The organism is Limnohabitans planktonicus II-D5 (assembly GCF_001270065.2).
Classification (GTDB): domain Bacteria; phylum Pseudomonadota; class Gammaproteobacteria; order Burkholderiales; family Burkholderiaceae_C; genus Limnohabitans_A; species Limnohabitans_A planktonicus.
In genome coordinates this window covers 1-55,168 of sequence record NZ_LFYT02000029.1, presented here as the reverse complement: position 1 = coordinate 55,168, position 55,168 = coordinate 1, and the positions used below count along the sequence as shown (strand labels likewise).

Annotated in this window: 40 protein-coding genes; 24 read left to right on the top strand and 16 right to left on the bottom strand. The window is 57.7% G+C overall.

From position 1 onward, the window contains the following. Positions 1 to 33: 33 nt before the first annotated feature. The 8 genes from H663_RS37470 (at position 34) to H663_RS37435 (ending at position 25,184) form a co-directional block, all read left to right on the top strand. A complete protein-coding gene (locus H663_RS37470) occupies positions 34 to 19,515 on the top strand; it encodes an Ig-like domain-containing protein (RefSeq protein WP_205872745.1) in 19,482 nt (6,493 codons plus the stop codon). Between the two features lie 752 nt (positions 19,516 to 20,267). After that, positions 20,268 to 21,356 (top strand): alkene reductase, encoded by a 1,089-nt coding sequence (locus tag H663_RS37465; protein WP_053169118.1) that lies wholly within the window; start codon positions 20,268 to 20,270, stop codon positions 21,354 to 21,356. Between the two features lie 213 nt (positions 21,357 to 21,569). Next, positions 21,570 to 21,809: a FitA-like ribbon-helix-helix domain-containing protein gene (locus tag H663_RS37460; protein ID WP_053169120.1), complete on the top strand. Its 240-nt coding sequence runs from the start codon at positions 21,570 to 21,572 to the stop codon at positions 21,807 to 21,809. Beyond that, positions 21,806 to 22,231, top strand: coding sequence for a type II toxin-antitoxin system VapC family toxin (locus H663_RS37455; RefSeq protein WP_053169122.1), 426 nt, complete (start codon positions 21,806 to 21,808; stop codon positions 22,229 to 22,231). The genes H663_RS37460 and H663_RS37455 overlap by 4 nt, the downstream gene beginning before the upstream one ends. Positions 22,232 to 22,248: 17 nt before the next feature. Beyond that, entirely contained in the window at positions 22,249 to 22,917 is a 669-nt protein-coding gene (locus H663_RS37450) for a metallophosphoesterase family protein (RefSeq protein ID WP_053169124.1), read from the top strand. A 251-nt stretch (positions 22,918 to 23,168) separates the two neighbouring features. After that, complete coding sequence (locus tag H663_RS37445; RefSeq protein ID WP_053169127.1) at positions 23,169 to 24,422, top strand: DUF6088 family protein; 1,254 nt, start codon at positions 23,169 to 23,171, stop codon at positions 24,420 to 24,422. Between the two features lie 103 nt (positions 24,423 to 24,525). Next, positions 24,526 to 24,765, top strand: coding sequence for a ribbon-helix-helix domain-containing protein (locus H663_RS37440; RefSeq protein ID WP_053169129.1), 240 nt, complete (start codon positions 24,526 to 24,528; stop codon positions 24,763 to 24,765). Further along, positions 24,765 to 25,184, top strand: a complete 420-nt coding sequence (locus H663_RS37435; RefSeq protein WP_053169131.1) for a putative toxin-antitoxin system toxin component, PIN family — start codon at positions 24,765 to 24,767, stop codon at positions 25,182 to 25,184. The genes H663_RS37440 and H663_RS37435 overlap by 1 nt, the downstream gene beginning before the upstream one ends. 182 nt (positions 25,185 to 25,366) lie before the next feature. Here H663_RS37435 and H663_RS37425 read toward each other — a convergent pair whose 3' ends face one another. Both H663_RS37425 and H663_RS41720 read right to left on the bottom strand, forming a co-directional pair. Continuing rightward, positions 25,367 to 25,960, bottom strand: coding sequence for a DUF6088 family protein (locus tag H663_RS37425; RefSeq protein WP_053169133.1), 594 nt, complete (start codon positions 25,958 to 25,960; stop codon positions 25,367 to 25,369). Between the two features lie 49 nt (positions 25,961 to 26,009). Further along, complete coding sequence (locus H663_RS41720; RefSeq protein WP_165803945.1) at positions 26,010 to 26,150, bottom strand: hypothetical protein; 141 nt, start codon at positions 26,148 to 26,150, stop codon at positions 26,010 to 26,012. Positions 26,151 to 26,153: 3 nt separating this feature from the next. Here H663_RS41720 and H663_RS37420 point away from each other — a divergent pair, with 3 nt between their 5' ends. Beyond that, a complete protein-coding gene (locus tag H663_RS37420) occupies positions 26,154 to 26,549 on the top strand; it encodes a type II toxin-antitoxin system RelE/ParE family toxin (RefSeq protein ID WP_240620562.1) in 396 nt (131 codons plus the stop codon). A gap of 4 nt (positions 26,550 to 26,553) precedes the next feature. After that, positions 26,554 to 26,874 (top strand): helix-turn-helix domain-containing transcriptional regulator, encoded by a 321-nt coding sequence (locus tag H663_RS37415; RefSeq protein ID WP_053169137.1) that lies wholly within the window; start codon positions 26,554 to 26,556, stop codon positions 26,872 to 26,874. Between the two features lie 29 nt (positions 26,875 to 26,903). Here H663_RS37415 and H663_RS37410 read toward each other — a convergent pair whose 3' ends face one another. The 3 genes from H663_RS37410 to H663_RS37400 are packed head-to-tail and all read right to left on the bottom strand — an operon-like array spanning position 26,904 to position 29,282. Continuing rightward, complete coding sequence (locus tag H663_RS37410) at positions 26,904 to 27,983, bottom strand: tetratricopeptide repeat protein (RefSeq protein WP_053169139.1); 1,080 nt, start codon at positions 27,981 to 27,983, stop codon at positions 26,904 to 26,906. Beyond that, positions 27,980 to 28,744, bottom strand: a complete 765-nt coding sequence (locus H663_RS37405; protein WP_053169142.1) for a hypothetical protein — start codon at positions 28,742 to 28,744, stop codon at positions 27,980 to 27,982. Before H663_RS37405 ends, H663_RS37410 begins: the two co-directional genes overlap by 4 nt. Positions 28,745 to 28,787: 43 nt before the next feature. Beyond that, positions 28,788 to 29,282 (bottom strand): chlororespiratory reduction 6 domain-containing protein, encoded by a 495-nt coding sequence (locus tag H663_RS37400; RefSeq protein ID WP_053169143.1) that lies wholly within the window; start codon positions 29,280 to 29,282, stop codon positions 28,788 to 28,790. A 161-nt stretch (positions 29,283 to 29,443) separates the two neighbouring features. Here H663_RS37400 and H663_RS37395 point away from each other — a divergent pair, with 161 nt between their 5' ends. The 7 genes from H663_RS37395 (at position 29,444) to H663_RS37355 (ending at position 38,214) form a co-directional block, all read left to right on the top strand. Then, positions 29,444 to 29,695, top strand: a complete 252-nt coding sequence (locus tag H663_RS37395; RefSeq protein ID WP_053169146.1) for an antitoxin — start codon at positions 29,444 to 29,446, stop codon at positions 29,693 to 29,695. 560 nt (positions 29,696 to 30,255) lie between these two features. After that, the gene (locus H663_RS37385) at positions 30,256 to 31,032 is read left to right on the top strand and encodes an HNH endonuclease (RefSeq protein WP_053169150.1); all 777 of its coding nucleotides are present in this window, start codon (positions 30,256 to 30,258) and stop codon (positions 31,030 to 31,032) included. 526 nt (positions 31,033 to 31,558) lie between these two features. Further along, complete coding sequence (locus H663_RS37375) at positions 31,559 to 33,661, top strand: DEAD/DEAH box helicase family protein (protein WP_053169154.1); 2,103 nt, start codon at positions 31,559 to 31,561, stop codon at positions 33,659 to 33,661. Then, positions 33,636 to 33,863 carry a hypothetical protein gene (locus H663_RS37370; protein ID WP_053169155.1) on the top strand — a complete coding sequence of 76 codons (228 nt, stop codon included), beginning with the start codon at positions 33,636 to 33,638 and terminating at the stop codon, positions 33,861 to 33,863. Before H663_RS37375 ends, H663_RS37370 begins: the two co-directional genes overlap by 26 nt. Then, positions 33,863 to 35,890 carry an AAA family ATPase gene (locus H663_RS37365; protein ID WP_053169157.1) on the top strand — a complete coding sequence of 676 codons (2,028 nt, stop codon included), beginning with the start codon at positions 33,863 to 33,865 and terminating at the stop codon, positions 35,888 to 35,890. The genes H663_RS37370 and H663_RS37365 overlap by 1 nt, the downstream gene beginning before the upstream one ends. Beyond that, the gene (locus H663_RS37360; RefSeq protein ID WP_053169159.1) at positions 35,887 to 36,369 is read left to right on the top strand and encodes a hypothetical protein; all 483 of its coding nucleotides are present in this window, start codon (positions 35,887 to 35,889) and stop codon (positions 36,367 to 36,369) included. The genes H663_RS37365 and H663_RS37360 overlap by 4 nt, the downstream gene beginning before the upstream one ends. A gap of 54 nt (positions 36,370 to 36,423) precedes the next feature. After that, complete coding sequence (locus H663_RS37355; protein WP_083451004.1) at positions 36,424 to 38,214, top strand: AIPR family protein; 1,791 nt, start codon at positions 36,424 to 36,426, stop codon at positions 38,212 to 38,214. Positions 38,215 to 38,243: 29 nt separating this feature from the next. On the opposite strand, the gene dndE is transcribed toward H663_RS37355, so the two are convergent. From dndE to H663_RS37330, 6 genes are all read right to left on the bottom strand, one after another. Then, positions 38,244 to 38,615 carry a DNA sulfur modification protein DndE gene (dndE, locus tag H663_RS37350; protein WP_053169163.1) on the bottom strand — a complete coding sequence of 124 codons (372 nt, stop codon included), beginning with the start codon at positions 38,613 to 38,615 and terminating at the stop codon, positions 38,244 to 38,246. Continuing rightward, positions 38,612 to 40,591: a DNA sulfur modification protein DndD gene (gene dndD, locus H663_RS37345; RefSeq protein WP_053169165.1), complete on the bottom strand. Its 1,980-nt coding sequence runs from the start codon at positions 40,589 to 40,591 to the stop codon at positions 38,612 to 38,614. Before dndD ends, dndE begins: the two co-directional genes overlap by 4 nt. Then, complete coding sequence (dndC, locus tag H663_RS37340; RefSeq protein ID WP_053169168.1) at positions 40,578 to 42,110, bottom strand: DNA phosphorothioation system sulfurtransferase DndC; 1,533 nt, start codon at positions 42,108 to 42,110, stop codon at positions 40,578 to 40,580. The genes dndD and dndC overlap by 14 nt, the downstream gene beginning before the upstream one ends. Next, positions 42,110 to 43,201 (bottom strand): DNA sulfur modification protein DndB, encoded by a 1,092-nt coding sequence (gene dndB / locus H663_RS37335; protein ID WP_083451005.1) that lies wholly within the window; start codon positions 43,199 to 43,201, stop codon positions 42,110 to 42,112. The genes dndC and dndB overlap by 1 nt, the downstream gene beginning before the upstream one ends. A gap of 203 nt (positions 43,202 to 43,404) precedes the next feature. Continuing rightward, the gene (locus tag H663_RS42425; RefSeq protein WP_276309851.1) at positions 43,405 to 43,530 is read right to left on the bottom strand and encodes a hypothetical protein; all 126 of its coding nucleotides are present in this window, start codon (positions 43,528 to 43,530) and stop codon (positions 43,405 to 43,407) included. Between the two features lie 87 nt (positions 43,531 to 43,617). Next, the gene (locus tag H663_RS37330; RefSeq protein ID WP_053169170.1) at positions 43,618 to 43,959 is read right to left on the bottom strand and encodes a helix-turn-helix domain-containing protein; all 342 of its coding nucleotides are present in this window, start codon (positions 43,957 to 43,959) and stop codon (positions 43,618 to 43,620) included. A 53-nt stretch (positions 43,960 to 44,012) separates the two neighbouring features. Here H663_RS37330 and H663_RS37325 point away from each other — a divergent pair, with 53 nt between their 5' ends. Continuing rightward, positions 44,013 to 44,306, top strand: a complete 294-nt coding sequence (locus H663_RS37325; protein ID WP_053169171.1) for a DUF3427 domain-containing protein — start codon at positions 44,013 to 44,015, stop codon at positions 44,304 to 44,306. Positions 44,307 to 44,342: 36 nt separating this feature from the next. Here the strand turns inward: H663_RS37325 and H663_RS37320 are convergent, their stop codons facing one another. Together H663_RS37320 and H663_RS37315 are read right to left on the bottom strand one after the other, a co-directional pair. Continuing rightward, positions 44,343 to 44,933 carry a mobile mystery protein B gene (locus tag H663_RS37320; protein ID WP_083451006.1) on the bottom strand — a complete coding sequence of 197 codons (591 nt, stop codon included), beginning with the start codon at positions 44,931 to 44,933 and terminating at the stop codon, positions 44,343 to 44,345. Next, positions 44,924 to 45,385: a mobile mystery protein A gene (locus H663_RS37315; RefSeq protein WP_053169173.1), complete on the bottom strand. Its 462-nt coding sequence runs from the start codon at positions 45,383 to 45,385 to the stop codon at positions 44,924 to 44,926. Before H663_RS37315 ends, H663_RS37320 begins: the two co-directional genes overlap by 10 nt. Before the next feature lie 499 nt (positions 45,386 to 45,884). On the opposite strand from H663_RS37315, the gene H663_RS37310 reads away from it, so the two are divergent. Beyond that, positions 45,885 to 46,817 (top strand): Fic family protein, encoded by a 933-nt coding sequence (locus H663_RS37310; RefSeq protein ID WP_240620561.1) that lies wholly within the window; start codon positions 45,885 to 45,887, stop codon positions 46,815 to 46,817. 216 nt (positions 46,818 to 47,033) lie between these two features. Here H663_RS37310 and H663_RS37305 read toward each other — a convergent pair whose 3' ends face one another. Beyond that, positions 47,034 to 47,447: a helix-turn-helix domain-containing protein gene (locus tag H663_RS37305; RefSeq protein ID WP_053169178.1), complete on the bottom strand. Its 414-nt coding sequence runs from the start codon at positions 47,445 to 47,447 to the stop codon at positions 47,034 to 47,036. A 253-nt stretch (positions 47,448 to 47,700) separates the two neighbouring features. Between H663_RS37305 and H663_RS37300 the strand changes: the two genes are divergently transcribed. From H663_RS37300 to H663_RS37280, 5 genes are all read left to right on the top strand, one after another. Beyond that, entirely contained in the window at positions 47,701 to 48,075 is a 375-nt protein-coding gene (locus H663_RS37300) for an antitoxin Xre/MbcA/ParS toxin-binding domain-containing protein (protein ID WP_240620560.1), read from the top strand. A gap of 56 nt (positions 48,076 to 48,131) precedes the next feature. Further along, positions 48,132 to 48,776 (top strand): RES family NAD+ phosphorylase, encoded by a 645-nt coding sequence (locus tag H663_RS37295; protein WP_116695923.1) that lies wholly within the window; start codon positions 48,132 to 48,134, stop codon positions 48,774 to 48,776. A gap of 196 nt (positions 48,777 to 48,972) precedes the next feature. Continuing rightward, positions 48,973 to 51,897 (top strand): ankyrin repeat domain-containing protein, encoded by a 2,925-nt coding sequence (locus H663_RS37290; RefSeq protein WP_053169182.1) that lies wholly within the window; start codon positions 48,973 to 48,975, stop codon positions 51,895 to 51,897. Between the two features lie 80 nt (positions 51,898 to 51,977). Continuing rightward, positions 51,978 to 52,370 carry a helix-turn-helix domain-containing protein gene (locus H663_RS37285; protein ID WP_240620559.1) on the top strand — a complete coding sequence of 131 codons (393 nt, stop codon included), beginning with the start codon at positions 51,978 to 51,980 and terminating at the stop codon, positions 52,368 to 52,370. Between the two features lie 19 nt (positions 52,371 to 52,389). Further along, positions 52,390 to 52,620: a hypothetical protein gene (locus H663_RS37280; protein ID WP_053169184.1), complete on the top strand. Its 231-nt coding sequence runs from the start codon at positions 52,390 to 52,392 to the stop codon at positions 52,618 to 52,620. Positions 52,621 to 52,958: 338 nt separating this feature from the next. On the opposite strand, the gene fghA is transcribed toward H663_RS37280, so the two are convergent. Together fghA and H663_RS37270 are read right to left on the bottom strand one after the other, a co-directional pair. After that, the gene (fghA, locus tag H663_RS37275; RefSeq protein ID WP_053169186.1) at positions 52,959 to 53,786 is read right to left on the bottom strand and encodes an S-formylglutathione hydrolase; all 828 of its coding nucleotides are present in this window, start codon (positions 53,784 to 53,786) and stop codon (positions 52,959 to 52,961) included. Beyond that, on the bottom strand, positions 53,783 to 54,904 hold the full coding sequence (locus H663_RS37270; protein ID WP_053169187.1) for an S-(hydroxymethyl)glutathione dehydrogenase/class III alcohol dehydrogenase: 1,122 nt from the start codon (positions 54,902 to 54,904) through the stop codon (positions 53,783 to 53,785). Before H663_RS37270 ends, fghA begins: the two co-directional genes overlap by 4 nt. Positions 54,905 to 55,168: the final 264 nt, after the last annotated feature.

The following is a 55,168-nucleotide window of genomic DNA, read 5'->3' as shown; positions in this document are numbered from 1 at the left end:
ACGACCTTTGCAGCCATCGAAGGCACCAACACCGTGCAAGTGCGGGCCACCGACGCTGCAGGCAATGTCGCCACCTCTGCGCCCCTGAGCTTCACCCTCGACACCCAAACGCCCGCCTTCACTGTGGCCTTGGTGTGTGACAGCGGCGCTTCTGGCGCTGACAGCATCAGCAAATCATCGGCGCTGGTGGTCACCGGTGCCGAAACTGGTGCCACTGTTGAATACAGCAGCAACGGGACCGTCTGGGCCAGCACCTACGCCGCCACCGAAGGCGCAAACAGTGTGCAAGTGCGGGTCACGGACACCGCAGGCAACCAGCGGGCGCAAAGTTTCAGCTTCACGCTCGACAGCACGGCCCCCACCGCGCCCGTGCTCACCCTGGTCTGCGACAGCGGCAGCAACGCGACCGACAAACTCAGCGGCAACGGTGCCATCAGCGTGGCCGCTGAAGCCGGTGCCACGCTCGAGTTCAGCACCAACGGCAGCACCTGGGCCAGCACCTTTGCAGCGGCTGAAGGCGCCAACACCGTCATGGCGCGCGTCACCGACGCGGCAGGCAACATCAGCCAGCCAAGCAGCCTGAGCTTCACCCTCGACAGCACAGCACCCGTGGCCCCCACGGTGGGCCTGTTCTGCGACAGCGGCACAGCCACAGGTGCAGCCACCGACAAAGTCAGCAACAACGGCACCCTCAGCCTGTCCAGCCCCGAAGCTGGGGGCCTCATCGAATACAGCACCAACGGCGTGCTCTGGGCGACCACCTTTGTGGCCGCTGAAGGCAACAACGCCGTCAAAGTGCGGGTAACTGACGCCGCTGGCAACCTGGGCGCAACAGCCGACTACAGCTTCACCCTCGACACCACCGCCCCCGGTTCACCGGTGCTCACCCTGACCTGCGACAGCGGTGCCAGCGCCACGGACCTGATCAGCAGCGATGGCGCGCTCAGTGTCACGGCAGAGGCTGGTGCTACCTTGCAATACAGCACGGACGGCACATCTTGGGCCAGCACCTTTGCAGCGGCCGAGGGCAACAACACCGTCAAAGTGCGCGCAGTCGATGCTGCAGGCAATACAGGCCCGGCCAGTAATCTGGGCTTCACACTCGACAAAACCATCGCCACGCCCACGCTGACCTTGGTCTGCGACAGCGGCACCAGCGCCTCGGATGCCATCACCCGCAATGGGGCCATCAGCGTGAGTGCGGAAGCTGGTGCCAAACTGGAATACAGCACCAACGGCACGTCTTGGGCGACCACGTTTGCTGCCGTTGAAGGTGCCAACACCGTTACCGTGCGCGCCACCGACGCCGCAGGTAATGTGGCCAGCTCCGCGCCCTTGAGCTTCAGCTTGAACACACAAGTGGCGGCTTTCACCGCCAAGCTCGACGACGCCAGCAACAGCGCCAGCACCGCCGACTTGCTCACCAGCGACAGCACGCCCACCATCAGCGGCACTGGCACAGCGGGCAACACCATCCAGGTCACCCTGCCCGGCACCGGTGAAGTGCTCAGCGCCACCGTGGCCGCCAACGGCAGCTGGAGCGTCACGCCCACGCTGGCCATCGTCAGCGGCAACGTGTCCATCACCGCCAGCGACGCCGCAGGCAATGTCAGCAGCGCCCAGACCCTGGCGCTGGCGGTGGACAGCAGCATCGCCACGCCCACGCTCAGCCTGGTGTGCGACAGCGGGGCCAGCAGCACCGACAAGATCAGCCGCGACGGCACGATCAGCGTGAGCGCTGACAGCGGCAGTGTGCTGGAGTACAGCACCAACGGCACGTCTTGGACCACGACATTTGTAGCTGCAGAAGGTGCCAACACTGTGCAAGTGCGGGCCACCGACGCCGCAGGCAATGTGGCCACCTCTGCGCCCCTGAGCTTCACCCTCGACACCCAAACGACCGCCTTCACTGTGGCCTTGGTGTGTGACAGCGGCGCTTCTGGCGCTGACAGCATCAGCAAATCATCGGCGCTGGTGGTCACCGGTGCCGAAACTGGTGCCACTGTTGAATACAGCAGCAACGGGACCGTCAGGGCCAGCACCTACGCCGCCACCGAAGGCGCAAACAGTGTGCAAGTGCGGGTCACGGACACCGCGGGCAACCAGCGGGCGCAAAGTTTCAGCTTCACGCTCGACAGCACAGCGCCCACAGCGCCTGTGCTCACCCTGGTCTGCGACAGCGGCAGCAACGCCACAGACAAACTCAGCGGCAACGGTGCCATCAACGTGGCCGCTGAAGCCGGTGCCACGCTCGAGTTCAGCACCAACGGCAGCACTTGGGCCAGCACTTTTGCAGCGGCTGAAGGTGCCAACACCGTCATGGCGCGCGTCACCGACGCGGCAGGCAACGTCAGCCAGCCAAGCAGCCTGAGCTTCACCCTAGACAGCACAGCACCCGTGGCCCCCACCGTGGGCCTGTTCTGCGACAGCGGCACAGCCACAGGTACAGCCACAGACAAAATCAGCAACAACGGCACCCTGAGCCTCTCCAGCCCCGAAGCTGGGGGCCTCATCGAATACAGCACCAACGGCGTGCTCTGGGCGACGACCTTTGTGGCCGCTGAAGGCAACAACGCCGTCAAAGTTCGCGTGAGTGACGCTGCGGGCAATGTGGGCGCGACAGCCGACTACAGCTTTACCCTCGACACCACCGCCCCCGGCGCACCGGTGCTCACCCTGACCTGCGACAGCGGTTCCAGCGCCATCGACCTGATCAGCAGCAACGGCGCGCTCAGTGTCACTGCCGAGGCTGGCGCTACCTTGCAATACAGCACGGACGGCACATCTTGGGCCAGCACGTTTGCAGCGGCAGAGGGCAACAACACCGTCAAAGTGCGCGCAGTCGACGCGGCAGGCAATACAGGCCCGGCCAGCAACCTGGGCTTCACGCTCGACAAAACCATCACCCCGCCCACGCTGACCTTGGTCTGCGACAGCGGCACCAGCGCCTCGGACGCCATCACCCGCAACGGTGCCATCAGCGTGAATGCGGAAGCTGGTGCCAAACTGGAATACAGCACCAACGGCACGTCTTGGACGGCCACGTTTGCTGCCGTTGAAGGTGCCAACACGGTTACCGTGCGCGCCACCGACGCCGCAGGCAATGTGGCCAGCTCCGCGCCCTTGAGCTTCAGCTTGAACACACAAGTGGCAGCTTTCACGGCCAAGCTCGACGACGCCAGCAACAGCGGCAGTACCGCCGACTTGCTGACCAGTGACAGCACGCCCACCATCAGCGGCACTGGCACTGCGGGTAACACCATTCAGGTCACGATGCCCGGCACCGGCGAAGTGCTGAGCGCCACCGTGGCCGCCAACGGCAGCTGGAGCGTCACGCCCACACTGGCCATCGTCAGCGGCAACGTGTCCATCACCGCCAGCGACGCCGCAGGCAATGTCAGCAGCGCCCAGACCCTGGCGCTGGTGGTGGACAGCACCATCGCCACGCCCACACTCAGCCTGGTGTGCGACAGCGGGGCCAGCAGCACCGACAAGATCAGCCGCGACGGCACGATCAGCGTGAGCGCCGAAGCAGGCGCCACCCTTGAATACAGCACCAACGGAACGTCTTGGACGAGCACCTTTGCAGCCGCTGAAGGTGCCAACACCGTCAGCGTGCGCGCCACCGACGCGGCAGGCAATGTCGCGACCTCCGCGCCCTTGAGCTTCTCGTTCGACACCACAGCGGCCACCCCCACGGTGAGCCTGAGCCCCATCACCGGCGACGATGCCCTGGGACCGGTTGATGCAGCCAGCGTCCGCACCCTGCTTTCTGGCAAGAGCACGCTCACGCAGGCGGGCGACGTCGTCACGCTGGGCTTGAACGGCCAGACCTACAGCGGCACCGTGGATGTTTTTGGCAACTACAGCATCGACGTGCTCACGGCCGATTTGCTCAGCGATGCCGACCGCAGCGTGGATGTGCGCGTGAACGGCGTGGATGCCGCAGGCAACAGCGGCAGCACCACCGTGGCCCACGCCTACAGTCTGGACACGACCGTGCCCACCGTGCTGAGCGTGCTGCTGGACAAACCCAGCCTCAAAGCCGGTGAGACCGCCCAAGTCACCCTCACTTTCTCAGAAAAAGTCACCGCCTTTGACCTGGCCGACCTGAGCGCCGACAACGCCGTGCTCAGCCAATTGGCCAGCGCCGACGGCAGCCTGACCTGGACCGCCACCCTCACGCCGACTGCCGCCATCGAAGACACCACCAATGTGGTCAAAGTCCTGGCCACCTACACCGATCTGGCAGGCAACACCGGCCTGACGGCCCAAAGCAGCAACTACAGCCTGGACACCCTCGCCCCCAGCTTCACGCTGCAACTGGACAACGCCAGCAACAGCGGCAGTCTGGGCGACACCCTGACCAACGACAGCACCCCGACGCTCAGCGGCACCGGCAACACCGGCGATACCCTGAAAGTGACGATGCCCGCAACGGGCGAAGTGGTGTCTGCCACCGTCGCCGCCGACGGCACCTGGCGCGCCACACTCACCCAGGCCATCACCTCGGGCACCGTCAGCGTGATCGCCACCGACGCCGTGGGCAACACCAGCGCCGCCCAAACCCTGAGCCTGCAAATTGACACCAGCTTGCCCGGCAACCTCAGCCTGGCCCTGGTCTGCGACAGCGGCACCAGCAGCAGCGACAAGATCACCCGCACAGGCGATGTGACGGTCACCGGCCAGGACGCCGACACCACCGTGCAGTACAGCACCGATGGCAGCACCTGGGCCACCATCTTTGCCGCCACCGAAGGCCTCAACACCTTGCGTGTGCGCCAGATGGACGCCGCAGGCAACGTCAGCGCCACCAGCACCCTGGCCTTCACCTTGGACACCACGGCACCCGTGCCCACACTCAGCATCAACCCGATCACCGGTGACGATGCCATCGGCCCCGTGGATGCCGCCAGCACCACCACCAAAATCAGCGGCACCAGCACCGGCGCACGCCCGGGCGATGTCATCACCCTGGTGCTCAACGGTGTGAGCTACACCGGCACCGTGGACGTGGTGGGCGAGTACAGCATCGATGTCGCCACCGCCGATCTGAGCGCCGACTCGGACTTCAAGCTCAGCGCCCAGCTGCTGGCCACCGATGCCGCTGGCAACAGCGCCGCCGCCACCGCCTCGCGCAGCTACAGCGTGGACGCACTGGCCCCCACGGTGCAAAGCATCGTGCTGGACAAGAGCACGCTCAAACTGGGTGAAACCGCCAATGTGACCCTCACCTTCTCGGAAAAAGTCAGCGCCTTTGACCTGAGCGATCTGAGCGCCGACAACGGTGTGCTGAGCAATTTGGTGACCACCGACGGCGGCCTGAGCTGGAGCGCCAAGCTCACACCCACGGCCTCCATCGAAGACACCACCAACGTGGTCAAGGTGCTGGCCACCTACACCGACCTGGCAGGCAACACCGGCGCTGCCGCACAAAGCAACAACTACGCCCTGGACACCTTGGCACCTGCGGCCATCATCAAGCTGGCCAATGAAAACCTCAAAGCAGGCGACAGCACCACGCTCACCATCAGCTTCAACGAGCCGGTGCAAGGCTTTGGCAACAGCGATGTGACAGTGGCCAACGGCAGCCTGGGCACCCTGACGAGTGCCGATGGCGGCAAGACCTGGACAGCCACTTACACCCCCACGGCCAACATCACCTCGGCGAGCAACCTCATCACCCTGGCCAACAGCTACACCGACGCGCTGGGCAACCCCGGCGAGGCGGGCACCAGCGGCAACTATCAAATCGACACCCAGCTGCCCAGCGCCACGCTCACCCTCACGGGCAGCAACGGCGCGGCTGTCAACAGCTTCACCGCAGGCCAAAGCGCCACGGTCACCTTGAGCTTCAGCGAGACCGTCAAGGACTTCAGCAACGCCGATGTGAGCGTGGACAGCGGCAGCCTCAGCCCCTTGTCCAGCAGCGATGGCGGCAAGACCTGGGTGGGCACCTTCACCGCCGCTGCCAATGTGGAAGACGCCACCAACACCCTGAGCGTCAACGCCGCTGGCTACAGCGACCTGGCAGGCAACGCCGGGGGCGTGGTGGCCAGCAGCAACTACGCCGTGGACACGCAAGGCCCGACAACCACCATTGCCCTGAGCAAGAGCAACTTCCTGGCAGCAGACACGGCGCAAGTCACCATCACCTTCAGTGAAAAAGTCACCGGCTTTGACAACAGCGACGTGACGGTGGACAACGGCACACTGAGCGCCCTGAGCAGCACCGATGGCGGCAAAACCTGGGTGGGCACCTTCACCCCCACGCCCGGCGTGGCCGATGCCACCAACACCGTGAGCCTGATGAACAGCTACACCGATGTGGCGGGTAACCAAGGCACCAGTGCGCAGAGTGCCAATTACGTGATGGACCTGAAAGCGCCCAGCGCCACCATCGCGCTCAGCGACAGCGCCTTGAAAATGGGTGAAACGGCCACCGTCACCATCACCTTCAGTGAAAAAGTGCTGGGCTTCAGTCTGGCCGACGTCAGCGCGCCCAACGGCAGCCTGAGCGCCTTCACCGCGAGTGCCGACGGCCTGAGCTGGACCGCCACCTTCACCCCCGCCGATCAAACCACGGCCGCCAGCAACACCCTGACTCTGGCCAACACCTACAGCGACGAGGCGGGCAATGCAGGCCAAGCGGCCACCGCCAGCTATGGCGTCAGCACCAAGGGGCCGAGCTTCACGCTCGCCCTGGACGCGGCCAGCAACAGCGGCAGCAGCGCCGACCTGATCACGAACGACGACACCCCCACGATCAGTGGCACCGGCACCGCAGGTGTCACCATTCAAGTCACGATGCCGGGCACCTTTGAGGTGCTCAGCACAACCGTAGCCGCCAACGGCAGCTGGAGCATCACGCCCACGCTGGCCATCGTCAGCGGCACGATGAGCGCCCTGGCCACCGATGCCTTTGGCAACAGCAGCACCGCCAAAACCCTGGCCCTGGTGATCGACAAAACCATGGGCGCCGCCAGTGTGGCCTTGCTGTGCGACAGCGGCCTGAGCGCCACCGACAAGATCAGCCGAGACGGCACGCTCAGCGTGAGCGCCGACAGTGGCAGCACGCTCGAATACAGCAGCAATGGCAGCACCTGGGCCACGACCTTTGCAGCCGCCGAAGGTGCCAACACCGTGCAAGTGCGCGCCACCGATGCGGCAGGCAATGTGGCCACCTCTGCGCCCTTGAGCTTCACCCTGGACACCCAGACGCCCGCCTTCAGCGTGGCCCTGCTGTGCGACAGCGGCACCAGCAGCGCCGACAAGATCAGCCTGGATGCCAGCTTGCAGGTCTCGGGTGCAGAAGCCGGTGCCTTGGTGGAGTACAGCACCGATGGAGCCGTCTGGAAAAACACCTACGCTGCCACCGAAGGCGCCAACAGCGTGCAAGTGCGGGTGACCGACGCCGCAGGCAACCAGCGTGCGCAAAGTTTCAGCTTCACGCTCGACAGCACCGCCCCCACCGCCCCTGTCATCAGCCTGGTCCAAGACTCCGGCACCAGCAGCAGCGACGGCAAAACCCAGGTCGGCGTGGTCAACGCCAGCACAGAAGCGGGCGCCACCTTGCAGTACAGCACCAACGGCAGCGTGTGGGGCACCACCTTTGCGGCGGTCGAGGGCATCAACAACGTCTTTGCCCGCGCCAGTGACAAGGCAGGCCATGTCAGCCCCATCGGCAACCTGAGCTTCACCCTGGACACCAGCGCACCCACAGCGCCGGTCGTGGCCTTGCTGTGCGACAGCGGCAGCAGTGCCACCGACAAGCTCAGCAACACCAGCACCCTGAACGTCACCACCAGCGAATCGGGTGGACTGATCGAATACAGCACCAACGGCAGCACCTGGTCGGGCACCTTCAGCGCCAGCGAAGGCCTGAACACGCTCAAGGTGCGGGTGAGCGATGCCGCAGGCAATGTGAGTGCGGCCACCGATTTCAGCTTCACGCTCGACACCACCGTGCCCTCTGCACCAGGCATGAGCCTGGTCTGCGACAGCGGCACCAGTGCCAGCGACAAGATCACCCGTGAGGGCACTCTGAGTTTGTCCACCCTGGAGCAAGGGGCGAGCTTCCAGTACAGCACCGACGGCAAGGTGTGGGCCAACACCTGGGCCGCCAGTGAAGGCAGCAACGCCGTGCAGACCCGCGTGGTGGATGCAGCGGGCAACGTCAGCGCCGCCAGCACGCTGAACTTCACCCTGGACAAGACCCTGAGCAAACCTGTGGTGAGCCTGGTGTGTGACACCGGCACGCCGATCGACCTGATCACCACCAACGGCGCGATCACTTTGACGCAGACCGACCCTGACGCCACCGTGCTCTACAGCCGCGACGGCATCAGCTGGAGCACCACGTTTGCAGCCGTGGAAGGCAGCAACACCGTCTTCGCACAGGTCAGCGATGCCGCTGGCAACCTGGCCTCATCCGACGCACTGGTCTTCACACTCAACACCCAAGCAGGCACCTTCACGGCGCGCCTGGACAACGCCAGCAACAGCGGCAGCTTGAAAGACAACCTCACCAACGACGACACGCCCACCATCAGCGGATCGGGCGAAACAGGTGCCACCGTGCAGGTGACCCTGCCAGCGCCGGTGGATGGCGGCAGTGCCGAAGTGCTGCAAGCCACGGTGGACATCAACGGCATGTGGTCGGTGACCGCAGGCAAGGCCGTGACTTCAGGCGAAGTCAGCGTGCTCTACACCCGCCCCAACAGCGGTGCCACCAGCACGGCCACCTTCAACCTGGTGATGGACAAGAGCGTCAGCACCCTCAGCCCCAGCCTGACGTGCGACAGCGGCACCAGCACCAGCGACAAGGTCTCCAGCCAGGGCACCCTGGTGGTCAGCGGTGTGGACGCCGACGCCAGCGTGCAGTACAGCACCGATGGCAGCACCTGGGGCACCACCTTTGTGGCCACCGAGGGTGTGAACAGCGTGCGCGTGCGCCAAACCGATGGCGCAGGCAATGTGAGCGCCATCAGCACGCTCAACTTCACGCTCGACACCACGGCGCCAACGCCCACGCTCAGCATCAACCCCATCACCGGCGACGATGCGGTGGGCCCGGCCGATGCGGCCAATGCCACCAGCAAAATCAGCGGTGCCACCACCAACGCACGCCAGGGCGACCTGATCCAGGTGGTGCTCAATGGTGTGAACTACAGCACCACGGTGGACACCGTGGGCCAGTACAGCCTGGATGTGGCCACCACCGACCTGACGACAGACCCGGACGCCACCGTGGCCTTGAGGCTGGTGGCTTCTGACCTGGCAGGCAACACCGCCACCGTGCAGGCCAGCCGCAGCTACAGCGTGGACACGTCGGTGCCCACGGTGCAAAGCATCGTGCTGGACAAGAGCAGCCTCAAGGTGGGCGAGACAGCCACCTTGTCCATCAGCTTCAGCGAAAAGGTCACGGGCTTTGACCTGAGTGACCTGAGCGCCGAGAACGCCGTGCTCAGCGGCCTGAACACCAGCGATGGCGGGAAAACCTGGACCGCCACCCTCACCCCGACCGCAGGCATTGAAGACACCAGCAACGTGGTGCGCCTGCTGGCCACCTACACCGATGTGGCGGGCAACACTGGCACTGCAGCGCAAACCGCCAACTACCAACTCGATACCCTGGCCACGACAGCGACCATCAAACTGGGCAACGAAAGCCTCAAGGCCGGTGACAGCACGGTCGTGACCATTAGCTTCAATGAAGTGGTCCAAGGCTTTGGAAACGCCGATGTACAGGTCGTCAACGGCAGTCTGGGCACCCTGACCAGCGCCGATGGCGGCAAGACCTGGACGGCCACCTACACGCCCAACGTCAACGTCGAATCGACGACCAACGTCATCTCCCTGGCCAGCAGCTACAGCGATGCAGCAGGCAATACCGGCACAGCCGGGGCCAGCGGCAACTACCAGATCGACACGCAGGCGGCCAGCGCCACCATCACCCTCAAGGACAGCCATGGCGCTGCAGTCAACAGTTTCACCGCTGGGCAAAGCGCCACAGTGACCATCACGTTCAGCGAAGCCGTCAAGGACTTCAGCAACGCCGATGTCACCACCCAAAGCGGTGACTTGAGTCCCTTGTCCAGCAGCGACGGCGGCAAAACCTGGATCGGCATGTTCACAGCGGCCCAAGGCGTCGAACGCAGCACCAATACGATCAGCGTCAACGGGGGCACCTACGCCGATCTGGCGGGCAATGTGGGTGGCGTGGCCGCCAGCGCCAATTACGCACTGGACACACAAGGCCCCACAGCCACCGTCGTGCTCAACAAAACCCGCTTGCTGGCAGGCGACACGGCGCAAGTGACCATCAGCTTCAGCGAAAAGGTCTCGGGATTTGGCAACAGCGATGTCACGGTGGAAAACGGCACATTGGACACACTGGTCAGCACCGACGGCGGCAAGACCTGGGTGGCCACGTTCACGCCGACACCCGGCACCGCCGATGCGAGCAATGTGATCAGCCTGGCCAACAGCTATGCCGACCTGGCAGGCAACCAAGGCTCAGGCACACAAAGCGGCAACTACGCCATCGACCTGAAAGCGCCCACGGCCACCATCGCCCTGAGCGACAGCGCCTTGAAGTCCGGTGAAACAGCCACCGTCAGCATCACCTTCAGTGAAAAAGTGCTGGACTTCAGCAAAACCGATGTCACTGCACCCCATGGCAGCCTGACCGAGTTCGTGGCCAGCGCCGACGGCCTGACCTGGACCGCCACCTTCACGCCGCAAGCCAACACCTCGGCCGCCAGCAACCTGATCAGCCTGGCGGGCAGCTACACCGACGAGTCGGGCAACAGCGGCGCGGGCGCTTCGGCCAGCTATGCCATCGACACCCAGGCACCCGTGTTCACCGTGCGCCTGGACGACAGCAGCAACACCGGCAACCTGAGCGACAACCTGAGCAACGACGACACGCCCACCGTGAGCGGCAACGGCACGGCAGGCGACATCATTCAGGTCAGCTTCCCCGGCACGGGCGAGTTCATGTCCACCACCGTGGGCGCCAATGGCACCTGGTCCGTCACGCCCACGCAAAGCATTGCCAGCGGCAACGTCACCGTGGTGGCCATCGACAGCGCAGGCAACACCAGTCCTGCACAGACGCTGGCACTGGTCATCGACAAGAGCATCGCTTCGCCCACCGTGGCCATGGCGAGCGACACCGGCAGCAGCGGCAGCGACAAGGTCAGCAGTGTCGGCGCACTCAGCGTGAGTGCCGAAAGCGGCACCTTGCTGGAATACAGCACCGACAGCGGGCAAACCTGGTTCACCACCTTCACCGCCGGGGAAGGTGCCAACACGGTCACCGTGCGCGCCACCGATGGCGCGGGCAATGTGGCCACCTCCAACACCTTGAATTTCACGCTCGACAGCCAGATGGCATCGTTCAGCGTGGCCCTGATGTGTGACAGTGGCACCAACAGCGCCGACAAGATCAGCCAGGATGGACGCCTGAGTCTGAGTGGCATTGAAACCGGCGCCACCGTCGAGTTCAGCACCAACTTTGGCACGGCAGGCACCAGCTGGAGCAACACTTTCAGTGCCACCGAGGGCAACAACAGCATCAAGATCCGCGTGACCGATGCCGCAGGCAACCAGCGCCTGCAAGATTACGGCTTCACCTTTGACAGCACGTCTGCGAGCGCCCCTGTGCTGGCCCTGGCCAATGACACAGGTGCCAGCAGCAACGACCGGACCACGCACGAAAGCCTGATCAACGTCAGCGCCGAGGCCGGTAGCTTGCTGGAATACAGCAGCAACGGCATCGTCTGGGGCCCCACTTTTGTGGCCACTGAAGGCGTCAACAGTGTGTTTGCACGCATCACCGACAAAGCGGGCAACGTCAGCCCGGCGGGCAGCCTGACCTTCACCCTCGACACCACGGCCCCCGTGGCCCCCACCGTGAGCCTGGTGTGTGACAGCGGCGTCAGTGGCACCGACCGCCTGACAGCCAACCCGGGCTTCATGGTCAGCAGCGCCGAAATCAGCGGCGTGGTCGAGTACAGCACCAACGGCAGCAGCTGGAGCACCACCTTCACAGCGGTCGAAGGCAGCAACAGCATCAAGGTGCGGGTCACCGACACGGCGGGCAACATTGGCGCGGCGACCGATTTCAGCTTCACCCTGGACAGCACCGGCCCCGACACCTCGGCGCTGGCCCTGGTGTGTGACACCGGCAGCAGCGGCACAGACAAAATCACCAGCCAAGCGGCCCTGAGCATCAGCACCATTGAAAGCGGCCTGGTCTTGCAGTACAGCACCAACGGTGCGCAGTGGGGCACCACCTTTGCCGCCGGTGAAGGCAGCAACACCGTCTACACACGGGCTGTGGATGCCGCAGGCAACGCGGGCACGCCCAGCAGCCTGAGCTTCACGCTGGACACGCAGCTGAGCAAACCCAGCTTGGCCTTGGTGTGCGACAGCGGCAGCCAAGGCGACAACATCAGCTCGCAAGCGAGCATTCAGACCTTCAACCTCGATGCCGATGCGCGCATTGAATACAGCACCAATGGCACGCTGTGGAACGCCACGTTTGCGCCCGTGCAGGGTGCCAACACGGTGATGGCACGCGTCACGGACACGGCAGGCAATGTCAATGTGTCTGAACCCCTGGTCTTCACCTTCGACACCGTGGCCCCCTCCCCCAGCATTGCCTTGAGCTGTGATTCGGGCACCAGCGCCAGCGACTTCTACACCCGCGACAAGAGCATCACCACCACCGGCGTTTTGCCCACCGACCAAGTGAGCTACTCCAGTGATGCAGGCCTGACCTGGAGCAACACCTTCTTTGCCGTGGATGGCCTGAACAAAGTCACCATCCGCGTGCTCGACGGTGCTGGCAATGTGGGCACCAGCAACACCTTGCAGTTCACACTCGACACACAACTGCTGGAAACGCCCATCAGCCTGACCTGCGACAGCGGCATCTCTGGCACGGACCGCATCAGCAGTCTTTCCGACATCACCGTGGGCAGCGCAGAAATTGGCGCCACGCTCAGCTACCGCGTGAGTCTGGCCGACCAGACCTTGGTGCGTGACTGGGCCAGCTCGTATTTGCCGCCCAGCAGCAATGGCGACTATGTGGTGGAGGTGCGCACCACCGACAAGGCGGGCAACACCAGCGTGAGCGCGCTGGACTTCACCCTCATCAACACGCCACCCGCCGTGGGCACACTGAGTCTGGTGACCGACAGTGGGCGCAGCGCCAGCTACACCTCCGACCGCATCACCAATGTGGGCCAGGTGCGCTCGAGCGTCACTTACGGTGTGGGATACACCGTGCTCTATCAGTACAGCACCGATGCAGGCAACAGCTGGAGTGTGCTCAAGCCCACCTTCTCGCCTGTGATGGACGGCACTTATCAGGTGCGCCAGGTCGTCTCGGATGCCGTGGCCAACACGGCCACCACGAGCCCACTGGTGTTCACCCTGGACACCACGGCCCCAGCGGCCCCCAATGTGACGCTGGTGTGCGATGCAGGCACGCCCGCAGACTTGCTGACCAACGATGGCCGCATTGCCGTATCTGGCTCAGAAAACCTGGCTCTGATCCAGTACAGCACCGACTCGGGCAACACCTGGACATCCACGTTCGCGGCCCGCGATGGCACCAACGATGTGTGGGTGCGCCAGATGGACTTCACCGGCAACACCAGTGCCGTGAGCGCCCTGAATTTCACACTCGACACCTCGGGCGTCCCCCCTGCGTTGAATCTGTTTTGCGACTCAGGCAGCAGCGTCAGCGACAGTTTGACCAACGATGTGCGCGTGTTTGTGGACAACCTGGAAGCCGGGGGCACGGTCGAATACAACCTGGACAATGCCGGCTGGATCAGCAGCTACACCGCCCCGACGGTGGATGGGGTGTACAACCTCAAGATCAGGGCCCGCGACAGCTTTGGCAACGTCAGTCCGGTGGTCTCGCGCACCTTCACGCTGGACACGACGCCAGCGACGGTGTCCAACATTTACAGCACGTCCATCCAGTACACCACCGGTGCGACCCTGGGTAACACCATCGACATCCTGATGGATCTGAGTGAGCCGGTGCAAACAGGCTCCTTCGTGGTGGTCAACCTCAACACGGGCGCACAGGTCACGCTCACGGCCCTGGCCAATGGCTCGCAACTGAGCGGCAGCTACGTGGTGGGCGCTGGTGAATCGACCACCGACCTGACGGTGGACACCTTCCAGAACGTGCGACTGACCGATTTGGCAGGCAACACCACCAGCGATGCGCAGGTGCCCATCGGCACCAACCTGGGCGACAACAACGCCATCGCCATTCGCTGGGCCTTGAACGGCACCGACGGCAACGACCTGATCAGCGGCATCAGCCGAGGGCTAGGCATCGACGACGATATTTTCGGCAAACTGGGCAACGACACCATCAGCTATGAAGGCATCACCACGGCCGTCAACGTGAATCTGAACACCGGACTGGCCACGGGCACCGATGCCGCCGTGATCAGCGACAAGATCGATGGCTTTGAAAACATCATCACAGGCTCAGGTGCAGACACCCTGGTGGGCACGGCCGGGGCCAACGTGTTTGACGGTGGCGCAGGCACCGACTCGATGGTGCTGGGAGACGGCAGCGACACCGTCATCAACAGCGCTGGGGCGGACACCATCGACGCCGGTGAGGGCTCGGACTGGATCGACTTCAGCCAGGGAACCACGGCGGGCTTGTCAGGCACCCTGAACGGTGCCACAGCTGCCAACATCACCGATGGCACAGGTGCCACCGATGTGATCAGCAACATGGAAAACATGGTCGGCACATCGTTTGCAGACACTTTGACAGGTGACTTGAACGCCAACATCTTGATCGGCGGCAATGGCAGTGACAGCTTCGCGGGCGGTGCAGGCAACGACAGCTTGCAAGGCGACGAGGGTGACGACACCTTGACCGGCGGCCTGGGCGACGACACTTTGTATGGCGGCGCAGGCAGTGACCGCATGGATGGCACCGCAGGCGGCCAGGACTGGGCCGATTTCAGCCGCGATGCGGGTGCGGTGCAGGTCAACCTGTCGGTCACGCTGGCCACCGACTTCAGTGGCGGCACAGACACAATCACCAACATTCCGAATGTGCTGGGCACCAGCTTCAACGACGTGATGCAAGGCGATGCGGCTGCCAACATGTTGTCGGGCGGCGATGGCGCTGACTCCTTGTACGGCTTTGGCGGCAATGACACCTTGATGGCCGGTCTGGGCGATGACACCTTGCTGGGTTTTGGTGGTGCCAACCTGCAAGGCGGTGACGGCTCCGACTGGGCCAGTTATGGGCACATCACGGCCATCAGTGGCGTGCAGGTGGATTTGAGCGCAGGACGCGCCACATTGGCCATTGGCACAGACTCACTCAGTGGCATTGAAAACCTCTTTGGCACCACCTTCAATGACCGACTGGGCGGTGACGCCAATGCCAACAGCATCATTGGCGGTGGTGGCAACGACACCTTGCTGGCCGGTGGCGGCAATGACACGGTGTTCATGATCGGCCAGGACAGCACGGCCTTGGTGGATGCAGGCACCGGGGACGACGTGCTCACGGTCAGCGGGCAGGGCATTTTGTTGGCCGGCGATGGCGACGATTTGGTGTCATTGCTGGACATCGGCACCGATTTCACGGGCACCACCATTCAGGGTGGCAGTGGCATCGACACCTTGAGCCTGGCATCGGCTTATGGCACGGTTTTTGACCTGTCCCAAGCCAGTGCCCAAGTCGATGCACCCCGTGAATTGGGGGCCATCAGCGGCATAGAAGTCATTGACATGGGCAGCGGCCTGAACCAGTTGATCATGGGCTCAGACTCGCTGAACATTGACCGCATCACCGGGCTGGTGGGGCAGGCCTCCTTGCTGCGCGTGGACGGCACCAATGGCAAGGCCTATTTGCCCGACGGTTTTGGCGGCATTGACGTGAACAAGGACGGCTTGGCCGACACCACTGTGATTGGCGGCAACACCTATCGCCTCTACAGCAACAGCGTGGTGGGCGGCAATGACACCATGGCGCTGCAGCAAGGCATCAGCGTCATCTACACCACCGTGCTCACCGAAGCGACCGACCCCTTGTGGATCGGCACCGACGAAGCCGACCGCGTCAATGGACGTGCTGGCAATGAAACCCTGGACAGCGCCAAGGGCGATGACACCTTGATCGGTGGTTCGGGCAATGACTCCCTCAATGGCGGTGCCGGTTTGGACTGGGCCGAGTACACCGCCAACAATGGCGACCCCTCCACGGGGGTGACCGTGAACATGCTCGCGGGCACCACCAGCGGCGCGGCAGGCAATGACACGCTCGTGAACATTGAAAACGTGCTTGGCAGCGCAGGCAGCGACAGCCTGGTCGGCAACGTCACGGCCAACTGGCTCATGGGCGCAGGGGGCAATGACACCTTGTTTGGTGATTCGGGCGATGACACGCTCACCGGCGGCAGCGGCGCTGACTCGATCTCGGGCGGCGCAGGCAACGACTGGGCAGACTACAGCACCAACGTCTCGGGCATCAGGGTCACACTCAACTCGACGGTGGGGGCCAATACCACGGTGAGCGCTGGCACGGACGGACCGGATACGCTCAACGGCATTGAAAACATTGCAGGCGGCTCTGGCTCTGACACGATTCTCGGTGACTCGATCAACAACTTTTTGATGGGCAATGCGGGCAATGACGTGTTGTCTGCGGTCAACGGCAGCGACACCCTGGTTGGGGGGTCAGGCAATGACTCCATGCATGGCGGCACCGGCTCAGTGCTGTTCTATCTGGAAAGCGGCAACGACACCTACAGCGGCGGTGATGCGGTCGCAGGCACCAACGACACCCTGGACATGAGCGCCTACAAAGGCACGGTCAGTGCCATCGGTCGCTCAGGCACAGGCTCGGTCGACTTCTCACTGGTCACCGATGCCTTCAACGGCACTGACTTTGTCACCCAAATGGATGTGCTCAGGTTCGGCAACGGCAATGTGGTCTACAACCCCTATTCCAATTACCCAACCAGCAGCGTGGGCAACAACCTGAACTGGGCCGAAACCGTCATCACCGGCAACGGCAATGACAGCATCTGGACGGGCTTGGGCGGTGACTCGGTGTTTGCGGGCGCAGGCAACGACACGGTGAACCCGGGGGGCCTGGGCAACAACAGCAACAACCAGGACCGTGACACCGTCGATGGTGGCGAGGGCAACGACTGGATCTCCTATTTCGGCGCGACGGAGGCAGTGGCCGTCAGTCTCAATGCAGCATCAACCACCTTCCAGGCGGTCACCGTGGCGGCTCAATCCAACTACAACACCGATTTCATCCGGGGCTTTGAAAACATCCTGACGGGATCTGCCGCTGACACCGTCTGGGGGACGCTGGCCGATGAACGCTTCATGACGGGCGCCGGTGCCGACTATGTTTATGCAGGCGACGGCAACAACTGGGTGGACTCGGGCTCAGACACGGGCAATGACAGGCTTTTTGCTGGTCTTGGCAACGACACGATCTACACGGGCCTGGGCACCGACCTGGTCAGCATCACCGGCGGCAACAATTTCGTCAGCGTGAGCAGCGGCGGCTTTGCCGACACGGTGGTGAGCGGCTCAGGCGATGACACCATTTATGGCAGCTATGGCCTCAATGGCAGCACCGCCAACGACACAGAGCCCGTTAACCGCAACAGCTATGTCAATGCGGGCGATGGCAACAACGTGGTGGTGACAGGCCAGCTCTACATTTACAACGGCGACCGAGTCATCACCGGCTCGGGCAATGACTTCATTGATGCGGGCAAGAGCGATTCGGCAGATGACACCGTGATCTCGGGTGCGGGCAACGACACGGTGTACCTGGGTGGCTCTTATGGCACCAGCCAGCAAGCCGATCTGGGCGATGGCAACGACATCGTTTTTGCACTGACCGGCGCGGACTCGCTGGTGGCCGGTGCAGGTCATGACACGGTCGATGCGGGCAACGGCAACAACACCATCTCGGGGGGTGCAGGCAATGACTCGATCAGTGCAGGCACAGGCGCTGACCGGATTGATGCAGGTACCGACAACGACTGGGTCAGCGTAGGCGACGGGGCCAATACTGTGGTGGCCGGCACCGGCAACGACACCATCATCACCGGCGTGGGCAATGACTACATCGATGCAGGCACCGACAACGATTGGGTCAATGCAGGCGGCGGCACCAACAGCGTGCTTGCAGGCGACGGCAACGACTACATTTTGGTCAACAGCGCCAGCACCAACAGCACCTTGTGGGGCGGGCTGGGCAACGACACCATCAACTCGTCAGGCAGCAACAACTCCCTGGTGGGGGGTGATGGAGAAGACCGCATCACGCAAACGGGCCTGTACGCCGGCTCCATCCATGGCGGCGCGGGCAACGACATCATCTTGAGCACAGGCTCCACCGGGGCAGAAACCGTCTGGGGCGGTTATGGCGATGACTTCATTGACCTGCGCAACGGCGGCACCACCAGCGGAGACAGGGTGTGGGGCGATGACACCATCAACGACACCATTGCGGGCAACGACACCATTTACATGTCAGACGCCAGCAGCACCGTCTCTGCGGGTGCGGGCAGCGACTGGGTACTGTCCGGGCTTGGCAACGACTCCATGCTGCTGGGCACGGGCAATGACACGGCTTATGGTGCTGGCGGCAACGACACGATGGACGGCGGTACAGGTGCAGACTGGATGGACGCCGGGGGCGGCAACGACTCCCTGCAAGGCGGCAGCACCGACGATGGGCTTGACACCCTGTATGGTGGCGCAGGCAACGATTTCATCAGTGGCGGTGCAGGCGGCGACTGGATGGACGGCAGCGCAGGCGACGACACCCTCATCGGTGGCGAAGGCACAGTCGGATCGGTGGTCGGCAACGACACCATCATCATCGGTGCAGGATCGAACATCGCACGAGGCGAACTGGGCAGCGATGTGTTCGTCTACGACAACAGCTGGATGAATGACACCAGCGCCGACACGATTGATGGTGGCGCGGGGGTAGACATCATCAAGTTTGAGGGTGCCGGGCTCGCACTGGATTTGAGCCTCACGGGCACCAACAACTGGGTCAACATGGAACGCATTGACCTGACCGGCACCGGCAACAACACCTTGCGCCTGGCCCGCGAAGACATTGTGGAGCTGAGCGATGTGACCGATGTCACCAATGCCAACCTGAATTCAAGGGCACGGCTGGTGATTGACGGCAACGCCGGAGATGCGCTGGACATGAGTGTGCTCAATGCCACCACCACCAAGGTGACCAGCGGCACCATGAGCTTTGACTTCAACGGCAACGGCGTGCTGGACGCCAGCGAAACCGCCACCGTCAACGCCAACGGCTTGATCACCATGGAGTCGCTGCTCAACGGGCAGCAAACTTACACCGTCTACAACGTCTCGAACACGGCGGCTGGCACCACCACCAACTATGGCCTGCTGATCCTTGACACGGACATTTTGCTAACAGGTGTCTAGCCGACCCCTCAACCAAGCCTTTAGCAAGCACCCTGTTGATCCGGCATGCCGAAGTTTGAAAGGTGTGAGACATGTCCTCTCGCAGAGTCCGACAACTCCCCGATCAGCCACACCGCTTGCCTGGGCATGAGCCCCTGGCGCGCCAACGTCGGGGTCTTCGACCACCGACCTACAAACACAGCTGAACCGTAGGTCGGTACTCGCAGAGTCCGACAACTCCCCGATCAGCCACACCGCTTGCCTGGGCATGAGCCCCTTTGCACGCCAACGTCGGGGTCTTCGACCACCGACCTACAAAAACAGCTGCATCGCAGGTCGGCACTCGCAGAGTCCGACTCTTCGTAGGTCGGCACTCGAAGAGTCCGACTTTTGCCCGCTTCGGCGCAGGCCCCATGTCGGGGTCTGCGACCTCCGACCTACAGCATGCGTCCGTAGGTCGGCACTCGAAGAGTCCGACGTTTGCCCGCTCAGGCACAGACCCCTGAGCCGTGTGTTGCCCGTTGGGAGGATTTTGTGGGAGCTTGCCAGCCAAGCGAAAAGGCTGTGCTCCACATGCGTCTGATCGCCAGCAGGGCTTAGCGCCCACAAGGTGCAAGATTGAAGCCACCCTGCAGACTTCACAGGGCCGGATCGTTAAGTCAGGGCTGAAACCACCGACTGTAGTCATGTGTCGTGTTCGTGCAGATAAGCGCTTTCATCACCACTCATAATCAGCAGATTCGCTCCAACCCCTTGCATCAGCAAGCCCACACATGACCGACACCTTGGCCCAACTTTTTCAACCCACCCGCATCGGCGACATCGAGATGGCCAACCGCGTGGTCATGGCCCCGCTAACCCGTTGCCGCGCTGACGAAGCCGCGGGCGACATTCCCGGCAGCGCCATGAACATCGAGTACTACCGCCAGCGCAGCAACGCAGGCCTGATCATCAGCGAAGGCACGCAGGTTTCGCCCGGGGGCAAAGGCTATATGGCAACACCCGGCATTTACTCGGATGCGCAGGTTGAAGGCTGGAAACCCATCACCCAGGCCGTGCATGCAGCGGGCGGCAAAATCGTGGCGCAAATCTGGCATGTGGGCCGCATCAGCCACCCCGACCTGACTGGCGGCGTTGAACCCATCGCGCCCTCGGCCGTGGCCGCCAAGGTGATGGCCTACGGCCGCAACGGCAAAGTGCCCGCTCCCGTGCCACACGCCTTGACAGAGGACGAAATCAAGCAAGTTGTCCAGCAATACCGCCAAGGCGCGGCGAATGCCATCCGGGCCGGTTTTGACGGCGTGGAAATCCATGGCGCCAACGGCTATTTGATCGACCAGTTCTTGCGCGAGAGCACCAACTTGCGCACCGACGGCTATGGCGGCTCGCCCCAAAACCGCATCCGCTTTGCACTCGAAGTTGTGGACGCTGTGGCCGCCGAAATCGGCGCAGGCCGCACCGGCATCCGCCTGTCGCCCGTCTCGCCCGCCAACGACTCGGCCGAGAGCAATCCGCAATCCGTGTTCGGCCCATTGGTCGAAGCGCTCAGCCAACGCGGCATCGCCTTCATCCACTTTGTCGAGGGCGCCACTGGTGGCCCGCGTGATCTGCCAGGCTTTGACTTTGCTTGGGCACGTCAAACCTTCAAAGGCGCCTACATCGCCAACAACGGCTACACCCGCGACATGGCCATCGACGCCATTGATTCTGGCCGCGCCGACGCCGTGGCCTTTGGTCGCGCCTACATCTCCAACCCCGACCTGGTGCAACGCCTCAAAGCCAACGCCCCATTGGTCAAAGCGAACTCCAGCACCTTTTACGCGCCGGGGCCTGAGGGGTACATCGACTATCCAGCGATGTGAGGCGGCGGCTACAACCCCGAAATGCCTGCACGCTGATGCTGATCAGTGGTAATCCTGCTCTCGCTGATGCCGCCCTGCAAACGCAGGCCCTTGCGACCTGACCGGTTTTGACTTTGCGAGAGAACGCATGCAGGCGAGATGCATCAACACCCTGAAATTGATATCAAAATATAGCCAGTGATATCATGCAAGCCAAATCAAGGAGACTTGGCCATGTCATCCATCACGATCCGCAACTTGCCCGAAGAAACCCACAGAGCCCTGCGTCTGCGCGCCTCATTGGCAGGCCGCAGCACAGAGGCCGAAGTGCGCGCCATTCTGGAACAAGCCGCACGACCGGTGGGGCGCATCCAACTGGGATCGCTGCTGGCCGAAATTGGTCAACAAGCTGGCGGCTTTGATTTGAATCTTGAGCGCGACAAAACACCCGCTGCGCCCATGAGGTTTGAATGATCTTGCTCGACACCAACGTCATCTCTGAGCCACTGAAACTGTCAGCAGATACAGGCGTTTTGGCGTGGATCGACGCGCAATCCATCGACACCCTGTACCTGTCCGCCATCAGCCTGGCCGAATTGCGCTTTGGCATCGCGGCTCTGCCCGCGGGCAAACGCAAAGAAACCCTGCACCACGGTTTGGAGCAACGCATCCTGCCCTTGTTTGCAGAGCGCATCCTGCCTTTTGACGCCGCCGCATCGCAAACCTACGCGGACCTACTTTCAGCAGCCCGCGCACAAGGCAAAGCCATTTCAAATCCTGACTGTTACATCGCCGCCACCGCTAAGCGCCATGGCTTCATGGTGGCCACGCGCGACGCCAGCCCGTTTGAAGCGGCGGGCGTCACCGTGATCAACCCCTGGACAGTTCAGCACTGACTGACAGTGGCGCACACATGAACGGCCCCATCCTCTTTTGCGGCGACCCGCACGGCCAGTGGCAGCACATCATCGATGAGGCGCTGCAAACCGATGCTCGCGCCGTCATCCTGCTGGGCGACCTGGAGCCGGCCCGGCCGCTGCACATCGAGCTGGAAGCGATTTGGGAGCGCGTCTGGTTCATCCACGGCAACCACGACACCGACCATGCGGACAACTTTGGCAACGTGTGGCACCCCGAGGTGAGCGAGCGGCAGCTGCACGGCCGCGTCGTCACGCTGCCATGCGGCACGCGCATCGCCGGGCTGGGCGGCGTGTTTCGCGGCGCGGTGTGGTACCCCAAAGACCAGCAAGCGCCCAAGTTTCGCAACCGCGATGACCACGCCCGCGTCACCCCGCGCCAAGACCGCTGGCAAGGCAGCGTGCACCTCAAGCACTGGTCCAGCATCTACCCCGACGAAGTCGAACAACTGGCCACGCTACAGGCTGACATCCTCATCACCCACGAAGCCCCCGGCTACCACGAGCACGGATTTCATGAGCTGGACGAACTGGCCCGCCGCATGGGCGTGCGCATGACGGTGCATGGCCATCAGCACGACTGCATCGACAGCAGCGCGCGCTGGGCTGATCAGGGGTTTGAAAGTTATGGGGTGGGGCTGCGGGGGTTGATGGTGTGGCCTTGACCTGCCGCCTATTGAGCCGGCCAGTTGAAGTTTGAAATGTGCGCCATGCCATCTCGTAGGTCGGCGGCTTCAGCCCCGACATGCAGCCTGCGCAGAAGCCATGTTGGGGCTGAAGCCGCCGACCTACAAAATCTTCAAGCATTGAAAACTTTATAGGGCCGAATCAATAGCTTCTCGTCCGTCCTCTGCCCTCACAATCCAGCGCCGCCTAAATAATTGACATTGTTTGAAAAACGTTAATAATTTCTGACATGCAAACATCTGAAAAGATCAGGCAAGCCATCGCCGACAAGCCCCTAGGGGCCGTCTTCTCCAGTGCTGACTTTTTGTCGGTGGGGACTCGCGCAGCCGTTGACCAGGCGCTCATTCGGATGATGAAGGCAGGGACCATTGAGCGGGTCGCCAGAGGGCTGTATGTCACAGCGGGCCAGCGTGTGGATGCACAATCCATTGCCCATGCAATGGCGCAAAAGACGGGGGAGAAAGTAGGGCTTGCGCCAGCCGGAGGAGCAGAAGACCTGCTGGTGGTGCCCACTTCGGGTCTGTCGCGCACCGTCCAGGCTGCTGGGCACACCGTGCAATTTCGCCGCATGAGTCAAAGGAAAATCCAGCTTGCGGCCAGCCCCATTGGCAGGATCTTGCTTGAGCTGTGGACCCGGGGAATGCAAAACCTCACAACGCTGGATATCCAGCGTGCCACGGGTGACTGGGCAGAAGGAGAAATGGACAACTACGCCGCGCTGATCCCCGCGTGGCTGCGCACCGTCATTCACCAAGCCAACGCGACACGCAAGTCCATCAAGATCGGTTTGTCTGGCGCTTATGACTGGTCAAACCCCAACATCAAGGACGATGTGTTGATCGGCCATGTGCTCGAAAAGCACAAGTTCGAGGATGTGGCCCGGTTGTGCTTTTACTACGGCGCCCCCAAAGTCAAACGCGTTTTCAAGCGGCGTGCATTTGAGCCCATGACCAGCGCCAGCGTGAGCAGGATGCTGAGCAACATCATCAAAGGCTTGCGAACAGCAAAGGCACAAGCCATTGAGGATGACCTGATTGACGGCGCCAAGGTCACGTTTCATTCCCGCAATGAAAGCGATCGGCCCAAGGCGCAGATTGCGTACTTAAAGACCGCCCCCAAGGTGACGGTTTCTGAGGGAGGCTTTGATGTGCTGAGCGTTGAAGGGCTTCTTGTCATGAAAAGCCTCGTCGTTTATGACCGCGTGAAGTCTCGTGATCTCTACGATTTGATGGTCCTCACCAGAGACCATGGCTACACACTCGACGACATTTTTTTGGCCATCAACAGCTATCAGCCCATCAGAAACAAAGACCCCGAACACTTCAAGAGCGTGGTCACGGGCGTGATCCCACTCGACAAAAATGATGAAGGTTTTGCCAGCATCCAGCTGAATGTGAAGATGGCTGACATTTACAAGTACTTCAAAAAGCTGATCAACGACTACGAAATCAGGGCCGTCCAGCAAATGCGGCCAAGCTCTTGAACATTGACGGGGCCGCTTCGTCACCACTGCGCTGCGGAACACCCATTTCATGGTATTTGCATTTGATGTATAAACACTTACACACCCAAACACTGGAGAAATCATGGACTCAGTTCGCTGGAACATTGCTGTTTCGCCTGACACCGACCAATCCGTTCGCATGTTCATTGCCGCGCAAGGCGGTGGGCGCAAGGGTGACTTGTCACGCTTCATTGAGGAGGCTGTGCGCTCATACCTTCTTGAAAAGGCAGTCGAGCAAGCCAAATCTGCAAGCAAAGGTATGGACGAGTCCGAATTGAACGCTCTCATTGACGAGGCAGTGCAATGGGCGCGTAAGCATTGATGCGGGTCATTTTGGACACCAATGTGCTTCTGGGTGCACTGATCTCGCCTTACGGACCACCTGATGTCATTTATCGGGCATGGCGTGCAGCCAGATTCGAGCTGGTGACCTCTACCGCTCAGCTTGAAGAGCTGCGTCGCGTGAGCCGCTACCCAAAACTCAAGGCCATCCTGCCAGCCCACCGCGTTGGCACCATGGTCAACAACATGCAGCGTGCCATTGTGATCGTCAATTTACCTCCGCCCCCGGATGACATGGACCTGAATGATCCAGACGATGCTTTTCTGCTTTCCATGGCATTGGCGAGTGAGGCCGATTACTTGGTGACCGGCGACCGACGCGCAGGCCTGCTTCAGCGAGGTAGCGCTGGCCGAACACGCATCGTGGCCCCTGCCACTTTCTGCGCCGAGGCTCTTTAAGGAGCTGATGGATGATTTTCTTGACCTGCCTTGAGGAGGCTGGAATTGGATGACCATCTCGCAAGAGGACTGGAACCATTTCCCAAATGTCTTTTTCAAGCAAATGGGGCGGCCGGCCCGTGGCCGCTGCGGCAACTTCGAGTGCTTCGGCTTGATCTGCGCGGCTCAACGCGAACCAGGGCTCAGCCACCAGGCACCTCACTGACCGCCTTGGCCATCCAGCTGGGTAACAGGTTTCTGGCACCGCGCATGGCGGCCCACTCTTGGGTCTCCAACACGCCATGCAGCGTCTGCAATGCAGCGGGCGCTTGGTCTGGCCCCAGCCACAAAAGCGCACGAATGGCTTGGCCTGCAGGGCGTTTGCCCATGGACATTTGCCAACGGTTGCCGTGTTTGAGTTCCACCACGCGATGACCCAAATGCAGGCGACGTGATGGCCCTGTCGTCAGAAAAATCTCTTTGATCGGCACCTGAGTCGTTAGACCCAAGGCATTGGCCTCGGCTGCGCCGCTGGGCACCACCACTTCACCGCTGGCCGCTTCAATCGCCTCGACAACGGATTCGGTGGAAGGCGGGCGCACACCAAATCGACCCTGCACAGGCAGGGCGTACACGCCACGCCCCACCCTCAAAAGCAGCCCCTCTTTGGTCAAACGGGTGAGCGTTTGGTCAATGGCGGCCCGAGTCCCCAGGTGAAGGAATTCCTTGGGCGACAGCAAGCCCCCCTCTGGCAGGGATTGGGCGACTGACAAAACAGCTTGCGCAAGTTGACTCATGGGTTGGCCTCAATTTGTCAGAAGTATATGAGAGTTTCTGACAAAACGCCTATTCTTCTGACGGCGCAATCAAAGCCACCAGCCCCATGCTCATGGCCTCCAGCTCGTGCTCAGGAAAACCGTGCTGGTCGAACAGCGCGTTCATGCCTGCAAAGGCCTGGTTCAAAAAGCCGGGCAGCAGCGCCGCCACTGAATGGAAACACCATTGGTAACAAATGCGTTACCATTAAGCATGTCGATCAAGGTCCAAGAGTACATCCGCGAGGATGCATCCATCCCCTACAAACAATGGTTTGACTCCCTATCGGCGCAGGCCGCCGCCAAAGTGACCGTGGCCAAGCTGCGTATGGAGCTTGGCAATACATCCAGCATCAAGTGGTTTGATGGCATGGGTGAGTACGTCATTGACTGGGGGCCAGGTTATCGAATTTATCTCGCCAAAGACGGTGACACGCTCATCGTTCTTTTTGGCGGAGGAACCAAGCGTGGTCAGCAACGGGACATCGACAAAGCCAAGGAATTATTGTCCGAGTACAAGGCCCGAAAAAAAGCAATTCACGCCAACACAAGCAGCAAGCACAAGAGGTAACCCCATGGCACTGACCAGAAACTTCAAAGACACTGTCGTCGAGCGCGTTCAGAGCGACGCATCTTTTGCACAGGCACTCCTGGATGAAGCCGCCACTTTGTTTCTTAACGGCGAACCCGAAACAGCCCGGCTCATTTTGCGAGACCTGGTCAACGCCACCATGGGCTTTGAGCAACTGGCCGCATTGACGGCCAAGCCCAGCAAAAGCCTGCACCGGATGCTTTCGCCTAAAGGCAATCCCAGCATGGACAACCTCGCGGCCATTTTCAGGGCCGTGCGCGAGAGGCTTCAGGTCAGCCTGTCTGCGCATTCGATTGCGGCTTAGAGCCTGAGCAAGCCACAGTCACCCAGGATTCAACGCCCTTTGTAAGCCTTCAAAGCCATCGCATATTCCTTCGAAAAATCCGCCCCCAGGTCCGCAGTCGGGTCCACCCGCTGGAAGGCCGCGTACATGATGGCCAGCAGATGCAGGCCTGAGAACTCGCCCGGCAAACTCTTGAGCGTGTATTGCTTGGCTGGGTTGTTGATGTCCAGCCCAGACTGACCCTTCAAGGCGATTTCGAGGGCGATGCGCTGCATGTCTTTGGGGCCGACTTTGTCGAAGGTGCGCAGCGCATCGGTCATGTAGGCCAACACGTCCAGCCGCAGGCCACCGACAGCGCCCTCTTGCAGGCCCTTGTGCGCCAGGCGCGTGCGGGCTTTTTCGGCCTGCTCCACCACGGGCGATGTGGGGTGCTCCTTGATGATCCGATTGAACAGACCATCGGCTTCGCGGTCGGCATCGACCGTGTCCAGGTCGGACAAGCCCAGCGCCAAGCCGTAAATGCTTTGCGGGTCATCGGGCATCAGGGCCAGCGCATTGCGCAGGTAGGCCACGCCCTCTGCCGGGCGCTTCATGGCCAGCAACATGCCGCCCAGGTTGCGCTGTGTGTAAGCGTCTTTCGGGTTGAGGCGCAGCGCTTCGGTGAAAGCCTCTAAAGCCTGCTCCGGCTTGCGCATGCGGTGGTACGCGTTGCCAATGCCAATCCACGAATGCGCGTGCTTCGGGTCCAGCTGCACGGCCCTTTTCAGGCGAATGATCGCCTCGTCGAACTGGCCCAACTCGCTGTAGCAAAGCCCCAAGTTGTAGAGCACGGCGGCATTGTCCGGCTCGTCCTTGTTGACCGCTTCCAGGTAAGGCACGGCCTCGGCCAGCTTGCCCGCCTTGAGCTTGGGCATGATCATGTCCAGCGCATCCGCATCACGCGGGTATGTCATCACGCCAATCTCGACATCGTCCACCGTGACGATGGCGTTTTGACCGCTGGCCGCGTACTCGGCCGCGAAGTGCACCGTAACCGCCATCTTGAAAGCCTCAGAGCCAATCTGCCTCGCATCGGCGGGCAGCAGGTTCAGGTCGAAGCGGTGCAGGGGAATCTTGAATTCGGAAATCATGAGAGGATTTTGTAAGGACGCCAGGCGTACCAGGACGACACGCCCAGCGCTTGCGCCCAGGCATCAATAAGGGCGCGGTCGTGCTCGGGGCCTGTGGGCACGGCCGCGCCCGCATCGCGCAAAACTTCGCCCATGCCCAACACACCAGCGGCCCGGTAGGCAATGGCATAAATGCCGGTGCCCAGCAGCTGGTCGGCCAACAAGGCATAAGCCGCAGGCATGCCCAGCAAAGGCACGGGCACCGTCAAGCGGCCCATGGCCATGGACAAGAGCCGCAGGTTTTCTTGCTGGATGAAGTCCATGCCTTCGCGCTGCAAATCGCGCAAAGCCGGGAACTCGTCATGCAGCCACTGGTCCACCCGCATGCCCACCGGGTAAGACAGCAAGGTCATCAAGGCCCATTGCTCGATCTGGTGCGCGAACATGGGCACGCGCTCCAGGTCGGCAGCGGGCAGCGCCTGCCCACTGGTCAACAAGGTGGCGGCCTGCTCTGTGCCATCGCCCGTGTCCACGAAATCGAAACGCTGGTCGGGCGGCAAAGCAAAAAAGCGCAAGGCAAAGCCGCACTGGTAAGCGACCCAATAGTCCAGCGGCCCACTGCCCGGCCGGTACCGCAGCACATGGGCGGCGGCACCGTGGCGGGCTTTCTGGAGAGTGGCTTGAATGCTGAGCGAACTGTCAGGCTGAAATTCGACGGGACACCCGCTGAGGGCTTCGACCCGCTGCACGATGCCCAGTGTCTCTGGGCGTAGATTTTTCATGGGGTGATTATCGGGGCTTTGAAAGCGGACGGACAAGGCCGCATCACTCAGACGGCGCAATCAAAGCCACCAGCCCCATGCTCATGGCCTCCAGCTCGTGCTCAGGAAAACCGTGCTGGTCGAACAGCGCGTTCATGCCTGCAAAGGCCTGGTTCAAAAAGCCGGGCAGCAGCGCCGGATCGATGAGCACCGCGCCACGGCCGGGAAACTCCACGCCGCAGCAGCACGAACCCAAAATCTTGATGCTGTCGTCCACCTGGTTCAAAAAGAAACCCCAATACGGCCACTGAGCGGCCAGCCGCTTGAGGAAGTGGCGCACCTCGGGAATGTCCACCAGCTCACGCGGGTCGTGGTTGTAGCCGTCCACCACCAGACTCATCTGCCCCCGGTAGAGCCAAGCGTCTTCACGCGTGGCGGTAAACACCTTGAGTGAATCCAGCACCGAAGCCAGATCTTGTTGCTCCACCTGCCGCCTGGAAATCAACAGGACAACAGGGTCGGTCACGCCTTTGCGCAGGTCAAGTCGGGGTGGGGTCATGGGCGGGTATTTTGATTCCATTTGCAACAAGAGCGCCGAACTTTTTTAACGCACAACAACCATCGAGACGCCACAATCGACTTGGCCATGACCGCCCAGACAGGCCATTTGCATCAGAAAACAGCACGCTCAGGCACAGACCACCCACAAGAAGGCCCACCATGTCACACACCGCCAAACTCTTCACCAGCGGCCGCAGCCAAGCGGTGCGGCTACCGGCCGCCTACCGCTTCGACACACCGGAAGTGTTCATCCGCCAAGACCCGGTCACAGGCGATGTCATCCTCTCGCGACGGCCCAACGACTGGAGCGGCTTTTTGGCCGCTGTAGAAAAAGCGCAAGTGCCCGAAGACTTTTTGAGCACCGACGAGCGATTGACGCATGGCCACACGGGCACGTCAATTTCTGGTTGAAGACTGGGGTGCGTCCTAGAGCCTGAACAACCCACCGTCACCCAGGCAAAGCCCTGGTACACAAAGCCCCGCCCCGTTCGTAAGCTGAGCGCCTTTGCAACAAGGAGGCGATATGCCCAACAACGCACAAGCAGTCGATGCACCCGTTTACGGCATACGGCCCCAAAAACCCGGCATGTATTTGGGCTTGTTTCATGGCCGTGACACGCCCAACCAAGTCATGAACGACTGGGGTTTTGATGGCCCCGCCCTTGGTCCGCTCCAACACGTTCACACCATCTACGCTTGCAGCGTGAATCTCCAGTTCACCAGCCCGAGCGATGCCCACTTGCTCACCGGCAACAACGACACGTTTTTGGAACTGCAAATGGACGGTGACCTGCTCTGCTTTGACGGCAAGCTGTACGGCGATTGGACGGTCTATGTGGTGACGCCCGAAGAATGCTTCAGGCCACCCGACACCTTCCGGCAAAACACCCGCCCCAACGACTTGCGCAGGCAAGCCAAACCGATCCCGTGGGACGAGGACAGCAAATATCTGCCATCAGGGAGAACAACACATGCCACGATCCACCGACTGGACGCGCAACGAAACATTGGCGGCGTTTCACATTTACCTGCAACTGCCATTTGGGCAGCTGCACCGCAACCAACCGCGCATCGTGCAGTTGTCGCAATGGATTGGGCGCACCGCCAGCGCTGTGGCCATGAAGCTGGTCAATTTGGCCAGCCTCGACCCTCAAATTGTGGCCAGTGGCCGACGCGGCATGGGCAATGCGTCCAAGCTGGACCAACAAATTTGGAACGAATTTTTGGCGGCCAACGACCCCGTGGTGACCGAAGCGGCCACGTCCTTTGGCCACTATGCAGAACAAAACGGCCTGCCGCCCTTTGTGGACGTGCTGGACGAAGTGCCCGACATTGCAGAAGGCAAAACCAGCACGGCCACCGTGCAGGTGCGCGTCAACCAAGCCCGGTTTCGCCGCGCCATCTTGGCCAGCTACAACGCCACCTGCTGCATGAGCGGCCTGCGCGTGCCCAAGCTGCTGGTGGCCAGCCACATCGTGCCGTGGAGCATGGACACCCAAAACCGCCTGAACCCCAGCAACGGCCTGTGCATGTCGGCCTTGCACGACCGGGCGTATGACCAAGGGCTGATCACGGTGTTACCGGACTTCACCATCCGCGTGGGCGAAGCGCTGCGTCACGCCGAATTGGATCCGTTTGCACAAACCAGCTTGGCGCAATACCAAGGAAAAGCGATTCGCTTGCCTGAGCGGTTTCGGCCTGCGCCTGCGTTTTTGGAGGCGCATGCGCGGAGGTTTGGGTTTTTGTGAAAGGTTGGGCTAGCGTATTAAATGACAGTTGTGCAGCGGAAGCGGTGATCGAGTCAGACATACGGGCGGACATCAGTCGGCAACAAGCCGACGTTGCTTCAATCGCCGCAGAGACGACATTCGGTGGCATAGGGATTTGGACGTGTCCGCGCCATTCACTGCGTATGGTATGCGTAACGAGTCGATTGCTCGCAAAACTCATCAAAGAAGGCGAACTCATCGCCTGGTGAAATTGGTGTCGGATCAGTATTCGCGAGCTTCCTCACAAAAATCTTGCCGTCGTAGCGCATCGGTTTTTTGCTTCGGGAAAGTTTAAATAGCGCAACGTCTTTTTCGTAGTCTCTAACTTCTGCCATTGCATCGAGCTATAGTACTGTGACCACGACAGTAATGATAAGGGTCTACATTGACCCCATCAGGTTAGCTCATCCCATGAGTCTAGCTAGTGCTAAAAACTAGAGGAATTTCTAGAGTTTCGCCAGAAAACTGACAAGGTGAACCCTCAAAGAACTAGTTTCAATGCCCAATGAGTTTTCAAGCCCTTCAACTGCAGCGCCACTACGACAGTGATAGCACCGATGTTCTACAAGAGTTCTATCGGCCCTTGCTCAAGGATGCACAGCGTTATGACCGGGCCGTGGGCTACTTTTCCTCAACCACATTCAGATCTTGTGCTGCAGAACTTGCATACTTCATTGGCCAAGGAGGCCAAATTCGATTGGTCATTGGTTGCTTGACCCAGCCTGCAGACATTGCTGCACTGCAAGCTGGCGTGGAAAGTTTGGAAGAGCTAGAGAAGCAAGAAATCAGGCAAGAGCTCGAAAAGTACCTGCTTGAGCTAGAAGGGGAAGACCCGAAAGCAGCTCAGACATTTTCCAAGATGGTCGCAGCGGGAATTGCTCAAATCAAGTTTGCAGTCCGTGAGAAGGGCATTTATCACGAGAAATTCGGGATATTTGAGGATGAGTTGGGCATTAAGGTCGCCTTCATTGGATCTCTGAATGAAACCTCCGCAGCCCTTTCGCATGGGTTCAACCACGAATCCATTTCGGTATATCAATCCTTAGAACCGGAAATATATGCTGCATACGGGAAAATTCTAGAAAATAGTTTCGAGAACCTTTGGGAAGGGCGAGCGAACAAAACAAGAATTTATGAACTCGATCAGGCGTCGCTTGAACTGATCAAGAAAGTCGCTACCAATCAGATCGTTGAACCAAGCGATGGCGTTCAAAGAACCTTGGCAAGATTGCCTGAGAAATTTGAGCTGCGCGACTATCAAAATGAAGCCATCGCCAAATGGAAGGCCAACAGGTATCAAGGGATTCTGGCAATGGCCACCGGCACCGGTAAGACATTGACGGCTATTGGTGCAATCAAGCGATTCAGGGATGCAGTGCGGGGAGGGCTCGTCGTTGTGACTGTTCCGTACCAGAATTTGGCAGTTCAATGGATCGATGCACTTCAAGACCAGGGAATTGAAACAATCGCTGTTTTCGACAATTTCCGTGGGTGGTACAACCAGGTCAAGGCATTGTTCATGGGGTCGCTGTACTCAGACACGATCAACATGCCTTGCTTGGTGTGTGTCGAGCGAACATTCAAAGATGAGCGCTTTCAAGGACTGATCAGCATACTCAAGGATGCGAAACAGAAGAACCATTTGCTGGTGGTAGATGAATGCCACCATTTCAATGGCCCAAATCACATCAGAAAACTACCTGAAGTATTCAAACTTAGACTCGGCTTGTCTGCAACGCCCTATGACCAGTTTGACGGTCACGATGATGACCGGCATCTCGAAAAGTACTTCGGCCCAATCGTCTATGAGTTTAGCCTTGGAAGAGCAATTCAAGAGGGATTTCTCACGAAGTATCGTTTCCATATTTTGACCTGCGAACTCGATGAGGATGAGACTGCTCAGTATGAAGAGTTGACTCTCAAAATTGTCAAGATTGCCGGAAGTGATGAAAGCTTCACACCTGAGACATGGGCAAAAGTTCAGCCACTTATGCTGGCACGGTCAAGAATTGTTGGCGCAGCTAAACATAAGCTGTCTAAGCTTAGATCACACCTTGAAATCGAGGGCAGGAAACCTTACAGCCTGTTTTATTGTGGAGATGGCTCTGTAGAAGAGGATGGTGAAAAGCTTCGCCAAATTGAAGCGGTGAGTGAGTTGCTTCACGGCTTGGGTTGGAGGTCATCTCGAATTACTTCCTCAGAGTCTTTGCAAACACGAGAGGCCTTGCTTGACAGACTCAGAAGCCAGGCAATTGATGCCGTTGTTTCCATCAAAGTCCTTGATGAAGGTATAGACGTGCCTGCTTGCCAAAGAGCCTACCTGCTTGCAAGTCAAAGCTCAGATAGGCAGGGTATTCAGCGTCGCGGACGTGTTCTGCGAAAGTCAGAAGGCAAGGACGTGGCCGCCCTATTCGACTTCGTTGTCGTAGGAGCTGCTACGGATGCCAAAACATTCAAGAAACTTGCAGCCAAAGAAATTAGAAGAGCCTACCAATTTGCCAGAGATTCGGTGAATAACGTAGAAGTCTTCGCAGAACTTGAAGCTTTGCAAAAATCAATTGGGCTAGAACCTGGAGATCCAGATGGCGACAAAAAAGAATGTGCTTGATTTAGACAGTCTGTTGGAAGAAGTTGATGAAGAACTGGAGGGGGAGCGCGTGGGACAGCTCTCTCCTGAGGACCGAGTGCTTTCGGAAATTGCTTCGGAAATTCTGAGACTCGAGCGCGATATGACTAAACCTGGTCAGGCTGTACAGGAGTCAACAAGGATTGATCGTTTGGCAAAGTTCATTGACGAGGCGAATTTCTAATGAGACTGCTAAGCCTAGTAACTACTGACTTCAGAGGATTTTACGGAGTCCAACAAGTCAACTTCGCATACGACGATGTGAAGCGAGTCACCGTTCTTCATGGAGAAAACGGTGCAGGAAAGACCAATTTTCTCAATGCAATTCATTGGTGCATCACAGGAAAGTTCACGCCACGCTTCCAAGACCAGAAGTTACTTGTCAACAAAGAAGCCGCAAAAGAAGGCCAGCGCGAGTGTTCTGTTGAGATACTTTTCAAAGACGAAGAGAGCTCAGGCGGAAAAGAGTATCGCGTCAGACGTTGTGCCACGAACGAAAAGCAGACCTCGTTTGAGGTGTTTGAGATCGAGCGTGGAAACTCAAAGCTGATCGACAGAGGCGAAAGCCTTATCCAATTACTTCTTCCGCCGGGATTGATCAGTTGGTTTTTCTTTGATGCTGAAGCGATCGGCTCTCTTGAGTTGTCGGGAAACCCTGAATTCAAAAGAGATCTGCGGAAAACACTTGGATTTGAGCTCATCGATCGACTGCTGCTGGATCTTGACTCAGTTCAGGCCAAACTTCGCAGGGAAGTCGCAAACCAGTCGAATGACAAGCAATTACTTGCGCTTCAGGCTGATATGGACAACATTGACCGCGTCTTGCCAGGTCAAAAAAGCTCACTGGAAGCCTTGCAAGAAAAGACTAAAGAAGTCTCAATCGCGATGGCTCAAACCAATGCCAATTTGAGCAAATTGCCTCAAGCCGAGCCGCTTCAAAGGCAGAGAGATTCAGAAGAAGCTAAAAAGCGAAGGCTTGAAGACGATCACAAAGTCTATACAGCGAAAGCTGCCACACTGATTGGCCGTGCCGCGCCAGCGCTGGTACTTAACGACTTGACAACCAAGCTTGAAGGAAGGCTCGAAGACCAGGAAGTGAAGGGTCGTTTGCCTGCACCCTACAGTGATCAATTGGTCAAAGACATTCTTGAACGAGAGTTGTGCATCTGCGGTCGCCCGGTGAAAGAAGGATCGCACGAGGCCCATAAGATCAATGAGCTACTGCAATTTGCATCCACAGGAGCGTTGAATCAACGGATCTCCGATGTACGGTACTTGATCCGAGACATTGAGCGTAATTCATCTGAGTTCCCGGTCCAGATCGCTGAAATTAGGCAGCAGATCACAAGAATCGATCGTGAAATTGCTAAGTGTGAAGACGAAATCAAAGATCTCACCAAGCAATTGCAAGGCATTGATGTTGCTGAAATTCAAAAACTGGAAAAGGAACGACAGCAACTTCAACGGGAATTCGAATCTCTTCACCAGCAAGTAGGCGGAATGGCTCATCAGATTGAGCAAAACGTGAAGCGATACAAGGATCTCAAAGCTCAGCACGAGGCGGCTTCTCGGAAGCTGAAAGTCAGTGAGAGACTTAAAAATCAGTTAAGCAAGGCAGAGCGCCTTTCAAATTACATCAGGCGCTCACTTCAGGAGCAAGAAAACAGAGCCCTGCACATCTTGGCGCTCGAGCTCAATTCGGTACTCGAGAAATACCTGACCAAGCACTACAAAGCCAAAATCAACGCCGCCAACTATGCCGTTCAGCTCGTTGATGCTGATGGAAAAAACGTTGGCCACAGCACGGGCGAAGGCCAAGTTCTGAAATTTGCTTTCATCGCCACAGTGGTCGCATTGGCCGCCAAGAAGACTCAAGAAAAAATTCAGTGGATGACTGAGCCAACGATTGCCCCCTTGGTTCTCGATGCTCCATTTTCAGCACTCGACCCTGAATATCAAGGCTCAGTTGCTAAGAACTTGGCGTTGCAGACGACTCAATTGGTCCTGATGATCTCTTCTGCTGCTTGGGGCGAAAAAGTCGCAGCGGCGCTTGAAGGGGTAGTTGGCAAGCGATATCTCATCCTCTCACAAGAGGCTGGGCCTCAGGGCTCGAAGCCCGTCAAACCGCTCAACATCAATGGCACTGAGTATTTACTCAACTCCTACGGCGCCGAACGAACACAGTCCATCTTGAAAGAGGTGAAGGTATGAGGAATCAGAGTCACTTCACCAAAGAAAGGTCTGTTTATTGGCCTGGCGAATTTTCCGACGTAGTCAACACGTTGACTGGCAAGAATATCCAAGGGGTCTCGATCGGTAATCCTCTCTATCAATTCAACACTGGCGCTATTGCATTTGCTGCATCAGTGGGGTTGAAACATCGCCGTAAGCGCGAAGTAGGGAGTGACCGTAAAGAGATTACAACCGGGACCTTTGCATCTCACAGGTTGGAGATGTACATCTTCTTAATTGCAATGCTTGGAATGGAGTCCCCAAATGTAGATCTTCTGCGAGCTGACAATGAGGATGCTGTGATACGAGAGTTTGAACGCTATGCGGCTGGAGGGTTAGAGTACTTGCGTACTGAATTTGAGCAGAACCCTACTCAAAGTCCGGATGTCGTACTAGAAAAGATGTTCAGAGTGGATTTTAAAACCGACTCCTCCGATTCAGAACTTCCAGATCTATGATGATCCAAGGTGAGGCTCAAGTATTTAAATTGAATCTAGAAGAGGTGATCAATTATGGCTATTGCTCCTGATTTTTCTGAATGGTTTATTCGGCAGGTAACAAATTTCGCTGACGATTATGGGTGTGAACCTGAGCGTGCATTCCCTGCATGGGCCTTGAAGTTTATTCACGATACGGAGGCTGATTTTGCGTACAACCAGACAGATACGCTATCGCAAGGTGATGCAGGGTTGGATGGCTGGTATTACGATAAAGAAGGAGCTGTATTCCATTTGATTCAGGCAAAATTTTTGAAAGATCCTATCGAATCAACTATTCAACCGGGTAGTATCGATTCTTTAATTAAAGTTACTCAGTATTTGATGAATCCAGATGCAATTTCTGCTGGTCCTCATAAAGATAAATTGTTAGATGCCTCTATCAAACTCAAAGAAGCGATTGCTAATGGCGCATCTGTTTCTCTTGATGTTTATTTGGCAGGTAAAATTACTGATCAATCTAAAAATATATTTGAATCAGCCGTTGAGGCTATGGGTGACGAATATTCTGCGACTATATATGATACCCAAAAATTCAATGATCTAAAATTATCAGATGATCCTATTTCAAATCTTGCGAATGAAAAAGTAATTTTTAAACTTTCTCGTGCAAGCTCATTTTATGAATCAAGTGAGGAAAATATACCTGGTGTTGAGAAATCGGCCGTTGCAACATTAGATGGACGCTCTGTTGGTGATGCTGTTGCAAAATGGAATGCAAGATTATTTCACGGGAATGTTCGATACTATCTACGACGCACCAATCGAATAAACAAGGAAATGCTAAATACTCTGTCCACTGATGAAGGCAAGAAGTCATTTTGGTTATTTAATAATGGCTTGACTGTGGTGGCAGACTCTTTTGAATTCAGTAATGGAAATCTCGAGGCAATTAATCCTCAAATTGTTAATGGTGCGCAAACATCATCAGTATTGCAAGAAAGTCGAGCAAAGGTCGCTGAGGGTGAGGTTGCTGTTCAGTGTCGAGTTATCGCGATCTCAGACAATGCAGAAGGAATTAATGCCCTGAATAGAATTTCTTCCTATACAAATAGTCAATCTCCGGTCAAAATTAGCGATCTTCAGTCAAATAGTAAGAGGCAAAAAACCCTACAGTCTGCGTTTGGGATGCTTCCGATGCCAGTATTTTATGAGCGAAGACGTGGAGAATGGAAATCTTTGTCAAGTGCGGTTAAGGCTCAATTTGCTAATCGCCTTGTGACAAAGGAACAAGTAGGGCAGCATTACTTGGCCTATTTGGGTCGTCCTGCTGAATCTGTCGCTAAAAAGGAGGAAATTTTTGGAGATCTGGAGGAAGTTGCTTTTAATACAGAAATCTCTGCGCAAGTATATATGCTGGCACATGAGTTATTTGAACAGGCAGACTATCTTTTGAAGAAAAGCTCGTCAGAGGAACTGATCGCGCTGGTGCCTGGACTTGCACATAAGGTTATTGCAGCTCAAGATGATAGTCCTACTCAATTAGAGGCAATACGAAGAGCCCGTGGACTAATCTGTGTTCATGCGGTTGCACTTGCAAAAGAGGCACTGCATTGGCGCTATGGTGCAATTGGGAAGGCGAGAGCAGATTCTCTTCGTGCTCATCTTCACGATATGAATCACCCAATCTATAAATTCGTTTGGAAAGTATGTTTTAGAACGCTTAGAAATTGGTTTGTTAGCTTGAACGATAAATCAGCCTTGAAACCTTCTCTCCAAAAACCAGAAACATTGGCAATTCTAAAAGCGTCCTTGGCTGATGTTCTTAGTGATATGGATAAAAAATCACTTCCAAATCTTGAATGAATTTGCTTAAAGATTAATAGTTAATCAAATTAACTTGCTAAGCGAATTAGATCTTCAATCTTATTCATTTTTGGATTGCCAACTAGGTAGGAAATGCCCCTGTGAAGGTGAAGGCGAAAATATCGATTCACGCTCTCTCTTTCCAGAGGCAGTCCTGCTTTGGTGGCACGGAGTTGTACGAGGGCGAGGTAGAGCTCTTCTTCTCCACCAGTAAAGGTCTTCCAAGTCATCTCAACCGAGCTGTCCGAGGGAATTTCTTCATTTGGCGGTTCAGATTTCTCAGCCAAAGATGAGCACAGTGCCCAGCGACAGAGGGTATTCCAGTTCTGAATTCCAGTTCGTCGCTTGAGCGTGATCAGTTGGATCTTTGCCTTTTCTGAAACGCGTACGGTTTCAATCATGCTGCCTCCTTGACAGGCTGGAAGTACCCTGATGAGATGTTGGAAGATTGTTTATCTTCGTCGTACTGGATCAGGTACTGGTGCGACAAGAACTTTTTAAGAGATTGGTGGTAGGAGCCGACTATCTCCTCGTCAGTGGACAGAAGAATGACCTGTTCACCAGCATTGGGGAAGTAGTTTTGGACAAAAGACTTTCGGTGACTGCTATCAAGGCGCCCAAGGGGAGTATCTATGACGGTAGGAAGTTTCCTGCCTGATGCCTGAGCCAATGCCCACAAAACAGCAACGGCTAGAAGTTGGCGTTCTCCTGCTGAGAGCTTGGATGCTGGGACGAACCCCTCGCCAACAATATTGATGGTGAGAGAGAAGGTCTCAGGGCAGATTGAAATCGAGTTGATGAATGAACGTTTGCGCAGCAGAGTCTCAAAGCCCTCTTTGATGAGCTTTTCAAGTGTGCTGATGTGCTTGCTCCGAATCTTTTCCTCAAACAGATTCAAGACTTCGCGACCTGAATTCAGACGCGTTTTCATCTTTGCCAGCAGAATCTCGTTTGCTTCATGCTTTTTGAGTTCATCTGCAGCGTTGTCGAATTGCTTCTGTACAGCATCGAGTTCACGCTGAACACGCTGAATTTGATCATCCAGCGACTTCTGCGAGGTCTCTACAGATCGAACTTCGTCCTCAGTTGTCTTGATTTCAAGGAACAAAGGTTCAAGCTTTTCAGCATCAGGAACTGCCAGCAAATTCTTCTCGATCTGGTCCAGCTCAGTCTGAAATTTTCCAAGTTCGAGGACCATTTTTAGGCCGCTAGCCTTCTGAATCGAGCAGTCGGTTCGGTTCCTAAAAATTGCCTCGCGGGACAAGTTGATTTCAGGAAGACTGTCGCCATCCGAATTGATTGCAAGGAGCGCTGCGTGAACCGATTGAATCAGTTCAAGTTGTTCGGTTTTTAGATTTTTTCTCTTGGACAGTTCAGCTAGAACATTCAAGCTGAATGATTCCAAGGCATCCTTGACCACTTCTTTTTGCGATGCAGTCAGGCCACTCATGGAAAGAGTTTCGGCCTCTTTCATTAAGCGCTCAAGAAGTGCTAGAGGGAGTACGGAAGCAGACAGCTCCACCATTTCCGAACGCTTTGAGTCAATCGCACTGAGCAATTCGTTTTGACGTTGTACAAGCAAGTCGCGTTGGGTGTAAAGATCGCCACCTTGTTGCTTGAGCTGATTTCTCAATGACTCAAGGTGAGTCTTGAGTTGGGCATCCTTTTCAAATACTTGTTGAAGCTCTGTTTGAAGAGAGGTTCTTTGTTCAGTCAAAGTGGAAAGCTTCGCCTCGAGACGAGTTAGCTTTTCACGATCTGCTTCGCTAACACCCTCAACTTTTAGGCGGCGTTCGAGTGTGATGAGGGTCTTGCTCAGATCAGTGACAAGATCAAGACCTAGCAATGAGTTCAGCCCTGTACGGATGAGTTCACTGCATCTGGCTGGCTGAGCCAGAGATTCAATGCGCTCACCATCAAAGAAGAAAAGATCGGACAGTTGACTCGGAAAGAATGTCTCAGACATCTCAATCCAACGATCTGAGAGATCCATGTCAAGCTCTCCATTTCGAAAGACTTGAACACTGTCGGTTGGCGTTCCGTTGCTTTTGAGCGACCAGGTCCGAACGACTTCATATTTTTGCTTCTTGCCACGGCGCTTGGTCGCAAACTCTACGCTGACAGAAGCTGAGTTCTGAAGGTTTCTTCTGTTGATCGAATTGGTCAAGAACTCAACATATGCGGACTTATTTTTGCCAAGAAATTTTGCAAATTTTCCAAAGAGAGCAAACTGGATGCCCTCGAGCAACGTTGTCTTTCCAGAGCCATTCAATGCACCGAACAAAATAATTGGTTTGTCCTCTTTCGGTTCAAGATCGATTTCATGACGACCTGCATAGATTCCGAAATTGTGTAGCGTGAGTTTAGTTAGAAGCATTTTGAGTCTCAGTTTCTACATCTTCGTTCAGTTCGTACATCACGCTTTCATCTGTCGGGCTAACGTCACTAGAAGGATCTGCCTCTTCAGTGATGTCAGCTTGCATCAACTTGAATTCAAGGGCTTCTTCTTTGTTCAGGAAGGCGTGATGTTTTAGTGTCTTCTCAAGAGTTTCAAAGATACCGTGACGGCGGTAAGCGCCACGATAGTTCTGCTCGACATGCAGCATTTCTCTAAGCATCTGATAGAGAATCCCGTCCTCATCTTTGTCTGTGGACGCAATCGATTTCAGGATGTCCAGATCTTCTTTTGTGAAGAGCTGACGCTCATCCGAATCAAGGGCAGGGTACTTCTTGCCAGTTGCTTGCTTGTAGATCCTTGGGAGACTGTCTTCAATCTCGTGCTTTTCTTCAATCCAGATCCTGCGAATCTCCTCAAGCTCCTCCAATGAAATGAGTTCGAAGTCTTCCATGCCCTCAATTGCGTCTTTGCGGATGGTTGTCTGTGCTTTGAGGAGCTCAAGCAGGAGCTCTTCACGATAGTGTTGTTTGTACGGGCCGTGAATCAACGCGTGACCTTCTTTGGTCTTGTACATGTTGATGTTCTTGTCCAAGCGTCGGAAATCACGATGCTTGAAGTCGTCCGTGTTGAGTTTTTCTTCACGGAAGATTGAAAGAGGAATCATCCACTTCTTGTCCTCATCGTTTTGGATCATTGCCATCATGGACTTGTCTTTCTCGACCATGGTGCAAACAAAACATCCAAATCGACTGTCACCGCAGCTTGGCGTGCTGCTATCGACGACCAGGGGGCACTCTGCGTCAGGAGTGGCGCCTTTGTAGAGATGAAACAGCTCAATGTTGCTGTGTCCCCAAGGGTTCTCGTTTTCAATCAGGTATTCCCAGACTTCGTCACTGCTCCAGTCGCCGATTGGTGGGAAAATCCAGACTCGGTCGAGTCGCGGATCTGAATTGCGACTCAGAAGTTCGCGGGTGCTGCCAGAGTGCTTGGCCATGACTTTGGCTCGTGCTTGACTCTCACCAGAACGCGTACCCAGGAACAGAATCGCCTCACCTCGCTCCGTTGCCACATTCCGGACAAAGTCGGTTGATGCACTGATTTTCAGACGACTTGTGCACCACCGAAATTTAGGACGTGGTGCGGGGTAGCCTTTACCAATCAAATTGACCCAAAATCTGTCTTCAATCTTTGGTGTCAAGCGATGGGCTTCAATGCCCATCCGATTCGCGATGGATGCCAAATTGATTTTGGCGAGAGAAAGTTCAACCCACTTGGCAACGATCGGATTTTCCACCAGGGTATCGGTAGAAATCACATGGATCTTCTTTGTTCTCTGTTCTTTCGGGATGGATGCAACTGCAAGCCAAACCAGTTGAAGAACCGTGGTGGAGTCCTTTCCGCCGCTATAGCCAATGATCCAAGGTAGGTCATCCGCCGTGTAGAGGTTGGCAATGTTTGAGATCGCTGTTTCGATCTTTTCAGAGATGTTTGAGGCCATTACTTCTTCGCCCTTCCTTTGTTGAATGCTGCTTCTGCCTTGATTTCCTCGGGGCTGAGCTCAATACCAATGATCTTTTTGATGAATGCAGTTGCAAGTACGACGCTATTGGATGCCTTGGTCAGACGGCCCCCCATCATGACTCGTCCTTCCCAGTCTCTTGCGTTTAATCTTGCCCAATTGATCTTTTTGAGGTTTGCAAGAGGGGCGTAGTTTGGCTTTTTTCCAGCATTCAAACTGGCACCAACTCTTCCGAACGCTTGGAGCAGTACCCCGTGTGAGTGGACGAAATCTCTGCGAATTTCTCCTGCAGTCATCTTTGATTTGCGAACCAGTTGCCATTCTGGAATGTGTTTGGAGAGCTCATCCCAGTAGGCTATGGCCTCATCTGCGGCTTCATCTGGTGTTGAAAACTCTCTCATCCCAAGGAAGTCTGAGGTTGCGGAGCACAGTGCGCTCAGAGTGAATAGCTTTCGCGAACGCTCAGACAGGGTATTTCGCTCCAGCTCCACCATGCCCTTGAAGGCTTCTGATTTGAGCGCCACAAGCTTGCCAACCTTCGCAGCATCATTGCGTTGGTCATAGAGGAGCCCCAAGGACTTCGACGGTCGAATGGCGTGCCGGTTCAAATCAGCAAACATTTGCTGGCTACGTGAAAGTCCTTGGTCTACAAAGAAGACTACGGCAATCGTTTCGTCACCAAGTGATGGGTCTTCTTTGATTGCTTGCTCAATTGCGGCACGCCGATGCTGTCCATCATTGATGATGAACTGATTTTTCATGTCGACATGCAAGATGCCTAGACGCTCATCGGCTTTCTTGTTATCTACAGGTGTGAACCGTACAGCTCCATTGATGGAGGCTGTGATGGCGGAAAAGACGTAGTCACTCTTGTTTCCCAGGATGTACCTTGCCATCTCGGGAATCCTGCTTCGATTTAGAGTGCGTTGGGCACGCAATTCAGGAGAAAGTTCATCCTCATCGAAGAGGAATATGCGCGGAATCAGTCGCAGGGGACACATGGAAACGTAATATTCCTTGCCCGCTTGCACCCCTCTGATTGAAGGAAATGCGTATTCAAAATTTGACATACGTTTGCGATTCTGTGGTCGTTGTTTGTGATTTTACACACAAACAAGGCGGTGACGCCAAGTATTTTTTTGTAGGCTAAACAGCCTAAAAGGCGGTGAGTTTGCCTGCAAACTCTGTAATAGCTTCCGGCGCACACATACGTGGCATGAGCCTCCCTGAGGCTGTAGAGACCAAGAAAGTGACTTGCTTTGATGATGTCTCGCTACACGTCATCGAGCTTTTGCAGACTGAGGCTGACGGGATCAATTTCCAGCGCATCTGACCGACGTGCGTAGTTCATGCCGTAAGCAAAACTCGAAGCAAGTACCTCGGTGTTTTCTTCCGTCATGTGCAGCTGCCGACAGGGCTTCTAGTCCTGCCCCAGGTGAGCAAAGACCATCAGTTTCAAGGTTTTGGCGGTCATCTGCTTCTTGCCTTAAAAGTCCAGTTCTTCACGCTCTGCCGCGCTCAGGTCGCGGACCCGCTGGGTTTTTTCACGCGCACTGAGCGCCAGCAACGCGGGGTCTTTTTCAGTCAACAAGTCCAAAAGGGTGCTGTTGGGTGAGATGGCATGCAGATAGCGCAAAACTTGGCCAAGCGCGATGCCGGGCTCTCCCTTTTCAAGGCGATAGGCCGTGTTGCGAGACAGCCCTGCACGCAGTGCAGCGTCAGCCTGTTTGACTTGACGCGCCAACCGCAGGCGCGCCAGAAGTTGCCCCAAGCGGGCGCATTCTTCTTGCTGTGACGGCATGAGCATGGCAGATTGATTGATTTTCATGTTCGTTAAATCGATATTTATTGATTGAATGATCGATTAAACGAACATGTTACTTGAAATTCTGTCTGCAAGCCAGGGCTGACGAGCACAAATACATGGACCACTGGATCGATGACACGCACTTTCACAGGCAAAGCCAAAACACCACCGACCCGACCAGCAAACGCGGCGACGAAATCATCCGCTCCGCCGCTTTAGGCATCGACATCCACCTCTTTCTGCGCGACACCAAGCTGGCTGTCGGCAAGGCCGCACCGTTCACGTATCACGGCCGGGTGCGCTACCAGTCGCACCAGGGCAGCAGGCCCATGAGCATTGTGTTTGGGCTTGATGCGGCAGTGGGGTAATTTGCAGGGCTAGATTTGCCGGCACGGTTCACAGGCTCAACTGCGGACAAACGCAAGCAGAAGCTGGTAGTCACCTTGGTCTGCAGCTCGCAGGGCTGCCAGGTAACGTGCCCGAATATCGTTTGCGGCAACCAGACTTCCGCCGCTTCCCCATGAGAACGCAGGTTGGCCAAGGCTTCTCAGCAATGCATCGGCCATCATGCGTGAATGTCGTCCATTGCCATTGGGGAAGGGGTGAATCCAGACCAGATCGCGGTGAAAGCGTGCTGCGATTTCATCAGGAGGAAACGTGGCGTTGTCGACCCACCAACGCGTGTTGTCGAACAGGTTCTTGAGCCGCACCGCAACCTGCGTCCAATCGCAGCCTATGTTCTTGTCCGATTTGCGAAATGTGCCCGCCCACGCCCAAGTCTTCCCGAACATCTGCTCGTGCAGCTCTCGGCAGAACCCTTCGCTCAGCACTTGCGGTGCTTTGACCCGCTTGAGCCAGCGCACGGCACGCAAGATGTTCTCCTGCTCCCAGTCGTTCAGGTCGCCCTTGGTGGCCAGGTACTCCGGGATGAGCCCGGCTCTCTCGTCGGGGTCCAGGGGTGTCTGGCCGTCCTGTTCATCCAGATCTATCGCCATAGGTCTGACCAGCGGCCGCGCAGCAATTCTTCGGTCCTGCGTTCCACCTGTTTGCGAAGCCTTTCTGCGCCGGGGCGCTGGTCTTCAAGACCCATGGTGTGGGCCACGCTTGCGACCTCTTCCATCGCGATGGTGCGAGCGCGTTCCTGAACCACGTCCGTGAGCGGACGTCTGGGAACCAGTGCGTAGACCAGTTCACAATCCAGTCCATCAGCGAGTTTGCGCAGTTGTCCGAGCGATATGCGGTCATCCGCTTCGGATTGTTCGGACTTGTGCAGCGTCGCCCCCGAAACGCCCAGCCGCTGAGCCTGCTGGCGTTCCGTTCGACCCAGGGCTTCTCGGATGAGCTTCAGCCATCCCCGAGACGGTGGCTGCCGCTTCACCAAGTCCGCGTAGCCGGAAAGGGTGGACTGCACTTGTTCAAGTCGAAGTTGGTTCAGTTCAGGAGACATTGCTAGCCTATAGGCTGGTTAATTTCATTAAAATGATAGCCTAATTGAAAGCAGTATGCAATAAATTGCTTCGGTATAGGGAAGCTGGAAATATCATTATGCTGCACTTATGGGAAGCTTTTATTGATCCGGTCAGCCCATGAGCATTGTGTTTGGGCTGCAAAGTGGGGCGGATTGACGGGTGCATCGCTGGCCCTGCGTGTGGGCGGCGATTTTTGTTGGAGTGGGAGCCCACCCCTGTGGGCGATGGTTTGCAGGGCGAATGGCTTGCGTTGATGAGATCACTCAGCATGCCACACTGGGTATCGACTTTAATCCATTCACAGGATGCGCATTATAAATGGGTGTTAATGGGTGTAATATTGGTTTCATGTTGCGTTCAGACACCCTCCAGATCACACCCGAAATCCTGAGCCTGATTGCTCGGATCGACGAATTCAAGGGCGCATGGCGAGCTTTGGGAACGCTGGCGCCCGAGCGTCTTTTGGCGCTACGGCGGGTGGCCACCATCGAGAGCATAGGCTCGTCTACCCGCATCGAAGGCAGCAAACTGACCGACCGCGAAGTGCAACGTCTGCTTTCCAACCTGGCCATCAAGTCCTTCGACACACGCGACGAACAGGAGGTGGCCGGTTACGCTGAACTCATGGACATGGTGTTTAGCTCGTGGCAGGACATCCCATTCAACGAGAACCACATCAAGCAACTGCACCAAGTTCTGCTGACCCACAGCGACAAGGATGAACGCCACCGGGGGCAGTACAAGACCCATTCGAACAGCGTCGCTGCATTCGATGAAAACGGTGCACAAATTGGCATCGTCTTCGAAACCGCCACGCCATTTGACACGCCACAGCTGATGGCTCAATTGGTGTCATGGGTGAATGGCGAGCTGCAGAAGTCGCCGGTACCGGAAAAGCTGCACCCCTTGTTGATCATCTCGATCTTCGTCGTTGTGTTTCTGGAAATTCACCCTTTTCAGGATGGCAACGGACGTTTGAGCAGGGTGCTGACGACACTGCTGCTGATCCAGGCCGGATATGCCTATGTGCCCTACAGCTCGTTGGAGAGCGTGATCGAGCTGAACAAGGAAGCCTATTATTTGGCCTTGCGCCAGACACAAGGAACCATCCGCACTGATGCGCCCAACTGGCAGCCATGGCTGGTGTTCTTCTTGCGCTCGCTGGCAGAGCAGGTGCGGCGCCTGGAGAAGAAGGTCGAACGTGAAAAGATCGTGCTGGCCACCCTGCCCGAGCTGTCACTGCAGATCGTGGAATTCGCCAGAGAGCACGGGCGCGTCACGATGATGGATGCCATCCAATTGACGGGTGCCAGTCGCAACACCCTCAAGCTGCATTTCCGCGACCTGGCCGAGCGCAACCATCTGGAGCAGCACGGTAGCGGTCGCGGTGTGTGGTACGGCTTGAAATGAGTGATGGGGCTGGTGGCAAACTTCAACACCTGAGTCAGCGACGGAATTCACGCTGCAGGAGTTGCAACCATCGGGTAACGATGTCACGCTTGTTGTCCAACCACTTGAGTGAGCAGGCAGTCAACTTAGAAAACGCAGCCAACAGGGCTGAGCTGGGGCCAGCATTTTTGATAAACACGGACTTCATGGCGCGGCGTTGCCCGAGTTCCACACTCCTTACACAAAGGTTGCGGCAGAAACGCCAAACCGTTCGCTGAGCGCGCGCACTTGGCGAATGTTGAGTTCTCGCTTGCCCGTCAGGATTTCGGACACGACACCCTGACTGCCGATCTCGCTCAGATCGCTTTGCTTCAGGCCGTGTTGTTCCATCAGAAATTTAAGCGCTTGCACACCCATGACTTCGGGCAGAGGGTGATGCTTGGCTTCATAGCCCTCGATCAGATCGCCCACGATGTCGACCAAGCCCATCGCGGGATGCTTTTCTTTGCCCTGGGTTTCATCCAGCAGGGCTTGGAGCATCTCGGTCATGCGCGCGCAGTGCGCTTCATCCCGGATGGGGGTGATGTCGGTTGCTGCACGGAACTGCTCCCAAATGAGGAGCAGGTGCTTCACGTTGATGGCTGCATTCATGAAGTTGATCGTAAAGGCTTGGCACCCACGCCCAAAACGGCCAACCCCTTGGTGGCATGCCTTACCACTACAAAACATGTGGAGGCCTTCATGTTCTTGGCGAGTACACGTCACACCTGTCATGTCGCCAAAACTCAATTTTGAGAACATGACAAGTGTCAGTTTTCACATATCAATGGTGAATAAGCCCATAAAACATTTAAATATTTTGTTTTTATGCTAAATTATTTCTATAGAAATATCGGAGCACGCCATGCTAACCAACGCAGTCACAGCCCCAGACAAATTCATGGTGCTGGGCAAAGCCACCATGCGCGCGGCGCAAGAGTTGCATCTGTCGAGTGCGGCTTTGGCCCGCGTGATCGGGTTCAGTGAGCCGACCATCAGCCGCATTGCCAACGGCAGCCGGGGCATCGACCCTGCGTCTAAAGAGGGACAACTGGCGCTGCTGTTGGTGCGTTTGTTCCGCTCTTTGGACCCTCTTGTGGGCGGCGATGCGCAAAAGCGCCAGGATTGGCTGCGCAGCCACAACAAAACACTGAACGGTATCCCGGCCACGCTGATTGAAACCCCCCAGGGCCTTGTGACTGCCCTGTCTTATCTGGATGGCATGCGGGGTGCGGCTTGATGTCATCGGCTTCATGGAACCCGGATTGGGTTCATGAGTTCAGTGCCGACTTGCACATGTCTGCGTTCCGAATGGTCGAGACACAGTACGTTGCGGCCACCATGCGCTTGGTGGACTCCGCAGACGAGCAGCTGATGCTGGAAGAGATGCTGGAGGCCAGCAAGCCGCCGCTCCCACCGCAGGCAAGCGGTTTGCACTACCTTTTGGCAGCGCCTTTTCGCTATGTGCCTCAGACGGGTTCGCGTTTTCGTGCTGTCAACTCACCGGGCATTTGGTACGGCGCAGATGACGCTTATTGCGCCTGCGCAGAAATCGCCTATTGGCGTCAGCGTTTTTTGCTGGACAGCGCGGGGCTCATGAAGCAAGCGCTGGTCACAGAGCATTCGATGGTCGAGGCCTCTGTGCAAGGGCGTGCTTTAGATTTGCTATCGCAACCATGGGTTTTGGCGCAAGCGCTCTGGATGCATCCGAGTGACTACGCCGAAACCCAAAAACTGGCCACGCTGGTCAGGGATTCGCTGTCTGGGGTGACATGGATTCGCTATGCGTCGGTGCGTGCCAGCGACCATGTGTGCGCGGCAGTTTTTGACCCGCGCAGTTTGACCATGGTGACACCCGAGGGCCGCTATGAAACCTGGCATTGCCAAACAACGGCCGACAAGGTGACGCTGTCGAATGGCCGTGTGCGGTTTGATTTCTAGAAGGCAGCATCCAGATCAATTCAGAGATTGCACACCCGTGATTTCGGGCAGGGGGTGATGCTTGGCTTTACAGTCCTCGATCAGATCGCCCACGATGTCACCCCCCTTCGTGGCATGCCTTACCACTACAAAGCATGAGGAGGCCTTCATGTTCTTGGCGATCGTCTAAACCTGCAAAGTGCCATTACCATTTGGCATGCGTTTACTTCATCACCACCACCTGGACACACAGCGTGTCAAAAGCCAGTTCGCCAAGCTGGAAAAAGCGATTGCGCGAGACGACTTCAAAAGCCCGAACCTGAAGAAGTTGAGCCCAACGCCTTATTGGCGTTTCAAGCTGGATCAGAGCAACCGTTTGTTGGTGCAATTTGCGCGCTACAACAACGAGACGGTGTGTTTGGCGCTGGAGGTCATTCACCAACACGACTACGCCAACGCCCGGTTTTTGCGCGGAGCCAGCTTGCAGTGGGACCAAATCGATGTGGACGACGATGCAAGTGGGGAACAAGGCGACCCTGGGCGCGATGACGGTGCGCAGACGCTGCGTTATGTGCACCCGGTGTGCAGCGAAATTCATGTGCTCGACAAAGTGCTGAGTTTTGACGACACCCAGCAAGCGGTGTTTGACACCCCCGCGCCTCTGGTGCTGGTGGGTTCGGCGGGATCGGGCAAGACCGCCTTGACGCTTGAGAAACTGCGCCAAGCGCATGGGCGGGTGCTGTATGTGACGCAGTCTGCCTTTTTGGCGCAAAGCGCACGCGCCATTTATTTTGCGCACGGCTTCGAGGCGCAGGGGCAAGAACCCGAATTTTTGAGCTACCGGGAGTTCATGGAAACCTTGCATGTACCGGCTGGGCGTGAGCTTGATTTTTCGGCTTTCGGCGCTTGGTTTGAGCGCTATCGCAGTGCCGCCAAACAAGCCACGGGCGGGCTTGACGCGCACGCTTTGTTTGAGGAGTTTCGTGGCGTGATTTCGAGCCGGGCCGAGGGCGTGCTCAGTCGCGAGAGTTATCTGGCCTTGGGCGTGCGCCAGTCTTTGCTGGCCCCTGCGCAACGTGCGGCCGTGTTTGATTTGTTTGAAAAGTACCGCTCTTGGCTGGCCGGATCGGGGTTTTTTGACCTGAATTTGTTGGCCCACGATTGGTTGCCCAAAGCCCAGCCAACTTATGACTTCATGGTGGTCGACGAGGTGCAGGATTTGACGAGTGTGCAGCTCGCACTGCTGCTCAAGACACTGGCCAAGCCCGGGCAGTTTTTGTTGTGTGGCGATTCCAACCAGATTGTTCACCCGAACTTTTTCTCTTGGGCCGCTGTCAAGACTTTGTTTTGGCAAGACGAATCCTTGGCCCGTTCGCAAACGATTTCTGTTTTGAAAGCCAACTTCCGCAATGGCCAGGCGGTGACGCATTTGGCCAATCGTTTGCTCAAAATCAAGCATGCGCGGTTTGGCTCCATTGACCGGGAAACCAACTTTTTGGTTCAGGCCACGGCTCAAGCCAGTGGCACCGTTCAATTGCTGGCCGACAAAGAGGCGACGCGGCGCGAGCTCAACCTCAAAACGCGGGGCTCCACGCAGTTTGCCGTGTTGGTGCTGCGCGACGAAGACAAGGCGGCGGTGCGCCAACAGTTCCAGACGCCGCTGGTATTTTCTGTGCACGAGGCCAAGGGACTGGAATACACCAACGTGATTTTGGTCGACATGGTATCGGGCCAGCGCCAGGCGTTTGCAGAGGTCGCCCAAGGGGTGCAGGCCAGTGATCTGGCAGGCGACACACTCGATTACAGCCGTGCGCGTGACAAGACCGATCGGTCTTTGGAGTTGTTCAAGTTTTACGTGAATGCCTTGTATGTCGCGCTCACGCGCGCTGTGGATCAGTTGCTGTTGGTGGAGTCGGACACGGCCCACCCCTTGCTGCAGTTGCTGGACTTGCGCACGCAAGACGCGCTGAATTTGGCGTCCACTCAAACGTCGAGCCAACAAGAATGGGCGGCCGAGGCGCGCAGACTGGAGTTGCAAGGCAAACAAGAGCAGGCCGAGGCCATTCGGCAAACCATGCTCAAAACGCAAAAACCCAGTTGGCCCATTTGGGATGAGGCCGCGCTGCAAGAGCTGTTGCCCAAAGCGCTGTTGCCCGGTCAGATTTCCAACAAACCCCGTCAAGCTTTGCTGGACTATGCCTTGTGGCATGGTCAATCGGGGTGGGTTCATGACTTGGTGGGAGCCAGCAACTTTGAACCGGCCAAACAAATCGGCCACGCGATCTGGGCCTCACAAGGCAAGCTCCCAGTGCCGCGCGCAAGGCACGAGGGGCCCGCCCAACACCTTGCCCGACTGGAGGCCGATCGCCGTGATGCGTGGCGCTTTTTGGTGAAGAAAGCCGAAGCCTTGGCCGAGCGCCAGCGTCAGCCTTATGCGTCCCGGGGGTTCAAGGAGGTCTTGCGCCAATGCGATCAGTTCGGGGTGGATCACCGCACCTATTTCAACGCCACGCCCTTGATGCTGGCCGCTGAGTGCGGCAATGTGGCTTTGGTGCAGGCCTTGCTGGAGCGCGGGGCCGACCCCATGACTCAAGACCATTACGGCCACCGTGCATGGGACTATGCCTTGGCGCGTTTTTTGGATGATCCTGAGCACAAAGCGCACCAGCTGGATGTGCTTTACCCGCTGCTGTCACCTGCGGTGATGGATGTGCAAACCGATGGCAAATTGGTGCGCTTGGAGCGCCACCAAGGCGAGTACTGGTTGCTGACGGTGATGCTGACCAGCTACAAAAAGTTTTTTTCGCAGTTGCTGCCTGATGCACAGGTCGAGCGCAATATCAAAGGCTTTTGTGCCGACCATCTGATGCGTCACATGGACCGTGTACCCGACAGCGTCCTGCCGCCCAGACGTCGCACCCGCACTTACATCAACTCGGTCTTGGCGCGCGCCGAAGTCAACAGCAACTACCAACCCAGCCGCCAACTTTGGCTTCGCACGCGAAACGGTTACTACGTCATCAACCCCGCCTTGCAACTGCGTGCACACAGCACCAAGGCCTGGGTCTCTTGGCATGAGTGGCTGAACCAGCCGCTGGTGTTGGCAGGCTGCGGCATGCGGCTAAAAGCGCCTGCAGATTGACCGGGGTTCATTTCGCCCAGACCCTTGTAGCTCTGACGGCTGATTCATCTCAGTTCTTTAATTCAAAATGGACAATATTCATGGGTTTTGTCCATAACGGCGAAATGCCAAGCAAGCCACCCATTGTTTTCCCCCAAGAGCAAACACTGCTCAGCGCCTTGGGCGAGCGCCTTAGGCTGGCGCGTTTGCGCCGCAAACTGAGCACTACCGTGGTGGCGCAGCGGGCAGGCATGTCGCGCACTTCGGTCTACAAGGTCGAAGCTGGTGATGCCGGTGCCACTTTGGGCACTTATCTGCGTGTGCTGGCGGTGCTCGGGCTGCAGGCTGATTTCAATGCCTTGGCAGCGGATGACAAAGTGGGGCGCAAGTTGCAGGATTTGGCTTTGGCCCCATCGCCTGCTGCGCGACGCCAGCGTCGCGCCAGTGTGCAGTTACCCGACTCTGCCAACAGCACTTCTGAGGTCCAGCCATGACGGGGCAATTCGATGGGCTATGGACAACCGTCCCGACTTGCAAACCGCGTTGAGCACGGCCGCGTTTTACGGCTTGACGGCCGCGCAGGGGCTGCACATCGTTGACGAGGTGATGGATGTCGTGGGCACTTGGCGCGATGTCGCCAACCAAGTTCGCATTTCTCGGGCAGATATCGAACTGACGGCAGCTGCGTTCAGTGCGCATGAGGCTTGGCAAGGCCATGAAACGCGCTCTAAGCCCAAAAATTGACTTGTTAATGACAGCAGGAGCATTGGTCCGCTGTCCAATGAGAGGGCGCTGGCAATGCTGCTGGTGATCCGGCACGCTGAAATTTGAATTTTGTTCACCGGTATTCCGTCGGTGGCTTTTCAGCGTGTGCTGCATGTCGGGGCTAAAGCCACCGACCTACAACTGAACCGCATGTAAGGGATAGATTTTTTGTAGGAGCCCACCCCTGTGGGCGATGGGCGTGGCACACGCCCTGCAAGCCATCGCCCACGGGGTGGGCTCCTACAGCATCAAGCAGGGCGAAGGTCCCATGCCGTGCCAGTTGAATCACACGCTGCCGTCATGGCCGCCCTGCGGGATTACAAATATTTGGCGTGGTGATCAAAGTGATCGCCCAAGAACGTGGCGATGAAGTAATAGCTGTGGTCATACCCCGGTTGCATGCGCAGGGTCAGCGGGTGGCCCGCTGCCTCGCAGGCGGCTTGCAACCGTTCGGGGCACAGTTGCGCCAAAAACTCGTCGGCATCGCCTTGGTCCACCAGCAGGTGCAGCTTTTCCTGGCGCGCAGTGGCCACCAGTTCTGCGGCATCCCATGCACGCCAAGCCTGCGGGTCTGCCCCCAGGTAGGCAGTCAAGGCCTTTTGGCCCCAAGGCACTTGCGATGGCGCCACGATGGGTGAAAACGCCGACACGCTGCGGTAGCGGCCCGGGTGGCGCAGCGCCGTGACCAACGCGCCGTGCCCGCCCATCGAATGGCCAAAGATGCCGCGTGAATCGCTGGCCGCAAAGTGCTGCTCGATCAAGGTGGGCAACTCAACGGCCACATAGTCTTGCATGCGGTAATGCGTTGCCCAAGGGGCTTGGGTGGCGTTGACGTAAAAGCCAGCGCCCTGACCCAGGTCGTAGGCATCGTCGTTGGCCACGGCTTCGCCGCGCGGGCTGGTGTCGGGTGCAACCACGATCACGCCATGCCGCGCCGCGTGCGCTTGTGCACCGGCTTTGGTGATGAAGTTTTGCTCGGTGCAGGTCAGGCCCGACAGCCAGTACAGCACCGGGCACTTGACGCCGCGCAGGGCGGCCTCCGGCAGGTACACGCCCAGCCGCATGTCGCAGCCCAGGGTGCTGGAGGTGTGCGCCCAAACTTCTTGCCGACCGCCAAAGCTGGCGTGTTGTTCGATGCGTTTCATGCGTCGCCTTCAAAGTGCACCACCGAGCGGATGGACTGGCCGTTGTGCATCAAGTCGAAGGCGTGGTTGATGCCGCTCAGCCCCATGGTGTGCGTGACAAACGGGGCCAGCGCGATGCGCCCGGCCATGGCGTCGTCCACCATGCCGGGGAGTTCGCTGCGGCCTTTGACGCCGCCAAAGGCGGTGCCCATCCAGCGGCGGCCGGTGACCAGCTGGAAGGGGCGGGTGGAGATTTCCTGGCCCGCACCGGCCACACCGATGATGACCGATTGGCCCCAGCCACGGTGCGCACATTCGAGCGCGGCCCGCATGACTTGGGTGTTGCCAATGCATTCAAAGCTGTGGTCCACACCCCAGCCGGTCATCTCGACGATGACTTTCTGAATGGGTTTGTCGTGGTCTTTGGGGTTGACGCAGTCGGTCGCGCCAAAGGTGCGCGCCAGATCGAACTTGCTGGGGTTGGTGTCGATGGCGATGATGCGCCCGGCCTTGGCCAGCTTGGCGCCTTGCACCACGGCCAGGCCAATGCCGCCCAGGCCGAACACGGCCACCGTGTCACCTTCTTGCACCTTGGCCGTGTTTTTGACCGCGCCCAGCCCGGTGGTCACGCCGCAGCCCAACAGGCACACCTGTTCGGGGTTGGCGTCGGGCCGGATTTTGGCGAGCGAGACTTCGGCCACGACGGTGTATTCGCTGAAGGTCGAGCAACCCATGTAGTGGTACAGCGGCTGGCCTTGGTATGAAAAGCGGGTGGTGCCGTCGGGCATGACGCCTTTGCCCTGCGTGGTACGCACGGCCACGCACAAATTGGTTTTGCCCGACTTGCAAAACAGACATTCGCCGCACTCGGCGGTGTAGAGCGGAATCACATGGTCGCCGGGCTGGACGCTGGTCACGCCCTCACCCACCTCGACCACAATGCCCGCGCCCTCATGGCCCAACACGACCGGAAACAGCCCTTCGGGGTCTTCGCCCGAGAGCGTGAAGGCGTCGGTGTGGCAGATGCCGGTGTGCGTGATCTTGACCAGCACCTCGCCCTTGCGCGGGGGCGCGACGTCGATCTCGACAATTTGCAAAGGTTGGCCTGCTGCAAAGGCGACGGCTGCACGGGATTTCATGATGGCTCCTGGGGGTGTGAATTGAAAGTATTGTGATCGCACGGCGTGGCCAAATTGCTGACAGCGCGAAGTCTCTGAGCGTCAAGGCAGGTTTTTTGCGCGCCCCTTACAACATTACTCTGACCCCCGTCATCGCGCGCCCCTTGCAACATTGCTCTGCCCCCCGTCATTGCGCGCCCCTTGCAACATTGCTCTGACCCACCGTCATTGCGAGCGAAGCGCGGCAATCCAGCGACTGAGGTCAAGCCATCGCCAATGCCATTG

Excerpts from the sequence above, each read along its gene's own strand:
- H663_RS37320 (WP_083451006.1), bottom strand. The coding sequence starts at position 44,933 with ATGGCGATAGATCTGGATGAACAGGACGGCCAGACACCCCTGGACCCC.
- dndB (WP_083451005.1), bottom strand. The coding sequence starts at position 43,201 with ATGTCAAATTTTGAATACGCATTTCCTTCAATCAGAGGGGTGCAAGCG.
- H663_RS37360 (WP_053169159.1), top strand. The coding sequence starts at position 35,887 with ATGAGGAATCAGAGTCACTTCACCAAAGAAAGGTCTGTTTATTGGCCT.
- H663_RS37365 (WP_053169157.1), top strand. The coding sequence starts at position 33,863 with ATGAGACTGCTAAGCCTAGTAACTACTGACTTCAGAGGATTTTACGGA.
- dndC (WP_053169168.1), bottom strand. The coding sequence starts at position 42,110 with ATGGCCTCAAACATCTCTGAAAAGATCGAAACAGCGATCTCAAACATT.
- H663_RS37445 (WP_053169127.1), top strand. The coding sequence starts at position 23,169 with ATGCAAACATCTGAAAAGATCAGGCAAGCCATCGCCGACAAGCCCCTA.
- H663_RS37410 (WP_053169139.1), bottom strand. The coding sequence starts at position 27,983 with ATGATTTCCGAATTCAAGATTCCCCTGCACCGCTTCGACCTGAACCTG.
- H663_RS37355 (WP_083451004.1), top strand. The coding sequence starts at position 36,424 with ATGGCTATTGCTCCTGATTTTTCTGAATGGTTTATTCGGCAGGTAACA.
- H663_RS37295 (WP_116695923.1), top strand. The coding sequence starts at position 48,132 with ATGTCTGCGTTCCGAATGGTCGAGACACAGTACGTTGCGGCCACCATG.
- H663_RS37415 (WP_053169137.1), top strand. The coding sequence starts at position 26,554 with ATGGCACTGACCAGAAACTTCAAAGACACTGTCGTCGAGCGCGTTCAG.
- H663_RS37305 (WP_053169178.1), bottom strand. The coding sequence starts at position 47,447 with ATGAATGCAGCCATCAACGTGAAGCACCTGCTCCTCATTTGGGAGCAG.
- H663_RS37270 (WP_053169187.1), bottom strand. The coding sequence starts at position 54,904 with ATGAAATCCCGTGCAGCCGTCGCCTTTGCAGCAGGCCAACCTTTGCAA.
- H663_RS37395 (WP_053169146.1), top strand. The coding sequence starts at position 29,444 with ATGTCACACACCGCCAAACTCTTCACCAGCGGCCGCAGCCAAGCGGTG.
- H663_RS37315 (WP_053169173.1), bottom strand. The coding sequence starts at position 45,385 with ATGTCTCCTGAACTGAACCAACTTCGACTTGAACAAGTGCAGTCCACC.
- dndE (WP_053169163.1), bottom strand. The coding sequence starts at position 38,615 with ATGATTGAAACCGTACGCGTTTCAGAAAAGGCAAAGATCCAACTGATC.
- fghA (WP_053169186.1), bottom strand. The coding sequence starts at position 53,786 with ATGAAACGCATCGAACAACACGCCAGCTTTGGCGGTCGGCAAGAAGTT.
- H663_RS37455 (WP_053169122.1), top strand. The coding sequence starts at position 21,806 with ATGATCTTGCTCGACACCAACGTCATCTCTGAGCCACTGAAACTGTCA.
- H663_RS37285 (WP_240620559.1), top strand. The coding sequence starts at position 51,978 with ATGGGTTTTGTCCATAACGGCGAAATGCCAAGCAAGCCACCCATTGTT.
- H663_RS37460 (WP_053169120.1), top strand. The coding sequence starts at position 21,570 with ATGTCATCCATCACGATCCGCAACTTGCCCGAAGAAACCCACAGAGCC.
- H663_RS37330 (WP_053169170.1), bottom strand. The coding sequence starts at position 43,959 with ATGAAAATCAATCAATCTGCCATGCTCATGCCGTCACAGCAAGAAGAA.
- H663_RS37420 (WP_240620562.1), top strand. The coding sequence starts at position 26,154 with ATGGAAACACCATTGGTAACAAATGCGTTACCATTAAGCATGTCGATC.
- H663_RS37385 (WP_053169150.1), top strand. The coding sequence starts at position 30,256 with ATGCCACGATCCACCGACTGGACGCGCAACGAAACATTGGCGGCGTTT.
- H663_RS37465 (WP_053169118.1), top strand. The coding sequence starts at position 20,268 with ATGACCGACACCTTGGCCCAACTTTTTCAACCCACCCGCATCGGCGAC.
- H663_RS42425 (WP_276309851.1), bottom strand. The coding sequence starts at position 43,530 with ATGACGGAAGAAAACACCGAGGTACTTGCTTCGAGTTTTGCTTACGGC.
- H663_RS37300 (WP_240620560.1), top strand. The coding sequence starts at position 47,701 with ATGCTAACCAACGCAGTCACAGCCCCAGACAAATTCATGGTGCTGGGC.
- H663_RS37425 (WP_053169133.1), bottom strand. The coding sequence starts at position 25,960 with ATGAGTCAACTTGCGCAAGCTGTTTTGTCAGTCGCCCAATCCCTGCCA.
- H663_RS37375 (WP_053169154.1), top strand. The coding sequence starts at position 31,559 with ATGAGTTTTCAAGCCCTTCAACTGCAGCGCCACTACGACAGTGATAGC.
- H663_RS37400 (WP_053169143.1), bottom strand. The coding sequence starts at position 29,282 with ATGACCCCACCCCGACTTGACCTGCGCAAAGGCGTGACCGACCCTGTT.
- dndD (WP_053169165.1), bottom strand. The coding sequence starts at position 40,591 with ATGCTTCTAACTAAACTCACGCTACACAATTTCGGAATCTATGCAGGT.
- H663_RS37280 (WP_053169184.1), top strand. The coding sequence starts at position 52,390 with ATGGACAACCGTCCCGACTTGCAAACCGCGTTGAGCACGGCCGCGTTT.
- H663_RS37405 (WP_053169142.1), bottom strand. The coding sequence starts at position 28,744 with ATGAAAAATCTACGCCCAGAGACACTGGGCATCGTGCAGCGGGTCGAA.
- H663_RS37435 (WP_053169131.1), top strand. The coding sequence starts at position 24,765 with ATGCGGGTCATTTTGGACACCAATGTGCTTCTGGGTGCACTGATCTCG.
- H663_RS37290 (WP_053169182.1), top strand. The coding sequence starts at position 48,973 with ATGCGTTTACTTCATCACCACCACCTGGACACACAGCGTGTCAAAAGC.
- H663_RS37370 (WP_053169155.1), top strand. The coding sequence starts at position 33,636 with ATGGCGACAAAAAAGAATGTGCTTGATTTAGACAGTCTGTTGGAAGAA.
- H663_RS37440 (WP_053169129.1), top strand. The coding sequence starts at position 24,526 with ATGGACTCAGTTCGCTGGAACATTGCTGTTTCGCCTGACACCGACCAA.
- H663_RS37450 (WP_053169124.1), top strand. The coding sequence starts at position 22,249 with ATGAACGGCCCCATCCTCTTTTGCGGCGACCCGCACGGCCAGTGGCAG.